Consider the following 57,671-nt stretch of genomic DNA (forward strand, 5'->3'; position numbering starts at 1 on the left):
AGAGTTAGGATTGGTTGGGTCGCTGTTCATTGCAGCTCTATTTGCCGTACTCATTGCTCGATCTTTCAGAATCGCGATGCACGCCAGAACAGATTTCGAACGCCTTCTCATAACCGGTATATCTGTATTACTGGGATTGCAAACAGTCATCATACTTTTCGGTGTGCTGGGAATCATTCCACTAACAGGAGTAACACTTCCGTTTGTAAGTTATGGCAAAACCTCTATCATCGCCTCATTCTTCATGATGGGATTGCTGCTCAACGCATCATCTTCAGGCAAAAAAGATATATCCGGTGTAAGGATTGAAACACACAAGGCGATTAATCATCTATCTACAGCAATGCTCATACTCCTGCTGGGAATCGCAGGGATTGGACGCCTCGTATGGATGCAAGGTGTGAAGGCAGATCAGACAGCCGGTATGCTGATCTCAACGCCTGATGCCGATGGTTATGTAAGGCCTCATGTGAATCCCAGACTTAAGCTGATTGAGGCATCAATCCCGCGCGGAACTATATACGATAGAAATGGCGAACCTCTGGCAGTCTCAAGGTTATCTGAGCTTCAGAAGTTAAATTTGGTATTACAGGCACAGGATCGTCCCGGCGGAAGATATTACCCATATGGCGCTGATATGGCACATATAGTTGGATATATGGATCAGCGATGCGGCGGACCGGCTGGCATGGAAATGTGGCGGAATAACGAACTCCGCGGGTTTGATGACTACTCGGAACTTCTTCCGCTTTACCGATATACGCACACTCCATTCCGCCCAAAGATAGAGGGTAAAGATGTCCGGCTCACAATTGATGCCAAACTGCAACAGGCTGTAAGGGAATCACTTGAGAAATATGCAGGCAAAGTCACCGATAAACGCACCGGTAAATCGAAGCACAAAGGTGCCGCAGTCGTAATCGATGTTTATACCGGTGAAGTGCTTGCAGCAGTATCAATCCCGGAATTCAATCCTAATGAACTAACACAAAATCTCTGGAAAAGGTATAATAAAGATAAGTCTGATGAGGCAGTTCTGTTCGATAGATCGATAAACGGCTTGTATCCGCCGGGATCAACATTCAAGCTGGCAACTGCTTCCGCCGCCCTTGAAAACAATGAAGACTTCCTGTATCGATGCAATCATAAAGAAACCGATATCTCATGGCGGGCATATGGTAAAACATACTCACGCAGACAAATCACGGATCTTGAAGAGATGACTCCTCATGGAGTAACCGATCTGGCAAAAGCAATCCGAGTTTCGTGCAACATATACTTCGCTCACCTTGGAATGAAGCTGGGTCAGGATAAACTCCATGATATAATGCTTAAGTATGGATTCAGCCAGACGCCATCATCACAGGCTCTTGCTGAAGATTTACCGGACAATTCATATGGACAGGGAATCATTCAGGTTACGCCTCTAGAGATGGCGCGTATGACGGCGGCAATCGCGAATGGCGGGATTATGATGAAGCCGCACTTTGTAAAAGAGATCAGCATCAACGGAACGACAACTGAATTGATCAAACCGATTGAACTGGGACGGCCTATCAGTTCCAAGAGTGCAGCTTCACTCCGCAAGATGATGGCTGATGTAACGCGAATTGGGACAGGCAAGGGTTTGTTTTCCGGGTTGAATGTAGATGCAGCAGGAAAAACCGGCAGCGCTGAGAATGATCGAGCTGATAAGATGCCGCATTCATGGTTCGTCGGATTTGCGCCGGTCAAAGATCCCCGAATCGCCTTTGCGGTTGTGGTGGAGAACGGCGGATACGGACGCGCAGCGGCAGGACCGATCTGCCGCGACATCGTGAAGTCAGCTTTGAAATAAGACAGTTAAATCTTGAAAAGCCAGGTCTGTCTACCCTGAGTATCCGCGAAGCGGATATATCGAAGGGCAGACGCGGGCAGGCACAAAGGTTAGCGTTCCTTAGAAACAAGCTGTAAATAGAGGGGGGAGGGCGAAGCTCCTGCTGAGTCTGAGCATCATTAGTTACCCCAGGTTCGGCAGGAGCCTCACCCTCCCTGTCTTATGCCAGGTCTGTTTATTTCTGAAATAACCGCGATTGTTAGCGATTGGTTACTCAGAATGACATTCAACATTATAAATAAACAAATCGGAGGGATTCGATGGATATATTAGAAAAACTAAACAAGACTTTCGCGGGATGGTACGAATCGTGGTTTGGTGACTCATTTGGCGATATACGTCCAAAAGATGTGCTTCGGAAAATCATCAGTGAGATGGAAGACAACCGCAAAGAGGGTCTTGATAACCGAATATATGTGCCAAACAAATATATCCTTGAGATAAACTTCGAAAATGATGAAGAGCGTGAATACCTTCTTGCATTCCTGGACAAAGACGAACTCGATAACGCATTGACTAAGTATATGGCGCAAAACAAATACAGCCTGCGAGGACCGCTGGATTTTACCATTGAAGAAGTCTCATCAACTGACGAATCAGAAAAACATGATAAGTTCGCGGTAAAATGCAAATGGGATGTCAAACCAATTGAGCATGCGCCTGACGTTCAAGAGAATGTGAATCTCGTAATCCCAGCGCTCGCTGAGTATGAAGATAAAACTGATGTATTTGATGATGAAGAATACACAGTCGCATCTACTGATATCTATGATGCAAGCACTGTATCACCTCCCGGATTAACAATCAAAAAAGCAGGAGGCGGTTCAAGTTTCTTTGTTATCTCCAAGCCAAATGTTACAATAGGCAGGTCGCATCGTCTGAATAACGACATCGTCATTGAAGACGACGGCATGATATCTAAACGGCATGCCAAGATATCAATGACCGCTGATGGTTTCCGCATAGTTGATATCGACAGCACAAACGGCGTATGGGTAAATGGCGAAAGAGTAACCGATACTATCTTGAAGAGCGGCGATGTAATACGGCTTGGATCGACCGAAATCGTGTTTGATGAAACAGGAGCTTCTAAAACTGTCGCTTCTGCAGCGAAAGAACAGGTTAAGCCATCACCGAAACTTGTATCAGGGAATGACGCCAAAAATGAAGAATACCTGCTGGCATCTGACATGGTTATCGGCAGAAGCCTTGGGAGCGATATCAGAGTCGATCATTCATCTGTATCACGCAGACACGCGCGCATATTCAGAGATGGGTTAGACTACTATATTGAAGATCTTGGCAGCGCAAACGGCACATCGGTAAACGATTCAGACGTACATCAGAATTCACCGGTACGTCTTCGAACCGGCGACCGAATACGCGTAGGAGAGGTGGAGTTCAGCTTTGAAATGGGTTGATCTGCTTGGATATCTTCTTGGTATATTGAAGTATTTGTTTCTCGGCGGTCTATCATTATTCCTTGTATATATGATAGGATTGCTGCGAAGAAACACTGATTAGGATCGCATTATGGATAAAATCGAAATATCAGCCGCATGGCTGAGCGATATAGGCAGACGGTCGGAAAACGAGGATTCCGTCGCGGTGATTACATCATCAGAGCTGAACGGCGCTTGTGACGGCATCTATATTATCGCTGACGGCATGGGTGGACGTGCATCCGGCGCAAAAGCTAGCAGCATGGCAGTCGATACAGTCAAGAGCCTCCTGATGAAGGACATCTCCCAAGGCAACATTGATTATCCTGCTATGTTAACCGGAGCGCTTAAGGCAGCTAATGTCGCTGTGTATAATGTCTCACAAACCGAAACTCAGTTTAAAGGGATGGGCACAACCTGTGTCGCTGCGATAGTATGCGGCAACAAGTTGCATTATGCCCACCTGGGAGACAGCCGCGCATACCTTCTTCGCGATGCAAAACTGATCAAACTGACTGAAGACCATTCATTTGTAGCAGAAAAGGTGAAGAATGGCGAACTGACTGAAGATCAGGCGCGCAAAAGCCGATTCCGCAATATCATCACCAGAGCGATTGGCATAGAAGCCAGCGTTGAGCCTGAAGTAGGACAAATAGATCTCCAGCCGGGCGACATACTTCTGATCTGCACAGACGGATTAACAACTCCTGTTAAAGAAGCCGAGATAGTAGATGTTCTTCTCTCAACAAAAGCATCAGATATCAAGGGAGCCTGTAAACGGCTCGTGAATGCCGCACTAGATAGAGGCGGAAGTGATAACATCTCAACTATACTGGCTGTTTATGGAACGCCTGATCTAAGCAAACAGAAGATCACTGCATCTGGAATATCTACCAAACCAGGAAATAAAACCGGTTGGATACTCCCTATGATAGCCGGTCTGTTATTAGGAATTGCACTGTGTCTCTTTCCGGGGCATGAACTGATTGATAGATTCTGGGCAAAACAGTCATCAAGCAGTGTGAGCACTCATGTTGATAATGCCGTCATCCCAACCATGATCGAATATGACGATCCGGTATCTCTGCTTTATACACCAGTCCAGAGCGGAATGCTTACATTGGGAAATAATGGTGATATTCATCTGATAGATTTCCTTGGGCAGATGATAAGACTGGATAAAAGCGGCGGAGTGGTATATACAACGCCTGCACAGATTCAATTGAAGCCCAGGACGGCAAGTAACCCGGCATATATGGGTGCATCAGATAAATATGGCAACATCTATGTGTCTGATCTGGTTGGCAAATCAATTCTGAAGTATGATAATAAAGGCAACAGGCTGCAGATCATTGGCGCAGGGAAGCTGATCCAACCTCAAGCACTGGCTATAGCAGATGACGGCTCTATATATGTGATAGATTCCGGACGGTTGAAAATCATAAAACCGAAGCCTTCTACAGGAAACACAGATATGAATACGCAAAAATAAAGATGCATCGTATTTTGCGGGTAGGTTTTCTTCACTAATTCAAACTGTTTAGCATTGAGTGTCGCAGATTCCATACTTCGATATGTTCGCTACGGTAAACACTCAGCATTAGTCGGGTCATCGGGATCTCAGATGAAGGTGTTTATCCAGATTATAGAAATGCACCTAAAAATTGCCTATTCCCGAAAATCAAATAAAGCATTATAATATAATTTACCGGTAACGGTTGAGGAAATATGTCATTAGGTAATATCGGAAAATATGAGAAGCTGGATGTGCTTGGGCACGGAGCATCCGGGATTGTATATCTCGCATGGGATACGATGCTTGGCAAGCACGTCGCTTTAAAAGTAATCAGCATTCCTGCCTCTGAAGAGGGACGATTTCTGGAAGAAGCCAGAGTGTTGGACAGGCTCCGTCACCCCAATATCGTGCAGGTAAACAGCGTAGACAGGATCGATGGTCATCTCATCATCGATATGGAATATGTAAAAGGCGCCAATCTGCTGAACTACATGAAGCAGAAGGGACGAATGGATCCCAGAGAAGCTCTCGGAATCGCGGTGCAGGTATGTGATGCACTTGATTTTGCTCATCGAAATCATACGATCCACCGGGATATAAAACCTGCAAACATTTTGATCGATAAGGAAGGCAATGCGAAAATCGTTGACTTCGGACTTGCTGAGATTTTAGGAAGCGGATCTTATGCCGGAGGCGCAGGAACATATGCATATATGGCGCCTGAAGACTTTGAAGAGGAAGACAAATCAGATCACCGATCAGATATCTGGGCGATAGGTGTAACTCTATACGAGATGCTCACCGGTCAGCGTCCATTTCTTCCTGTTAAGTCGAAAGACCCGTTTTCATGGAAACGTACAGTTGAAGAGGATGAACAGATTCCGGTTACCAGAATCAATTCTTTACTTCCAGAAAAAATAGAGCAGGTTATTTCGAAAGCTTTGGCGAAAGATAAATACAGTCGCTATCAGACAGCCGGTGAAATGCGAGATGACTTAAAGCCGATACTTGCATCAATGGGCGGACGAATACCGTTGAGCAGTATCAGCCAGACATCTGTGATCAAATCTGTTCCTGATGAAATGCCGACAGATGTGTTACGCCGTTCTGATAACGGAATAAGCGCTGATGTTGATGAAGTCGATTTCGGCGGTATCCGCAGAGATGAGCCATCACGCAAAAAGATTTCGATTTATACAAAAGGCCGAGGCCGGTGTTCCGGGAAGATTATATCAAAACCCGACTGGATAGCCGCTTCACCTGAAACATTCAGCCGCAGAAATCAGACAATTGTATTTACGGCATCAGTAAGCGACGATAAAGAACCCGGCATATACACCGGTATTGTTGTTGCAGAAGTAGACGGCGAACGATTGAATATACCTGTCGCCGTGGATATACTTAATCCGCGTCCGCGTTTCTATCAGACGGCATGGTGGTATGTTCCGCTATTACTCTTGTGTTGGTTGCCGCTTGTTATACATCATGGAGGATGGTTAGGCGGAAAGTCATCCATAAGACCTGCTGATATGGCGGTTTTGGGATTGCTGTCGGTCATGCTGTATATAATCGCACAACATGCTGAACTTGGTTCGTGGGAACGGTTCATTCCGGCATTAATGGCGGCGCTTGGTTTGGGAACAATCATCGGCATCATCTGGCAGGAAATGGCTAGAGGCGGAATCCTGGCAAGAGCTGATATTGAACCTACTGCTATATCAGGTTCGCTATTAAGTTTTGTAATAGTAATACAGCTTCTCACCGCATCTAAATGGAAAGTCTGGTCTTGGATAATGGTCTTTGTATCAATATCCGCGACATTGTTGTTAACGAGATAAGAACTCAAAGATATATTCTACAGTCGGATATTAGGCAACCGGCTATTTAATTCGAACTTCTAATTTAAGGGAGTGGTTATACATTGAATAAAACATTGTTATGGCGAGCAGCATTTATCATTGTAATTCTCGGGATGATTGGGATTACAGTCAGCAAAAGCATGCATCTCAACAAACTGGCTGACCAACTGGTGAATGGTACATCAGATCAACAGATCAGCGCTGCAACCGAGTTAATGCAACGAGATAAATTGTTTGAAAAGATGCAGTCGATGCCATCTACAGACAGACTGAAGATCATGGATGTAATAGCAAAAATTCCGGGAGAGCTGACTATCAAACAGACACTTCCGCTGTTCAAAGATACTGAAGCAAAATTACGCAATGTATCAGATCTGGCTGAGGTTGAGAATAAAATCAGAAGCCTGCAATTCTATCAGGATGAAAAAACAAAGAAACGCAATGCTCCGCTTTTGAAAGAAGATATGGATAAGAGAGCAGAGTTTATAAAGCTGCGCGACACTGAAGTAACTCTACATACAAAAATCGTTAATGTTCTGAAGGTACTTGCTAAAAATAATATAGATTTGCTTGTACCGGCAATGAAAGATCCTGATGTTTTCGTTGGCATCGGTGTTAAAGATACGCTTGTCGCTATTGGCCCCAAAGTGATTCCATTTATGAAAACTGCGGCAATAGAAGAGGACCTTCGACCCCATGCGTTTGAAGTGATGTGGCGAGTCGGCGAACCCAGCGTACCCACATTAATCGATCTTATGCATAACAAAGATCAAAATATCAGGATGGCAGCAGCAGCAGCTCTTGGAGTTGTAGCGAAACCTAGCGCCACAACAGCCCTGATTGAAGCTACAAATGATGTTGAAGCTGTTCGAAGACTTGCAGTCAGTTCACTCTGCGCAATATGCGATCCAAGATCAACTGATGTTCTAGTATATGTATTGAGCCATACAACTGATGACGGCGAAGTTCGCGCAAGATCAGCGAGAGCGCTTAGCGTTATCGGCGGACCAAAGGCTATCAATACACTAGTTGGAGCTCTTGCCGATTTCGATCTTAAAGTTCAGACATCCGTAATCACAGGACTCCAGCATATTGGAGCTCCTGCTGTGAACTCAATATCAACAGCAATCGCATCCGGAAGCATAGAAACGCGCAGATCAGGAGCAGCAGCTCTTGAAGGTATCGATTCTCCTGAAGCTGCCAATGAGCTTCTTGCCCTTTCACATAACGCTGATACAGAAGTTCGGGCATCAGCAGCGAGAGGACTGGGATTCCAGACAATTAGTCTAAAAACCGATGTGCTGGTATCAATGCTGGCTGATCCGGACGGACTTGTTGGAGATGCAGCTTCCAATTCACTTCAGAATATCGGTAGTCGTATCGTCCCTAACCTTATAAGTTTAATCAGTTCAGGTGCTGGAGATGTTGCGAAATTCCGAGCAGCGACAGTTCTGGGTAAAATCGGCCCGCCTGCGGTTCCTGCGCTGATCAATGCTCTCAGCACAAGCGGCGCCAATATAAAGTGGGTTGCATATGCTCTTGGACACACAGGTGATCCGCGTGCTAAACCTGCGCTCAAAAAATATGCATCTGCATCTGATTTGAATCTTGAAGCAGTGGTTCAAGCGGCGCTTCATCGACCATAAGCAAGTATATTAAATAACTAAAAAAGCTCCGATATAGTCTTCATGATATATCGGAGCTTTTTCTATTCAATCACCTGCTGATTCGTTTCTCAATCTCATTCAAAGTTGATACAATAACTTCAATGTCAGATATTGGACCATTACAGCTTTTATCTTGGCATATGTATGCCGCAGGTTTTACGCTATCCGGAAACTCCCTGTCACCGATTATCAAAGGTCCCTGATCAGGATCAAGAACTTGAACCAGCTTCCATGGTTCGCTTGCATATAGAACCGCAGATAACATTTTACTCGTTATAGGATCGCTCAATCGTCCCACTATCACCACTTGTAGCGGATGATACATTATCGTATCCGCAGCAATTCCATAACCGGCACCCAGGATGGAATTTATCATATCCGGATAATCAACATCATCTAGAGTATTGATTGCATACTTTCTCAGCATATCATCTCCCGTGAGATAATGCAGGTCTGCGAAGAATTTAGCCGATGCAACATTTTCAATAAATGGTTTATGTCTCTCTGAAAGATGCCCAATTGCATGAGGATCATCCAGCTTAGAGTGGAATCCTCCCTGGACAATATCTTGAAGCTGGGTAATCATGAAGCCTGCGATCTTTTTTGCATAATCCAGATACTTTCTATCACCGGTTGACTGATATGCATCCGCCAATGCAATACCAAAATAAACCTGATCTGCAAGAAGACCGTAAATCGGCATATCTACATCTGAGCGATGACACATGCAATCGTCTTTCATATTCTCGCGCAGTAAACGATCGATTGTTTTCAGCGCGAATTTCCTTGCATTATCGTCACCCAACACCTGATATAAACGAAAATATGCACTTGCCATTTGTCCGTTTATGTCTGTGTAAAGCGATTTATCTACATAGGGTATACCTATCTCAAGACGTTCCTTCTCTTCTTTGAAAAAATAATCTTCACCAAAAATAAGAGTTGCATCTGGGGTGTGGCTTCCAACATCAGCATCCTGGCTGGAATAAAAACCGCCATTTACCTGATCTGAGAGAAATCTGTTTACATAAGCCTCAATCCCTGCGGCAGTTTCTCCGTATTTTGAATCGGATGTAATCTGATAGGCATCTAGATAGTTGTCCATGGCTCCGGCTTGAACATACAGCATCTTTTCATAATGCGGATGAGACCAGTCGCGGTTTACGGCGTATCGATAAAATCCGCCCCATACAGGATCACATAGACTTATCATTGAATCCAGAGTATTGAGAGCGATTTTCAACAGGCTGCTGCTGCCGTGCCGTCTGAATTGCAAGAAAGCAAAACGGATTGCTTCAGGATAGAGGAATTTCGGCTCTTTCCCAAACCCTCCACTGATAGGATCATATGAATTTGATACAGCATTTACGATTTTATCAGTTATTTCATACCAGGGCTGCTCAGTTTTAGTTTCTGCTTCCATAGTACCAGCTTCAGCTTCTGCCGCCATACTGGTAACCTGCATCATCGCCAACGAATTCTGATCGGTATATAATGCGTCGATCTCGCGCAGCTTGTTGATCATCGCTTCAGGTGGAAGGAATGTAGTGCCTGACAGTATCCGTCCATCCGGCACAAGGAACGATGTTGTAGGCCATCCTCCAAGGAGGTATTTATCCTGTATATCAGGACGGCTGTCGCCTTCTACTTTTATCGGTATGAATCTGTTGTTAATCAGATCTATCACACTTGGATGGGAATATGTAGTTCTATCCATCACATGACACCAGTGACACCATGGAGCCGTTATTGAAAGCAGAACAAGCTTGCCTTCTTTTGCGGCCTGCTCAAACGATTCACTATTCCACTGATGCCAGTTAATTGCTGATGAATGATTGCTGCTCATGCCGGTTGCCTCCACTCTGCTGCCGGTATTCCGCAAAAAAACTGCGGGGATGCTCTATATGAGCCATTCCACGATACCGGTTATATTTCCAGAACTATAGAATTCTATCCCCACAGTGAAGAAATATGAAACATGAATGAAAGATATAGGAGAAGGTCTGAAAACTAAATAAGGCTTCGTTCTTAGTAGTAAAGATCAATATAGAAGAGATTAACTAGAAATAATCAATCGATCAATACTATTTAGGATTTTCTGGTATAAATTTCCATCTATTACTTTTCAAAAAATATATTTCAATAATTATTAAATAGAAAACTGCAATGGAAATGTATATAGTTGTTCCATAATTCATAATAATATATCCATTTGCTTGCGCAATAGCTTCCCATAGTGTTCCTATTGCAACAACCAATAATGATATTAGTGGCAGTGACAGGTATTTATTTGTTGACAGTTCAAAATATTCTAGTGACATTAATGTAGAAATAATTAACATTAAACATATCATACTGAAAGTCACTTTCATACCTAGCTGCAAATCGATATCATTATACGTATAAAATATTATCAATCTTATAACTAATATATATATTATATCAGAAATTAAAGTATACTGAAACCATACTGAAAATTTTCTTCCTTTTTTCCATTTATTATCTTTTTTTAATTTATCAAAATACGTATATTTTAAAAATAAAAACAATAATGGAGCTATAAAAATCGCACCAAATATTGAACTTATTATATTTTCATTTTTTGTCATATCATCTTATCCTTGGTTGCATTCCTCTCTTTCATCTGAAATCGGGTGAAAGAAAAGAAAGAGGATTGAAATTCGTTGTAATAATTCCAGGTTTCGGGAAATGGGTTTCCCGAAATATCATTAATGCTGACGGAAGCAGGACAACAACACTTAGATTTCATAACCGCTATCAGTCAATCCAACTTTTCAACTAACCTTTACTATCACTCTTATCGAGTTCGCTTTGTTATCGCGAGCTGTCTTCAATGCCGTTTCCACCTCTGAAAGCGGGAATCGATGGGTAATGTATGATTTCACATCAACTTTCCCATCTGCAAGCAGATTAATCGCATCATGAAGCGTGTTGTTGCTTCTTCTCAGGAGTTGTATGGTAAGCTCTTTGCGCCGGACAATAGAAGCTTCAACGGTCATTATGTTGTTGTCCGGTATCCCTCCCGCGATGAGAAGTCCTCCGGGGCGAACGATCTCTGTGGCAACGCGAACCGCATCATTTACCCCGGCTGCTTCAAACACGACATCCAGTCCTCGTCCGCCGGTTGCTTCTCTAATTGCATCAACCACATCCGGTTTTCCGGCATCAAAAACTTTCGAGGCGCCGAGTCGTTTTGCAGCCTCAAGCCGCATGGGAAGCAGATCCGTCGCGATCAGTTCTCCGCATCCTTCTACTACCGCCGCTTGCAGGATAGACAATCCAACCGCTCCGACACCCAATACTCCGACTGTCTTACCCTTCATCCCATGCACCAGGTTCACAGCATGGACTCCTATCGCCATCGGTTCAAGCATTGCAGCTTCACCCATGCTGATGGAATCAGGGATCGGAGCAAGCAGACTCGCGGGCCATGCCAGATACTCGCAAAGCGCACCATCTGTGGGAGGAGTTCCACAAAACAGTATCTTTCGGCAGATGTTAAATCGTCCTTCGAGGCACATATCGCATTTCCCGCAATGGACCGCCGGTTCAACAGCCACTCGGTCTCCAGGTTTCACATTTGACACTCCTGCCCCAACCTCAGCAACTATTGCCGCAAACTCATGACCGAGTATAAGCGGATCCGTAATCACAGTTTCACCGATACAACCCTCGTTGTACCAGTGAACATCTGAGGCGCATATGCCCACTTCTGTTATCTGTAAAAGCGCCTGACCCGGTCCCGGTGATGGTTTCGATACCTCTTCAAGCCGTATGTCATTTGGCGCATATAATCTCGCTGCCAGCATTTTTAACTCCTGATTTATCTTCGTTTTAACAATTCGATGAAAACTGTATTTGTTTGGTCTAATATTTAATTAGTTTATGTCATACCGGGTGATTCAACATTATCAAAGAGGAGGCGCATTGCGTAGTACATTAAACCATCGCCGCCATCCAGAACCCCTGTTGATCGGAACCCGAAACTCTCATACAGCAAACGGGCGCGGTCGTTAGTCTGTACCACTGTAAGGTCAATCCCCTTCTTGGTGCGGTTACGTCTGCCAAAGTCAATCACCCGTCCCATGATCTTTCTACCGTAACCCATCCCTCTGAGTGTTTCAGAAACCCCTATGCCGAATACCGGGAACTCACCATCCATACCGGCAATGAAAGCCCATCCATGGATTTTACCGTCTTTTTCCACAACAACATCATATCTGACACCATCAAGAACTCCTTTGACTACAGCTTCGAAATCGGAGTAAGCGCCGGTCCAGCCCATCGGTCGGAATAGAAGCCTTGCTCCATGGTCAAGCGAGTTGTAGAAAGACTGAAGCTTGAGGGCATCATCTGCCGCAAGGTCACGAATCACCGGTTCGGCATCAGATACAGTTCCAAATGCTCGTTCCAACAGGTCTACAGATGCATCCACAATGGCTTCTCCGGTTCCCTTCTCTGCGGGACATTGAAGCCCTGCCCAGGTTTGATATCCACCAAGCTCAAAGGCTTTTCTATCAGGAAGATATCCAATGTAATCGTTGGCGATGGCAGTGACTATGGTGTATTTGAAAGGCGACCGGCGTTTAATCTCCATCCCGAGGGTCGTGAACAACTCGCCCGGCACGCCAATGATGGCGATATCTCCAAGTCTGATAAGCTGAATCCATGATTCACGTTCCTCACCCTGGATTGGTTCCATCTTCTTCCTCATATTTCGGAAGATGTCGATAAAAGACTTCGATGTGTTTGGGTCAAGGTAACGCGAACAGTAGTCCGTTACGGCAGTATCTTCTGTGGCATCATCGAAGGATCTGATATTATATTTGAACGGAATCCTGGCAGATGATAAAGGTCCAAACAGACCCATCCGCATATCAGACATTGCTTCATCAATCGCCACAGATACGCGGATGATACGCTCATCAACAGGCGGCACATCCATAGGATGGGTAGACCCGAATGCGCCCGGCATGAACATGAACACTCCGCCATGTTTCCGCTCAGATTCTCGAGCCGCAAGCACGTAGAAACCCGGGGAAAGCGGTTTGTCCTTCCATCCGATGTTGTGGTTCGAATGACTGAATATTCCTGCTGCGATAGATCCATCCGGCCGTCGGAATATGATCACAGGAAGGTCAGGATCCATCGGTCCGGTTGGACGAATCTTTTCATCAAGATCGTGATCCAGCCATGAGATGCCGCCGTCCCTCAAAATGAACCGGCTGTTCTTCCCAACCGTGGCCTCGTTTCCAACTGCGACGAATAACTCGGCATCGGCTTCATTCGCGGGAGGGTTGCTATCAAGATAGTCTGTAGATTTCTTTACGGCGTTGACGGCAGCCTCTTCAAGACTTTTGATGAATTGCGAATCAACCTGCATCTCCAGTACTGCTATTGTCATAGGCGCATGATGTGTATGCGTCGACGAGATGAGGATATTATCGAATGGTATGCCGCATTGTTCTTCAATCGATTTGGCGATCCTGTCGCATACTTCGCGATCAAGACCCAGAGCATCACAGGAGACGATACAGACACGCGTATCGGCATCAAGGACGACGGCAGTCACGCGGAAGCAGTCTTCTGCAGGTTGGACATCGGCGATATCGGCGCCCATCATTTTAATCGGCACATTATCTAATGGAATTTCTACATAGTTGGCAGATACTCGTAAAGCTGACATTGGCATCTCCTGGAGTTTTGTTTTCTTGGGATCTGGAATAAAGAGATAATCGCTGGAAATCATTGCCAGGAGTGTTTCAGAATTAGCCTTCGCAAGTCACCCCTATCAACATGAATCCCTGCAACCTAATCTCATAATAGATTGTACACAAGCAATCCATTTAGAGCAAGTATGAATATCCCGCTCATTACCATAAGAAGGTTCTCAGTGAAGCCATTTGCATATTGTTTCATGATCTTCTTGTTGCTTGTAATCAAAAATAGAGGCAGCATAGTAAGCGGAAGCTGGATACTGAGGCACACCTGACTGATAATCAAAGCCTGATATGCATTGCTGATAAAGAGTATTATCAGGCAGGCAGGACAGATAGTAATAAGCATCCCCGTCTTAAACCATTTGCTCTCAAGAACGGTTTCTTTACCCAGATAACCACTGAACGTAGTACCGCCGGCGATCCCAGCCGTCATTGAGGACGAAAATCCCGCAAACAACAGGGCGACTCCAAACAGGATGCTTGCCATATTCCCGGCGATTGGTTTGAGCGTTTGTGAGGCTTGCGTTATATCTGTAACAGTTATGTGGTTTCTGAAGAAGACTGACGCTGCTACGATCACCATCGCAGCATTGATCGCCATCCCTACAGCAATGGCGATAAGAGTATCCAGGAACTCATATCTTAGCAGGTGCCGGGTCTCTTTTTCAGATTTCCCGCTCCAGTTTCGACTCTGGATCACTTCTGAATGAAGATATATGTTGTGCGGCATTACTACTGCACCGATTATGCCTATCGCCACCAGCAGGCTTTTTGAGTCTAGATTTGGGATGAATGTGCTGACCGCGGCCAATCCCCAATTGGGCTTGACGATATATAACTCAAACAGATAGCAAAATCCTATTACACTGACAAAACCCACAATGATCTTTTCAATCAAACCATATTTCTGATACAACAAAACAATAATGATCACACAGGCAGCAATGAATGCCCCAAGTTTTACCGGGATACCGAACAGGATGTTGATCCCAATCCCCGCTCCGAGAATCTCTGCCAAAGCAGTCGCGATCATTGCAGTCATAGCTGTAACACCATAAACGAACGCGAGTTTTGGTTTAGTGTAGGAGTGAACAGCTTCGGCAAGGCATTTGCCAGTGATGATTCCAAGGTGTGCCGACATATGCTGCCACAAAACCAGAATTAATGAACTGAGAAGAACTACCCATAGAAGTTGATAGTTGAACTCAGATCCTGCCGCAAGGTTCGTAGCCCAGTTGCCAGGATCGATAAATCCGACTGTGACAAAAAATCCCGGACCAAGGTATGCGACAGCACGCTTCACTGCCTGCATTCCTCTGTAATCAAGTATCGATGGAGCTTTGATCTTCATTGCAAACCTGGTTTTTTAATATTAACCGCGAATGCACGCGAATTAACGCGAATAAATGTAGTGTAAAAACAGGGTAAATACTATCTTTAAAGTCTAGTCCGGTTTTCAGATACGGTTAATCCTGCATACCTGATATCGGATATCAATAACCATATACATTGAATGTAGAGATCCGAATTTTGTTATCAGCGCCTGGTTTTGTTACATACAACCTCACATACCTGGTATATACCGGTTTTATGGCTTCATCTGACCACGAATATGCGTGCGGTTGTGCAAAGCCTCCCGGTCTGGCATATGCCGTTCCTGCTTTGACGAATGACTTGCCGTCTTTACTCACCTGGAGTTCTGCTTCTTCAGCATTAATATCCAGATTGCTGAACATCCCTGCGCTAACAAATCCGAATCCTGTGATATTGTGGATTTCTCCAAGATCAACCTCCAGATAACTTCCTGCCGGAGCCTGCCAGAATGAACGTTCATCGCGGTCGACTGCATTATCCGGACTACTCCCCGGATCAACCTGACTGGCAGATGCCTTCTTTCCGGTTGTTAAAGATTCCTCATCATGAAAGATAACCTGTTGAGGAGTAAAGTCATAAGGATGATTAATACCTGTCTGTTGAACCGTCTTTGCATAGACATTCAGCGGTCCTTTGAAATCTTTACCGACTTCAATCCAATTGTATATTCCTTCACCTGAACCCGAGCCGAAATACCCAATCAGTCTGATATTTCTACCGCTTTCTGCCAAAATATTGTATCGTTTTCCTACATCCTGCATAGTGAGCCAGAAATCAGAATCTACGCAACCTTGGCCCTTATCTTTGTAGAATTGAAAATGCGTTAATGGAAGAAAACTGACTAGCCCCCAGGTTTTTTCATTTACACAATCGCCAAACAGATAGCAGACCAGATTGTTGCTGATGAAATCTCTTAGAGCTATATTTCCCTCGTCAGTTTTGATGGAACTGATTCGTCCTGATTCTGAATATGTACCTACCGAAAATGCTAGACGCTCAAGTCTACCGCCATGTGAGTTGCCTCCAACATTTATCCCCTTGAAGAATGCTGTAACCCACATTCCTTTTACAATATGGTTGTCACATCTGTTTGCCGCCAAATCAATTCCATAACATGAGTTAAGCAGGTCGATGTCAACAATCCAGATACCCTTGCCATCACCGCGTATTGTATACGGGTATTGATGAAGCTGTTTTACATCATATGACTGCTCAGGATGCGAGATAGTGAATCCCCGTATACCGGAGTTTTTCTCAAGAGTGATGAAGGCTGCATCTGTTTCAGGAGATTTAGAGTCTTTGCCGCAGTATACTTCCAGTGTACAGGCTTCTGCGAAAGCCCGTCGTTTTCCGGCTCCATATGGTCCTCGAAGCTCTACGCCTGAGGGGATTACTAATGGCGATGTTATTCGGTATTTACCTTGAGGCAGATATACTGTGCCTCCGCCTTGAGCTGATGCGGCAGAAAGAGCCTGCTTAACCGCAGTTGTATCATCAGCAATTCCATCACCCGCGGCGTTGAAGGGTAGATGAGTTACATCAATGAAAGAATTCTTATCAATACGGGATGGGACAGGGGTCTTTGCAAATTGATATTTCATATTTATTGCTTCCGGTACGTTGTCTACATTCGCATAACGCATGAAGTAATACCAGGGAGCCCATCCCTGCTCATCGCGGCTGCCTTTGAAATCTGCTGCGACTCCACCCCACCCAAATACAGGATGTAGAAACTTAGGATTCTTCGAAATGCATATTGGTGTTTGCGCATCATCTGCGTTGAAATGGTAGATAGCCAGGCCATCAAGTCGTTGAAGCTCTATACCTACCAGGTTTGATTTTGTGTATTGATTAAGTGCTGTAATCTGTTTAGCGCTCATTGGTTTACCGGCTATCTCATCTGCCGCTTTCTGCCAGTAACTGTTTGAGAAATGGATGTCATACATCCAGGAGAATTCTGTAGATTCAGGAGCGAATACTCCACGATTTAAAGCAGTTCCATAAATACCGGAAACCACGCTGGCATTCATGGCCTTTATATCCAACGCGTAATACGAGTTGCATAAGGTGATGTTTTCTATTGTTGCCATGGAAGCGGATATCGTCGGTGGATAGGCATGGATATCATCCGGCTTCTGTTCCGGGTAATACACGCTGATATTTGATACAACAGCTTCTGAAGAAATAGATTGAATCAGGGGATTGCCAGATGCATCATCTCTACCGCCATACGCAAGAAAGATTGTTCCTTTGCCAATACCGCCATTTTCAGGATTTATCCATTCGCCGACAAGAGCTGTTCCGTATCCCAGCTTCAAGCTCCCATCAATCCGATATTTGCCAGCGGGTAGAAATACAACTCCACCTGATAATCCGGCTACGGCATCAAGCGTCTTTTGTATCGAGGATGTTGCATCTAATTTACCGGTGTTATCTGCATTATAAGGCAGTTTTGTCGCAACAGCAGAAGCCGTAATTGTTGCACCATTAGAAACAATGAATGTCGGCGATAATCTATCAGCATTTGCGTTAGTTTCACAAATGGCAGACAACATAAGTATAAGAATGAATTTATTCAAGATATTAGCTCCAAGATGCCGGAATCATGTCTAGTCATTTTTTACCATTACTACCGTAATATACTTACTTGCCGGTTCCCGTAATCTCTATCTCTGTCAGTTCCAGGGTTCCCTTGTATGGCTCTTCAACCCGCTGTGATTGGCCAAGCTCGATCCGAATGTATCTGCCCAGACAGTTTCCACCGGCGATTTTATATCTCCAAAGCTGAGGGGTATAAGCAGAGTTCTCTTTTGGGAGACAGGTTGTGTTCACATATGGACCGGCCTCACCACCATTTCCATCTAGATACATAACGGAAATAGGATCAAACTTAGTTCCATAAGTAGAAACCGAAAAACTAATACTGGATGGCACAAACCAATATTTCCCCTCGAGAGGTCTGAATTGAAGCCTGATCTCGTCAACATCAACTACTTTATCTAAATCTATCACAATTGACGATGTCTTCTCTTTGGCGGGATCGTTCGCCCAGAAACCCATCGGATTGTCTTGCGCTGATACCCCATCAACGAGATACTTCTCCGATCCTTCATAACCGGGCATTACTGATGATACCGTCACATTCTTTCCAAATGCGATGTTATCAGGCGACGCAGGTTTCGGGAAATCAGGTGGACGCAGATGCGTCGCATTCAGATGACAGATGCTGATGATCTCATCACAATACGGTTTTAGAAGCGCTTTGCCTTCATCAGAAGCAGCCGAATGGTTCAGCAGCACATTATCAATTGCAGCCCGCAGGTAAAAAAGCCGCCACCGCCAAGATTTCCGGCTCCATTCATCAAGTGATGAATCGATCTTCTGCGCAAGTTTCCATGCTTCATCGGCTCCATTCAGCGATTGCACATACCAGTTGTATCTGTCATGAGTTTTCTCAAGCATATATGACATCTTTACAAAGTCGTCAGCAACAGCAGGATTCAGATAGTATGATGCATACTCACGAAGGACATCCTCTGTTTTGCGATTAGGATCCCAGTAGAATGCAATCCACTGATATTTGGACAGGTCTTCATATATCCCTTCTGAATACGGCCATCCGCCTGATATGAAACTGCTCATCAGCGTTTCGACTTTCTCATTAAATTCCGGGAATGCAGTCGCGCCGAATCCACCCCAGGGATACATTCTGTACATGGAGATCTCCGGGAAACTCACCAGCGGATATCGATCAGGCTGAGGACGGTTCATCAAAGATTTCTGGGTTGCATACTCATCCTGCCCTGTGATGATTCCAGCCAGCCAATTCGGTTTCTTCTCGCGCATGAAACGCATGACTCCGTCTATTTCGCCTTGGGTATTGTTGAAGTAATCCATTTTCCAGGTAGAAAGCCATATCTCTACATTCGGGAAATGCTTCTTATACATCGGAGCAAGTTGTTGAGCGGCTTTCAGGAACCCATTACCGCCCCAGGGAAGGCATTTCTCACACCAGCATCCACCCTGATCATACGGCCAAATCCAGACTGTATCGACTTTTGGAAACGCAAGAGCCACCTGCTCCAGATTTTTCACTATCAGATCAAGTCCTTCAGGTATCGAAGGGCATATCTCAACTCCATAGCTTCCAGGATTCAAGACCGGTATCCGCAACTCAGCCGGACTTCCACCATAACCTTCATTGGCAAGCGCTGTGAGTCCGAATTTCATCCCCAGAGAGTGAGCAGTATTACCCATATGCTTCAATCGAGCAATCATCTTCTTTGCAGCCGGATCATTGAAATCCCTGAACTGATGCTGGTCGAACCAAACCATTAACGAGTTAGTCCCCCATAACGCCAGATCTTCGATTATCCTGTCGACATCTTCCAAAGGCGCCGCCTCGTAAAAGTTGCCAAAATGTGTAGCGAAATACATCCCGCGAACGGGCATATTCGGATTTGAGATGATGTTTACAGATGGAATGCTCAACATGTTTTTTGCATATTGGGATATCCGAAGCAGCTTACCGATCCCGGCAACAGCACCCGATGGAGTATCGCCAATAACATAGATCAAGCCGTGATTATCCGGTTCTGTGTTTATAAAGTATCCATCATTCTTCAGCTTGAGAACTTCCTGATGGTTGAATGAGTATTCGCGGATTTCGTAATCAGATTGTGTTCCAATAACAATGGTATAAACAGTTTGGGGATTACTCCCTATTTGCACATCAATACCGGTGCGGTCTTTTACAGTTCGAGTAAAGATCTCCGCAGCATGCCACTCAACTGTATCAACTCCACCAAGAACATGAATCGCCAGTTCTCCGTCAGCAACCTTCAACAAGCCGTCCTTCATCCGCATATCTCCCTTATTGATCACATCGGTATTCCCAATCCTGAATATACATAAAACAAGAATGACAATACAAGCCAGAATATTAGTAAATCGCATAATACATAATTCCATTTGAACTGAAATACTATAAACTATTATCGAAATCTTCTTCCTATATACTGATAATACCTTAATTAACATATAAAATCCAGATAATAAAAAACAGGTGAACCAATTATAGATTCACCTGTAAAATTTATATCCCCAGAGTTATCGAATATCTACTTGTTCATGCGCTGCGGCATATTACCTTGCCGACCACCCATACCGCCCATTCCACGCATTCCATCCTGGTTTCCAAGATCAACACTTTTTACCAGTTTGAGAGTTTTTGAATTGAACATAGACAATTGTCCGCCATGCACAACATATACAAACCCTTCTGAAATAGCAATTGATGAAGACCCGCCCATCTGTCCCATGCCAGGCATCATTCCGGGCATCATCATGCCCTGTCCAGGCATACCACCCATACCGGGCATCCCAGGCATCCCGCCGGGCATCATTCCAGGCATCCCAGCGTTTTCATCTTGAGCAGAAACTGCCGATAGACGGCTAATGCCAATTGCTGCACATAAAACCAATACAAAAATCAGTAGAATTACGAGCGATCTACCTTTGTCATTGTTGAACATCTTTATCCTCCCATTGAATAAAAAACAGTTTAATAACATATACTACCCATTTATGACTTTCCCAAATCGAATTTTGTTCAGATAATCTATGATATTTTCGAAAATATTCTCAAAAAACCTGTCTGCAAGCATTATTTAACCACTCATCAATCTTTTTTATAGATTCCGGGTCGACGCCCGGAATGACATTATGTGTGAGTATTACGATTATTTATGAAGAATCTGAAAAATCAGATAGCGTTGAACGTGAAATCACTCAAGAAGGGATTTTGTTTCTTCTTATAGAATTAAGATTCATACAGATAAGCATCTGTCCGAATATCAAAGGAGTTACCATGAAAAAAATATCAATTTTAATTTTCGTACTAATGGCGTCAATATTTATATGCGATATCCCGTCTTTCGGAGACGGCATCAGTATACGGTCATCTTCCAGACTCGTAATTCAGCAGGGAGATTCAGCGCCTATTCTGATGCTCATTGCCAATACCGGTTCAACAGAATCAAACTCACCGATACAGTTCACATTCAAAGAGGGTTCGGTGAGTTCAAATACAACATCCCTTGATCTGCAACCCGGCGGATGGAAAGTTGTAAAGGCAACCGCATCATTTAATGAAGATCAGTCGCAAGGGAAGGTTATATGCGCGTATAACGGTGTCTCTACTGAAGTCAACATCGCACGCGGAATAAATCTTTCTGGGTTGACTTGGATGCGCGCCTTCACTCCCCGCGCTTCAGGATCAGATCCAAAGATTCTTGAAACAGTTGGAAAAGACGCATGGTCGGCAATGATTCCGCCTGTTATTTGGGAAGACACCAATTACGCATGGTGTAAAGTTAAGGTGAATATCCCGGAAACATGGCGCGGCAAAAAAATGAAACTTGTTATCGGAGCAATAGATGATAATGATGTTACATATCTGAATGGTACAGAGATTGGAAGAGGAAGTGGTTGGAACGTGAAACGCCAGTATTCCATATCGCCGGATTTAGTGAACTGGGGCAAAGACAACACCCTGATGGTTATGGTTGACAACTTCAACGCAGGCGGCGGATTTACAACTGAGCCGATAATCATTGTGCCGGAAGAGATAGATCCGGATATGAAAGTCAGCCAGCAGCAACAACCGATATCCAGACCAAAGACCGGCAAAATCGGGAAACCGCTGCCATTCCAGCCGATACACATCGACAATGGAGTTTTGAAGTATCCGGATGGAGATGAGGTAGCTCTCTGGGGTGTGAATTACTATCCACAAAGCTGGTATCAGTTTGACAATATGATGAAACTCCATATAGATATGAAGGCAACTATCCGCAAAGATCTGGATCACATGGTTCAGATGGGGATTGAGATCATCAGAATACATGTTTTTGATCGAGAAATCACTGACGGAAAAGGAAACATCAAACCGAATATCCATCTGGATCTCCTGGATTACTTGATATCAGAAGCCGGAAAACGCGGGATATACATGTACTTCACGCCTGTCGCATGGTGGAGCGGTCCAAATGAGATACCGGGCGCTTTTTCTCAAGTTACAAGTAAACCCGGTATGATGTATGTGCCATCCGCCAAAGAAGCAGCGGTTAATTATCTCAAGCAGTTTCTAACTCGAAAAAATAAATATACAGGAAACCAGTATCTCAACGAACCCAATATCTGTTTCTTTGAAGTGATGAACGAGCCTTCATACTTCCAGTATGGCGACCTTTATGGATCTTATTATATTCCACAGGGAGAAAAACCCGAAGTTCTGGAACGAGACAGACAGACTCTTCGCGAACTCTGGAACGTCTGGTTGAAAAAGTATGATCTAAAAGATTCACCTGAGTATTTCAGCGCCTTCAGATACGAACTGATGCGGTCGTATATCAAAGATATGATAGGTGCTATTCGATCAACAGGAGCAAAACAGCCGGTCGCTCTCAATTATGGGTTGAATGGTGAAGACCTGATCCAGGCAATCGCCGACTCTGAGTGCGATGCACTTACATTCAGCGCTTATCCGGGTGGATTGACAAACCGAGTCGATGGAGTGAATCTGCTTCCGCTCATGAAACAGATGGGCAAAAGTGGGATGGTTAATCTCCCATATTATGGTTACGCCCTTGATGGCCGCCTCGACAAGAAAGCCCGTGCGGCATATGAGTTCGATAACGACGGTACAAACACCAGTTCATACATGTATCCGGCGATTGCAACATCCTTCCGAAGCGGAGGATTTCAAATCGCATGCCAGTTCCAGTATGACAGTATCGCGACTGCCGAATGGAATACCGACTGGAATACCCACTGGCTGAACTGGCATTATACACCCGCAAAAACAGCGGGTTTCATGCTTGCCGGAGAAGCATTCAGACGTCTACCGCGTGAAGTGCAGTATGCCGATCCTCAAACAGAGCTGATACTTGGTCCTTTAGCCACATCTTTCACGCATAACCAGAGTATCTTATCAACACCGGATACTGTGATGTATTCGCGTACGATAAGCGATTGGAAACCATTGAAGTTTCCTGCAAACCCAAAACGAATTGTAGGAGCGGGTTCATCTCAATATGTAGATTATGGGGGTACAGGCATCTATAAAATCGAGACTGTAGATGCGAACAATCTCAAACTGACAATCAATCCAGATGCCAGACAGCTTGGTGACTGCATGAAAGGCTCGCTCTCTACACCTGTTGCAGTCCTGGAATCAAATGTGCAGTGGTTCAAACTGAAGCTCCCCGGATGGGGAAAATCACGATGCTTGAAAATCGAAGGTGCAAAAGAGAAACCCGTGACAAAGGCTGATGGCGGATGGCTGGTAACTCCGGGCATATACCATATCAGACGTTAGGGAAGACGCTTAGAATATAAGTATTTAGAATGACTGGCACAGACTCCTGCCGAACTGCGGGTAACATATGATACCTCGGTTCGGCAGGAGTTTTGTCATTCCTGCCTCCTAAGGAATAAGTCTGGAATAGAGAGGGAGAGCGAAGCTCCTGCTGAGCCTAAGTATCATTAGTTACCCCAGGTTCAGCAGGAACCTCACCCTCCCCGTCTTAAGTCAAAGTCCTGTTTCTTTCTGAAATAACCACGATTATTTACAGTTGATTGCTCAAGATGAATATACTTTCTAAAAACCCCAGACTATCGATAAACACTTGAACATTCTCTCGGGATTTTCATTCATATTTCACAAACTAGCGTATTTCTCCTCATTATTTGAACCAATGTGAATTCCTTGTAAATTATTTGATAATTAAGTATCAATATTGACACAAGAAATGCCATAATTATAGTAAGAGTGATCACATATTTGAAGGAATTGTTAATGAAAACAGCAGTAAGTTTAATTGTAACTATATCGATTCTCTTGCTTGTAGGCGGATGCGGAGTAATGCGCTCGTTGACTACAAGGTATTTCAACTTCAGCTACACAGTCGGAAATCCTCCAGCCATTGATAGTCCAATAGGAACACCTACAGGAAAACCGCTTGTTGTATCAACATACGCTGATATCGCCGATGATCTTGTCAAGAAGTTTGACAAATACAACGGAGGAATTGACTGGGCAGGGATGAAATTCACAGCCGAACTGAAACGCGGTTCACAAGTGAATTTGAAGTTACTGGCGTCACTTACTCCTCCAACCGGTTCTGGGACTGACGTAGTAATTCCATCAACTGCGACGCAGATAGAAGATATAACGCTAACTACCGCTCAGAATATCATCATACGCGATGAAACCGTTGATGGGAACAGGAATGAACCTCTACGAAGCTTTATCTCAGATATGCTGCATAACAGCAATGGCAATGTAAGAGTATACATTTATTTTGTCGTTTCATCACCTGAAGGCGGACGACTGGAAGTTAAAAATATATCAATTAACGGGAAAGCTCACGGAAGCTTGTTCTGATAAACGCTACTGCCGCATCCTATATTCATCCTGAGCAATACGTCGCCAGGCGTATTGCTCAGGGCCAGTTTGAAATGTTTTGGTGATAATCTCAACCCGGATATACAACACATGATGCCTTGGCGCCTTTAATCCCCAATTCTTCCCATTTTTTACGAGCATCCTCATCAAACAATACAGCCTTATATCGAATCCCAACCGCAGTTGCTTGAAGAATCAGGTTTTCCAGCATGTAGCCGACTTCCCACAATCCTCGGCCGGTAGATTCGTTCACAGCAAGAAGTATTTGTGTTGATGAATTAGAAGTTCCATTGTCATTAACACGTTTGTGACTATGGGCAGATTTATTATCTATCGTATTCACATACTGATATAATCCATCAGAAGACGCGTAGAAAACAGATGCAATATTCTGCCCACCAGCCCAGGTAGGAATCGTTAATCCATATGGTTTCCCCATTATATAATGCGGAGTTCTACCGCGCGCCGCCCATAACAATTGAGAGATATCAGAGGCATCAGCATCTTTTCCATCAGAGTCAATACATGCATCTTCCATTGCCTTAAGCAGAGGAAATTCGCTGTCACGGCGGGGAGCAGGCAAGCCGGAATCTATATATAAGTCAGACGGTGGTCCAACGGACCAGATCAAATCATTGTAAGATGGGAGCATCATATTCAATACCATTTTGGCAGTACCGATTAATCCATTGCGCTGTAGAGTTCCTTCTGTACCCAGATTGTGGATGCATGTTCCCATACCAAGCACAGCACATACCAGATGCACCGCCTGATGCTGCATTCCACTCTCAATACTCAGCCAATCCTTTTCGATACTTTTCACATCATTATACATTGATAACACAATCGGCCGTTTATCCAACTCTACATGAAGCTCTTTTGTCGTGAATCTAGGGATTTGAAGTCCCTGCTCGATTGCGCCGATATACTCAGGCGGTATGGGTGTATTCAAGTCATACATCCCCCAATGAAACACCTTTTGATCACCGTCATTGTCGCTTGAGCATCTAGAATTGAGCGCTTTTTCAACGCTCACCTCAGAATGAAAAGCAGGTTCGTTTTCATCCATATATGCACCGGGAGTTTTTGGCATCTCGATTCTCCATAATTTTTCCTAATTATATACCCTTATTGAAGTTCTTTGAATACAAGATAAAAACACCTTCCAAAAATCGATGCAGATTTGACTCAGATTCTACTGCGTGTTATAATTTCTTTTGCATAATCTGACCCCGCGCCTCCGTTTTTTACAATGTGATTTTCGATTTGGAATTGGATATAACAACGGCAGACGACGGTATTAAGGAGTAACCCAAAAATGTCTGGTCATTCAAAATGGCATAATATACGGCTCCGTAAAGGCAAGCAAGACGCCGAACGCGGAAAACTCTTCACTAAAGTCGCTAGAGAGATCATCGTTGCTGCTAAAGAAGGCGGCAGTAATCCTGATACAAACCTCCGCCTTAGACTTGCAGTTCAAAAGGCAAGAGAGAACAGTATGCCCGCCGAGAATATCAAACGGGCGCTTCAACGCGGATCCGGCGAACTTGAAGGTGTGAACTACGAAGAAGTCACCTACGAAGGATATGGACCGGCTGGAGTGGCGGTGCTGGTATCCTGTTTAACAGAGAACAGAAACCGCACAGTAGCCGAACTGAGAGTCGCGTTCTCAAGGAACGGCGGCAGTCTTGGTGAGAGCGGATGTGTAAGCTGGATGTTTGATCAGAAAGGCTTGATCACAATCGGGAAAAGCACAATCGACGAAGATACCCTTATGCTGACCGCTCTTGATGCAGGCGCTGAAGATATTCAGTCAGATGATGAATCTTACGAAATCACCTGCGCGCCAAACAGCCTGAACGGACTCAGGCAGGCGCTAACCGATGCCGGCATCAAATTTGAGAGTGCTGAATTAACCATGATTCCCCAGACTACAATCAAGATTGAAACTGTCAAAGAGGCATCACAGATTATACGTATGATGGACCAGATTGAAGACTCAGACGACGTGCAGCAGGTTCATGCAAACTTCGACATCCCGGAAGAGATTCTTGAAGCTGTAGCAGCAGGATAAAATCATCTATGTGAAAGCCGTCAGTCCGGATTAGGGCCGACGGCTTTTTTTATATTTATCAGCCAGTGAAAGGGCGAAAATTATGGAAATTCGGAAAGCAAATGTAAAAGATGTGCCTGAGATGCAGGCGTTGATTAATCAATATGCCGATAAGGGCGAGCTTCTGCCCCGCTCGTTAAATCAGTTATATGAGAATCTTCGGGAGTTTATCCTCATGGAAGAAGACGGACGCATTATAGGCACTTGTGCGCTCCATATATGCTGGGGTGACCTGGCTGAGATAAAAGCTCTCGTTGTAGATGAATCATATCAGCGCAAAGGTTATGGTCGCTCGCTGGTACAGGTCTGCATGAATGAAGCCCTTGAACTTGGCATAAGCAAAGTATTTGCGCTTACCTATAAACCCGAGTTTTTCAAGAAAATCGGCTACAGTGACATCGATAAATCCGAGTTGCCGCAGAAAGTGTGGACAGAATGCATCCATTGCGTGAAGTTCCCCAACTGCGGTGAGTCAGCGGTAATCCGCGACTTGGAATAACGATGCAGCTCATCTCGAAAAGATTCATCAAACGGATATTACTCACACTTGGCATTCTAGCAGTCGTGGGAGGCATATGCCTGATTGATGGGTTCTACATCGAGCCATACTATCCGCGTGTAATTCGGCAGACTGTGTATATCAACGGTCTGCCGTCTGAGTTTGACGGATTGAAGATTGTTCAACTCTCAGACCTGCATATCGTGAAACTCGGTAAACGGGAAGAACGAGCTCTTAAGAAGATCAAAGCTCTCAATCCAGATATCATCTGCCTGACGGGTGATTACATCGAGGATGATGGGATCACACCCGGAACATACACATGGCAGGAGTGCGCAGAGGAGGCGTATCGCTTCTTTGGCGAACTCAAAGCAAAGTATGGCGTATATGCGTGCATGGGCAACTGGGACAACATGGAGATAATACCGTGCATGGAGAAGCTGGGCATTCATGTTGTTAATGAAAACTCAACGGTAATCACCATAGGTAGAAAGAAACTGCTGATCCGCGGAGATAGTGAAAAGCAGCCGGCACCTGATATACAGACAACCATAGCTCTGATTCATGATCCTGATGGGGTTGATTCAATCAATGAATCCGGCAACCATGTTGATCTGACGCTTGCCGGTCACTGGCACGGCGGACAAGTTGGCTGGCCGTTTCGCATGTCCGATGTGAAGTATCTTGCTGGTCTCTATCAGGTCGGCGACACTCAGCTTTATGTGAACCGCGGTCTGGGTATGCACTCCATCGCGGTAAGGTTCAACTGCCCCGCAGAAATCACGGTGATTACGCTGAGGCCTGTTAAGTAGATGCAACTACTGCATCACACCCCAAAAACACATTTCTTTGATGGTGCCTCTAGTATAAGATCTCTAATATTCGGCTGATTTGCAATGTCACTGCAAATCAGCCGAAACAAAGTGAGACAGCCTAATAATAGTTCCGTTATATTCTACATCTCTAACCTAGTAACCCATTCGTCCTATATGTCTTATATGTCTTATAATTCAATAAAATGTTTTCAAGGTGCCCCATCTACACTCCTGGAAAGAAACATCACTAAAAAAGAAAACCATGCAGGTAAAACACCTTTTCAACACGAACAATATCATCATAAATCATACGCAGCTTTTCAATAGAATATTACATAAGGGGAAACTATATGTTATCAAAATTGGATCTAAACGGAAAGTGGAAAGTCAAAGGGTTCGATGGCCAGCACGGGCAGCCAGAAGGATTCATTTCGGCAGGCGCTGATGAGCGAACCTTCATCACGGCACAGGTGCCTGGCGATGTACATCTCGACCTGGAAGCTGCCGGACTCATCGGCGACGTCAACATCGGGATGAACGCTCAGTCTGCCAGATGGGTTGAGGAGCAGATATGGGTCTACCGCACCAGATTCGATGCACCTGCCGATGCTGTCGCGCAGAATGCCTGGCTTGTATTCGAAGGTCTCGATCTCAATGCGGTGATCTACCTCAATGGGCAGGAAATCGGCAGGCACAACGACTTCTACACGCCGTGCCGCATCAATGTGACCGGTAAACTGGTTGAAGGCGAGAACCTGCTCTGCGTCAGAATCGAGAGCGGTTTGTATGGAGTTGCAGATAAACCCGGAGCACCGTATTGCCCAGGTCTGCCTGATCAGTTATCGAAACGGTCATGGTTAAGAAAGCCTCAGTCGTCATTTTCATGGGACTGGAGTCCGCGTCTGATCAACGTCGGCATCTGGCGCCCGGTGCATCTAGAATGGACAAACAGCGCCCGAATCGATGCCGTGACAGTGTATCCAGAACTGGCTGACGATCACAAATCTGCGAAAATTCACACAAGAGTTTTTATCGACAATCCAACGGCTGAACCAATCAAGGCGAAAATCAGGATGAAGGTCCCTGATATCAGTGCTGTGGTTGATATTGATGTTGAGCTTCCAGCTGGTGTATCCAGGCATGATCTGGCAGTCGATGTCGATAATCCTAAGCTCTGGTGGCCTCGACCTCATGGCGACCAACCGCTCTACAATGTGAAGATCAAGGTTCTCGTTGATGACCAGGTTGTCGATATCGCAAAGCGCCGGACCGGTATCCGCAGTATCGGAATCTGCCAGGATCCGCATCCTGAAACGGGTGAGTATTTCATCCTTCAGGTAAATGGCGCTTCGATCTTCGCAAAAGGCGGCAACTGGGTGCATCCCGACATCATCTTCGCGGAAACCTCGGCTGAACGGTACCGCAAACTGGTTGAACTGGCGGTCGATGCGAACTTCAACGCCCTCCGAATCTGGGGCGGCGCCATGTATACCGACCATGCGTTCCTGGATGCATGCGACGAACTCGGCGTCATGGTGTGGCACGACCTCATCTTTGCATGTGCCAAATACCCCGGTGATGATGGTGAGTTCAACCAACTGGTACGCGATGAAGTCACACACATAGTCCGCGACCTGTCCCCGCATCCCAGCCTGTTGGTATGGTGCGGCAACAACGAACTTGAATGGGTATATCCATATTGGGATTTCCAGAAGAGCAAACCGCTTCCCGACCATTCATTGTTCCATTTCTACTTCCCGCGCATTATGGCGGAGGAAGATCCATCGCGACCATACTGGCCGAGTTCACCGTATTCAACAAACCACCGAGAGCCGAACGACCGCACAACCGGCGATCAGCATCCGTGGAACGTCAGCCTCCAGGGAGAAGGTCCAAACTTTTGGCATTACCGCGGCGATGTCAGCCGATTCCCCAATGAAGGCGGCGTTCTTGGCGCATCGTCTCCGGCCACACTTCGGCAGTTCCTGCCGGCAGACCAGCAGTACCTACGATCTCCTTCATGGGAGTTCCACGATAACGCATGCAACTACTGGGTAGATAATCTCTGCTACAGCGCGGTCGACTACTGGGTTGGCAAGAAGGCTGATGAACTTGCACTCGATGACTACGTGTTCTACAGCGGAGTTCTTCAAGGTGAGGGATTGCAGGAATACGCAAACAACTTCCGGCGCAGGATGTTCAGCTCATCATCTGCTATCTTCTGGATGTATAACGACACATGGCCTGCATCGCATGGCTGGACGATTGTTGACTACTACAACCGGCGCAAGATGGCATACCATCCTGTAAGGCGTGCATTCGAGCCTATCCGCATCATTCCCGCGGTTGACGGAGATGTGGTGAAGATATTCGGTGTGAATGACACACTCGAGACATGGCAGGGGAAAGCCGTATATGGGATTTTCCAGATGGCAGGAGGGCTACCCATTAATAAGAGTGTTGATGTGACTCTTGTTCCCAATGCAGCAATAGTGATTGATGAGATATCACTTGCAGACTGGAAAGCGATCGGTGAAGATGTTTCCGGTGTGTTCGGGATACTCTACAAAGATGGAGAGCCTGTATCCCAGAACCGGCTGTTCGTCACCAAGTTCAAAGACTTGAAGTGGGCGAAACCGGAAGTCAGCATTGAACGCCGCGGCGACAAGGCGATCTTCAGGTCACCTGTTTTTGTATGGGGCGTCTGCCTCGATATTGATGGTGAAGCACCGGTCACCGATGACATCTTCGACCTTCTGCCGGGCATAGAATATGAGATGGCATGGCCGTCAGACCAGCCGCTTCCAGTAATTCAGAGGTATGCATCACTGTAAACGCAAAAGTAGGTATTTAGGCTGTAGGGGTAGATGATGCAGGTTGGCATAAGATCTACATCATCTTGCCCCATTGATGTATCGAGAAACCTTTTCCAGATACCAACTGCTAATAGGAATTTACAGGATAAACAAAATCGACAAAACAGTCTAACCACGAATTTTCGAATATGATAAGCTAAAACTCCGCCGATGTCATTAACATTCAAAGCATCGGCGGAGTTTTCAATCAATACAATGTTACACGCATTTCATCTGACTATTTAGTCGGGGTAGATGCTGCCTTCGCATCACTTGCCTTTTTCGCTGCATCCTGGGCATTCTTCTGCATGGTTTTCATCATCTCAAGCTGCTGTTTGCCATAAATGACGATTACATCTCTGAGGACCCGAGGTTTCTGCTCATCATTCACTTGCAATGTGGTTTCGAAAATCGCCATGTTCATTGTGCCCATCTGCGCCGCTTGCGGTGTGTTCGCCTTGCTGGTATCAACACTCTGAGGTATAAGCCGGATTGATCCGCTGTTGATGTATGCACCGCCGACTTTATCTGTAATAACCGCATTCAGCCTATCCCACTGCACGTTTGATAGTTGCTGGAAAGGCAGTCCTTGCGCGCTTTTGATTGCCGCTCTCTGCTGATTGTTCAGTGAGCCATATACGCGAAGAAGTCCACGGCTTCCTCCAACCGGCGACATAAGTCCCATGAGGGCATATGTCAGTTCAGGTTCTGCCACCAAGTTGTTCTGTATCTGATCATCTGTAAGAACATATGCAATGTTCGCGATGTCTTCCAGTGTGAACTCACCTTGTTTTGCAAGAATATCTTTGTATTGCTGGATGAAAGCATCGGGGATTTCATAAGATCGTTCAAGCGCCCAGTCTTCAGGTCTAACCCTGAATGTGCCGGAGCCTTTTTCCCAGATGTATCCAGCTTTTTCAAATGCCACTAACACTTTATATAGAGGTTGCTTTCCGGGCCGAACAAACGGTCCAACCGGCATTGAGCTGTTGAATGCCTCCACAATCACCGGCATACCGAATGCACGGCTGATCTCTTCGATCATCTTCCCCTGTCCTTCTTTTGTTTTTGAAGGATCATTCTGTGACATCACAACATCTTTGCGCATGTCTTTAACTTCTATCTCGCGTGTAAGATCAGGATCTGTTGGCGGATTTTTCTCTGTGACTGACTCTCGTGCAAGAGATTCTGCCAGTAAGTCAGGATCTGTTGATTGCGCCGCCACTTGAGCGATAGTATCTGCCAAACTCTTACCTTCATCCATCGCGAAGAGCATTTTGCCGAAGACTCCTCCAACCAGAGAGTTTCCGCTTGTAATCGGGAAAATCCCCAGTGGAACTCCGCCTCCAAATGGACTCATGCCGCCCATATCAGGCATACCGGGTACCGTGCCTGTGATGATCGCCATACCACCGAATCCAGCCATACCGGCCATCGCTCCACCGCCCAGTTCACCCATTGGCAGGAAAGAGATACCAGATGGTCTGACGTTATCCAGTTGGCCTTGCGCCATCTGACGGATCATTCCACCAAATCCGCCTGAGGTGCTGTCGTTTGCCGCTTGTGCTACATTGGCGGGCAAGCTATCAAGAGAGATATTCACACCCTGACCGCGAAGCATCAAGTCGCTTTCTACAGGCGAGAATTGACTGATTCCTTCCATAAGGCTGGCGAATCCTCTGCCTGATTTTGTACCGCCCAAATAGGCAGTCCATGGATCTGTATCTTTCAGTTTCAATGCATCTTCCTGCGACATATCAAGTGCAGCCTGTGCGGAATCCAGGGCTGACTGCCGCAGTTTCATCGCTCTGTCAGCGGCATCAGCTTTGGCAGCTGTTACCATCTCTGCCTCAAGCTGTTTCGATTTCAAATCCTGCCAGAAGAGGTAGCTCCACTGATTCTCTTTACCCTGACGGGAGACTCTGTATCCAAGCAGTTTAGAGAGTTCATCCATCACTGAGCCGACAGATATATCTTTTGCATAGATCGTAACTTTTCGCTCTCTCACCCGCCAGTCGCGGTCGTTGTTTCCGGCAGTGAAGTCGATGCCCGACGATTTGCTCATCGATGCAAGGATATCCTCCAGTTTGCCGGAGTTGAATGAGAGAGAAACCTTCTTGTCCAGACGCACATCCTTTGCGGGAGGCGCTGTTGGTGCGGCTGCAGGCACCGTTGTTTGTGCCACAACACTTACTGAGAAAATCAATATAAACAGCAAACACAATATTCGTTTCATAAAACCCTCCTGATCCTGATTAAGACTCATTACATAATACTACATCGTAAACTATTTGGTTGATATATGTTAAGAGTATTTCTGGCGTTAAAAGTTGCAGGAAACACAAAAATTATTATAAGTGCTCTATTGCGCACATTTTCGTATTTTGCACTTGATCTTATTAATGCCTCTCCATGCGGTCAATCTCACCTGTCGGCTCTCATCATCAAGTAATCCGCTCAATAACCCAAATACTCTAGAATCATCAGTTCCGCACAGACCTTGAATTGCCTCGATTTTATAAGTATCATCGTTAACGTTAAGTGCATCTATCATCAGGTCGATGGCACGTTGATCATTGATGTACCTTAATTTATGCATAACCCGCCAAGATGGTTTACTGCAAGATTCGAGTTCTGATCTTAGATAATCAAAACCGACGTCATATCCTGCTTTCGCAAGAGCCAAAGCCGCATCAAGAGCGTCATGTTGACCTTCAGCCACAATTGATTTCAACTTGTCTATCGCTTCATCAGATCCGATGCTTCCTAGCACGTTCAGCACATCATGATGCGATAACCCAAGAGGCTCATTCGAATCCAGTAGTTTGATCAGTGGCTTCACAGCACGGATATCTTTGATATCGCCCAGAGTTCGAATTATTAAAGAATAAGATTTCTTATGTGATGGGTCAAGCATCGAAAGAAGATGCTGTATACCTCTATCATTTCCAATCCTTGATAGTGCGACAGCGGCATTGATCTCTGTTGATGGATCTGCAAGTGCATCAACCAGGGGCTGAATCGCTGATGGATTACCGAGTATGCCAAGGAACTTGGCAGCTCTTTCACGTGCAAAACGATTCTCATCTTCATCACGATATTGCTGCGGATTTACACCAACCAACACGGGTTCAAACTTCGGCTCGATTTTTAATAAATTCACGAGTGGCTCAAACGCTCGATTATCACTCAGCGTCGCTAATGCATTTAGTGCCGCTTGCCTCACGGATGGCTCTTCATCATCAAGCATTTGTGCAATATAATCAGACATGTCATTGTTTCCAGAGTTACCGAGTAAATCCACGGCTGATTTGCGTACCATATAGTGTAGATCATGTAATGAATTGATCGCAGAACTGATAGCACGGTTTGGATCGATCTCATTCAGAACTTCCAACGCTGATGATCTCAAGAAATAATCTGAATTATTCAATACTTGTAGTAGAGGATCTACCGCACGAGAGTCACATAGTTTTCCAAGAGCACGTATAGCCGAACTAACAACACTGTTGTTTTGACTCTGCAATACTCTGATTAATGGCTCTACTCCTTCCTCAGCTCTCATTACTCCAATAGTGGAAGCCGCGCTTACAGCGACCTTTTCTGAAGGATCATTTAACGCTGAAATCAATACATCAACAGACTCCGGACCGCCGACTCTCCTCAATATATTCGCAGCAGTTTTTCGCACTCTTTCATCCGGATCATATATGGCGTGCATAGTAAGCTCAAATGCTTTCTGATTACCTGATGAAACATTGCAATATCCTCTTACAGCATTTGAACGAACCACGGGATCATCATCATTGGCTGCCTTTTCGATGATATCCAGGACACGCGGATCATTTATCTCACAGAGTGCAAAAACCGCAAAGCGCCGAAACACCGGATCAGGATCGCCCATCAACGATTCCAGCGGCTCGATTGCTGCTGCATCTTTAATGGCATATACTAGGGATTCTGTCGGACTTCCACCTGCGAATATGCCCAACCAGCATCCCTGCTGTTTCTCGTCCCACTCGCGTGCAACCTGCATCAGAACAGGAACTGCGCTCCCACCAAACTCTTTGATTATCTTGTAAGCTTCTGTCCTCACGGTTCGATCCTCGCTTACAAGTTTCCATGCCGCCGCTTCTATCAACTCATCTGTCATTAACTGTACGCACCTCAGCATCTGAACTATGCCAATCTAATATATACTATTTCGTTGCAGGTTTCAGTAATCCTTCATAGTTTCTATAGATAGTTTTCAAGGTGCTGGAACTTCGTGAATTCACATATGTCCATTCACGTTATTTTCTCCATCTGCCTGATAAGTTAAACAATATCGACAATGACACACCCAAAAAGAGCACGAGAATCACAAAAAGCGCTACATTGCCAAACAGCAGCATGAAGTTGCCAAATATATCATACCATTATGCAAGATTATCACATGAAATAGGGGTAAGATGTTATCGATGGTCTGATAACAGATCATCGATATATCCGCGAAGATGCGGGAGGGAGAATAATTCAATGAATTTCATAGGTACATTCAACAAGATGGAAAAACCGGTGAAGGCTCCGCTTGCGGGATTCCCGGGGAAAGTCTTTACTCATACAACCGTAGAGCAGAACCTTCATGACGGCACTCTGCAGGCAGAAACAATTATCGCACTGCATAACGCAGTCGACCTGGATATTGCATTCCCGATGATGGACCTTACCGTCGAAGCAGAAGCTCTCGGTGCTAAAATCAACTGGCACATCGATGAACTTCCGGCAGTCACCGGCATCAAGGTAGAAACCATCGAAGACGCAGAGGCACTTGTAATCCCGGAAATCGGTGTCGGCAACCGGCTTAATGTGTTCGTAGATACATGTTCAGCTTTGAAGAAGGCATTTCCAAACAAACTCGTTTGGGCATATGTGCTTGGTCCCTTCTCCATAGCGGGAAGACTCATGGGGATGACAGAGATCGCCATCGCGACAAAGTTAGAGCCTGAGCTGGTTCATGCGGTGCTTGGTAAATGCAACACATTATTGAAGAAATACATTAAAGCTCTCCTTGATACAGGCGTAGACGGTCTGATGGTGCTTGAACCCGCATCCGGTATGTTGAATGTTGATGATGCAAACGAGTTCTCCAATGACTACATCAAAGAACTTGTCGCTCTGATCAAATCTGAAGGCAAAACCCCGTCCCTGCATAACTGCGGCAGGATTCAGCATCTGGTTGAGAGTCTGTGCGCAACCGGCATTGAGGCGCTTCATGTGGGATCTGTTACCGATCCGCAGGCGATCTACCCGCGCGTAGCACAAAATGTGGTCCTTATGGGCAACCTTGATCCAACCGAGATATTCTTGCGCGGCACACCGGAATCAGTCCGTGAAGAGACTTTGAAGCTCTATGACAGGATGGCTGACTGCGAACGGTTCATCATCTCATCCGGCTGCGACCTTCCACCCGGAACTCCGATTGAAAATCTGAAAGCCTTCGCATCGACTGTTTCCTCTAGAAGCAAGGTGACAGCGTAGACCGTTTTATCAGATAGTGAACCAACCTCCCGCATTAGCCCGGACAGATTATTCTGCTCCGGGCGCTTTTTTTGAAGGTATTTCCACTGCTTTTGCCCAATATCTACACTTGGTATTCTAATCATACAAATAAGGATTTTATATGAAAACACAATATGATTTGTCACAGCTTAACTGGCGTCTCACCGGGTGGACGCCTTATATCTGGCGTTTGACTCAGACGATGGAGATCGGGGAGACACCCAGCTCAGAGGTGCTTGCGGTTCCGGCGAAGGTGCCCGGCTCAGTGCAGGAAGCACTCAGAACGGCAGGCGTAATCGCTGACTGGAATGTCGAATCCAACTGGCTTGGATGCGAATGGGTAGAAAACCGCGACTGGATCTATGAGGCTGTTCTGCCAAAAGAATGGTTCGAGAGCGGGAAAACCTATCGCCTGAACTGTCTTGGTCTTGATTACAAGGGAAGCATCGTCCTTAACGGCAAGATCATCGAGAAGTTTTGCGGATCATACACACCATACACCTTCGATCTGACGCCGCATCTTGCGGAAGAGACAAATGTCCTGCAGATCATCTTCGAGAACTCCCCAAGATGGCTCGGTCAGGCTGGATTCACAAGCCAGATTGTTGAATGGAAACCCCGATTCTACTACACATGGGACTGGTGTATCCGCCTGATGCAGATCGGCATCTGGGACGCCATATACATCGAAGCGACGGACAAACAGGAGATCGCCGACTTCCAGTGCGTAACAGGAGCGGTTTCATCAGCATCAACCGGCTCACTGAGGTTACAAGGCCGTGCGCTGGCATCTGATGGCGCGAATGTCACTATCACCCTTGCGAAGGATGGCAAGGTCATCAAAGAAGAGACCCTCTCAGCATCGCAATTCACATCGGTGGGAGTCGCATGGAACGGTATCCCCATCGAACTCTGGCAGCCGAATATGTTCGGGGAACAGCCTCTCTACGATGTATCATGCGTGATGACCGGTGCTGACGGCAGGGCGATCGACTGCATAAGACGGAGAGTCGGCTTCAAGGAGCTGACCTGGATGCAGAACGAAGACGCACCTGAAGGCGCCGATCCGTGGATATGCGTCGTCAACGGGAAGCCGATCTTCCTGCAGGGTGTAAACTGGGTTCCGATCCTTCCGAACTTCGCGGAGGTGACCGAAGCTGACTATCGAAAACGAATCTCCCTCTACAAAGAGCTGGGATTGAACATCTTCCGCGTATGGGGCGGCGCCGTCCTTGAGAAGGAGATCTTCTACAACCTGTGCGACGAAGCCGGGATCATGGTCTGGCAGGAGTTCCCGCTCTCGTCATCCGGCATCGACAACTACCCGCCAACCGACCTGAAAGCTATCGATGAGATGGCTGCCATCGCGAAGACATACATCGACAGGCGACAGCATCATGTGTCGCTTGCTGCGTGGTGCGGCGGTAACGAGCTGATCAACGCCGACTGGACGCCGGTCGATGATACACATCCAATGCTTGCGAAACTGAAAACCGTTGTTGAGGCGAACGATCCTACACGAAGATTTCTGCCTACATCACCGTCAGGACCCAGCTTCGGCGCTGATCCGGCACACTACGGTGAGGGACGTCACTGGGACGTTCACGGCCCATGGAAACCCACCGGCGATATGTCATCATGGATAAAAGAATGGGAAGGCGACGACTCCCTCTTCCGTTCAGAAACCGGATGCCCAGGTACATCGTCAGTCGAGATTATCAAGAAGCGAGCAGGACATCTTAATCCGCTCCCTGTGTCAATGGAGAATCCGCTCTGGCGGCTTCCGACAGCATGGTGGATCGAAGGCGACAAGTTCGAAGCCGATATGGGCTACCAGCCGTCTACAATTGACGAGTATGTAGAATGGAGCCAGAAACGCCAGGCAGAGTCCCTCAGCATCGCGGTGAAGGGCTGCAAAGACCGTTTCCCGAAGTGCGGAGGCGTGATCATCTGGATGGGCCACGACTGCTACCCATGCCTCGCGAATACATCGATCGTAGACGTGAACGGCGACCCGAAACCGGCAGCCCTCGTCCTCGCGAAGATATTCAGAGAGTGGAAATAGGGTAGATGCGGTGATGGGGCGAAAAGGCGATGGGGTGAGGAGCGATACCAAAACCTGAATGCATAAGAACAGAATGTCACCATGAATAGAGTGAAGGATCCCGTAAACGCAGTGATTTCATACTGGCAGGATCCTTCATTTTCACTCAGATGACAACTATTTATAACTCGAATGAAGAGTATCACATGAGTCAGGGAGGGCGAAGCTCCCGCTGAGCCTGAGTATCATTTGTTACCCCAGGTTCGGCAGGAGCCTCCCCGTCCCAAACCATAGATCAATCGCTTACCGAAATAGCCTCGATTACACACGGTTGTTTATTAAACATGTAAGATCAGCCGCAAATCACCCATCCGCTCTCCAGATCGTTTCGCCGGTGTGGATGGAGACGCGGGTTCCGTCCGGACGTTCTATGACCAGAGAGCCGTTGTCATCTACGCCAAGCGCAGTTCCCTCAAGCAGTCCGTCAGGCGTATCTACTGAGATGTTTCTTCCGGCAGTGCAGTCCAACTCCCTCCAGCGTGAAATTATGGGAGTGAAACCTTCATCACTGTAGACGGTATACCACTTGTTGATCGACGCAAGCAGACTACCTTCGATGTTACTGATTTCAATCGTAGCGCCAAGTTCCTTCGAGATCGATGTCGCTTTACGCGCGATTTCCGCGGGAAAGTCCGTGTTGTTCACATTGACCCCAATACCCGCGGCAACCGCCGCATGACGTTTCTCGTCGCCTTTGAGGGTCTCAATGAGTATTCCGCACACCTTGCGCCCATTGATCAGGACGTCGTTCGGCCACTTCAACTCCGCATTGAGTCCTGTTGCCTCTCTTATCGAATCTGCTGCCGACACCGCCATCACGAAAGCCATCTGCCAGAAGTCCTTCAACGGAGCCTTTGGATGCAGCACAACACTGAGATAGAGTCCAGTGCCGGGTTGAGACACCCAGTCCTTACCCGGACGTCCCCGCCCCGCGCTCTGAGTCTCAGCAACAACGACAGTCCCCTCAGACGCACCATTCTCCGCCATCGTCCGAGCGATGTCGTTGGTTGATGTGATTCGGCTGTAACGGAAAATGGTGTGTAGCATATTAGGCTGAAGGCTGAAGGCTGAAGTAAAAGCAGGTTGGTTTTCCTTCAGTATTTTGAGCCTACATGTACCTTTCTCAATGAAATTATGATTGAAAATTAAAGGCTGAAGATTGAAGGATGAGTAATATCTCGCTCAATCAATAGTTTAACCTTATTTTACGCGCATTGAGCGGATTAGGGCAGATAATGCCTTTTCGGTTTCGATAATAAGTGCATTATAATCGGAATCTTCTTTATCATCGATGAATCCAAGGCGTTGTGCTAATCCAAACTGGTAATGGAGTTCCCTTATAGAACCAAATGCAATTTGCAGAAAATGAAGATATTCTGCCTGACTGGTTCTCGCACAACCTTCAACAATGTTCGAAGGAACTGATATCGCTGCTCGCCGCATCTGAGAAGTTAGTCCATACATTTCCTCTTTCGGGAAGGATCGCGTTACCTCATATACTAAAAGTGCAACCCTATCAGCAAGTTCAAATGTGCGAAGCTTGGAGTGATCGCGCATACATTATCTCCCAAAATTATAGATGAAGTAAAAACTTACAGCATATATACCAAATTTACTTGTGAATCCCCTTCAGCCTTCAGTCCTCAGTCTTCAGCCTATAATATCTAGACTGATATCAAGCGCCCTCGCCGAATGCGTAAGTGCACCGATGGAGATCAGGTCTACACCGGCTTCGGCGATGGAGATGATTGTCTCTTCTGTGATGCCTCCGGATGCTTCGGTGAGCGCTTTACCTTTGCAGAGGTCGACTGCTTGGCGCAGCATTTCAGGGGTCATGTTGTCCAGCAGGATCATGTCTGCTCCTGCTGCCAGAGCCTCCTCGACCTGCGATACGGTATCCGTCTCAACTTCGATTTTCACGGTGTGTGGTGCGCATGTTTTCGCGCTTGTGATAGCCTGAGTGATACCTCCGCACGCCTGGATATGGTTATCTTTAATCAGAACCGCATCATAAAGTCCGAACCGGTGATTACTTCCGCCGCCCATCCGCACGGAATACTTCTCAAGCATCCTAAGTCCGGGAGTCGTCTTGCGTGTATCGATGATCTTCGCCTTGGTATGCGCCACCATCTCAACGAACTTGGCGGTCCGTGTGGCGATCCCGGACATCCGCTGCATGATGTTCAGCGCAACCCTTTCGGCAGTGAGGATGACGCGTGTTGAACCCTCAACGAGCGCCAGTGTCTGACCAGGCTCAACCACATCCCCATCAGTGGCAGATGCGGTAAACAGGAACTCATCTACATTGTAGTAGCTGTTTGCCGTCAACCCGAATACCAGCGATGCAACATCGATCCCAGCAACAATGCCGTGCTCCTTAGCGATGATGTACCCATTCGACACAGATTCCGAAGGGATGGTCAACTCGGTAGTGATGTCGCCGCTCCCGATATCCTCAATGAGCGCCCGCCTGACGATGTCTTCTATTTCAAGGTAATTCATGTTAATAACCCCCATGTGTGATGTATCGGGAAACCCTTTTCCCGATACCGGAAATGTAAATTCTGGGACGAATGAGATGTATGGGACATCTGGGATTACCGGAAGGTGCTAACTCATCATCACTGAGACCTGGCTTTCACCAACCACCCCTACAGCCTAATCTCCTAAGTGACGGCAATCATTCGCTCAATTGAGCCGCGCGCCTTCTCGATGATCTCTTGTGGAAGCTCAATCGGGTACTGCATATCTTCAAGTGACCATGCCAGTTTCTCCAGGGTGATCTTCTTCATGTTCGGACAGACTGTCTGCTCAGATGGCGAGTAAAACGACTTATCAGGATGACTCCTCTTCAAACGATGTAGTATCCCCAGCTCAGTAGCGACGATAAATTCTTTCTCCGGACTCTCGTCCACAAACCGGATCATGCCGGATGTACTGAAGATGCCGTCCGCAAGATCAAGCACCGCACGGGTGCATTCGGGGTGTGCGATGACAATTGCATTCGGGTGCAGTTCTTTCTGCTTCAAGATCTGCTCAGGTAAGATTCGATGATGGGTTGGACAGAATCCTGAGAATGGGATGATCTTCTTTGTCGTGCGCGCCGCAACGTAATCCGCAAGGCACTTATCTGGCACAAAGAGTATCTCATCTGCATCAACTGAATCAACAATCTTGACTGCATTGGCAGATGTGCAGCAGATGTCTACCTCAGCTTTCACCTCGGCAGATGTGTTCACATATGCCACAACCGGTCGTCCCGGGTATTTCGCCTTGAATGCCCGCAGCTTCTCGACGGTTATCATATCAGCCATCGGACACCCGGCCTTGATGTCCGGTATCAAAACAGTTTTCTGAGGTGACAGGATTTTCGCCGTTTCCGCCATGAAATGCACACCACAGAACACAATCACATCAGCAGATGTGTCCGCAGCTTTACGGCTCAACTCCAGGGAGTCGCCCACGAAGTCTGCCGCGTCCTGCACCTCGTCAATCTGATAGTTATGCGCAAGTATGATGGCATTCCGAGCCTTCTTGCGCTCCTGGATTATTGTCATCAAATCTGATGTAGATTCATTTGTTTTTTTATATACCATGATATCACTTCCTGGATTGTCATTAATCTTTATTTTACATGGATAGACTGGATTAACAGGATAAAAACGGATGATTTTGCGTATGTAGGGAGCGGACGCCGCTCCGCTCCGTCTTGTTTCACATAATACCTAAGTCTCTTAATGGGAAGATCTGCGGGACGCTCAGCGAGCGTCCCCTACGCACATCAAGAAACCTTGATCTCTATCCTGCCCATCCTGCTAATCTATGTTAATATCTCAAAAGCAGCTATTCAGACTTCGCCAGCCACCCCTACAGCCTAAACACCTACAGCCTAATTCCCTACTCGGATTTCGCCGGTTTTCTGAAGACGCCTATCGCAGCTTCGATTCCCTTGAAAACCGACTGCACACCTGCGACCTTCATCCCATCAGGTGTGGTCTTCTTGTTGTGCGAAGGAATTATCGCCCGCTCAAAACCCAGCCGGGACGCCTCTTTGATCCGCTTCTCAGCCTGTGATACGCCGCGAACCTCACCCGCAAGCCCAATCTCGCCAATGATCACCACTTTCGGATCTACAGGCATGTCCTTCAAACTGGACGCTATCGCTGCTGCAATTGCCAGATCAAGGGCAGGTTCTTCTATCTTCACGCCGCCGGTTACGTTCACATACACGTCCTGGTTAGCGAAGCTGAATCCTGCACGTTTCTCCAAAACCGCCAGAATGAGCATCGTGCGGTTGTAGTCGACACCGGTTGCCATCCGCCTTGGAGCCGCAAAATACGATGGAGCCACAAGTGCCTGCACCTCAACAAGGAGCGGACGAGTGCCTTCGATTGCGGCTGACACAACCGATCCTGAACTGTGCAGTGGTCGTTCAGACAGCAAAATCTCAGATGGATTGGAAACCTCACGCAGACCTTCTTCACACATCTCGAATATACCGAGTTCATCCGTAGAGCCAAACCTGTTCTTCACCGCGCGGAGTATCCGGTATGACTGATGACGGTCGCCCTCAAAGTATAACACCGTGTCTACGATATGCTCAAGCACACGCGGTCCTGCGATTGCACCTTCCTTGGTGACATGGCCTACGATGAATACCGGTATCTTACTGCTCTTCGCAATCCTGGTCAGGATAGATGTACATGAACGCACCTGGCTGACCGTTGCAGGTGCCGATTCCAGCTCCGGGTCGCGCATCGTCTGGATGGAATCGATGATCACCGCACCGGGTTTCAGACTCATGATGCAGGCTTCAACCTGTTCGATGTCCGTCTCCGATGCCAGATACAGCTTATCAGATGCCACACCCAGCCTGTTCGCGCGCAGTTTGATCTGTTCCGGAGATTCCTCACCGGATATATAGAGCGTAATCTCATCGCTTCGACTGAGATTCCCTGCCGCTTGTGTGAGCAACGTCGATTTACCGATGCCGGGATCACCGCCGATCAATACAACCGAACCCGGGACGATTCCGCCGCCAAGCACACGATCCAGCTCCTTTATCCCGGAGCTGTGCCGATGGTGTTCACCCACTATAACCTGCGAGAGAGGTTTCGGCGGATCGAAGACCGGCAGCACATCACGTTTGGATGAGGTTGCGCGCGGTGCAGCTTCTTCATCGAATGTATTCCACTGCTCGCACTCAGGGCATTTACCTGCCCATTTAGGAGTCTGGAATCCACATTGCCGGCAAACATATCGGGTGTGTGTCTTCGCCATATATTATCCTTATAAATTGCATACCTGAGAAATTATACCAAAATCATAGCTTTGGTTCAAATGGGGTTATCTGCATTCCGCCGTGATTGGTATGATGGGACGTGTGGGACATATAGGACGAATGGGAATCTGCTTGAATTATCAGAGAACCAATTTGAGAAATATAATTCCTGTGAAATGATGGTATAATTCCCGTATCTAAGATTTATTTAACAGGAAGAATCTCTTATGATATATAATCTAAATAAAACTATAATTCTATCATTAATCCTGACTCTCACAGTTATCATACTCATCATAGGTGCAATCGGAGCCCATGCTGATCAAGTATCTACCAACCTGCCGAAAGCCGCAATCCGAATCATACCCACGCCTCAGGATATCTCCTGGAATACACGAGATGAATTCAGCATCAACGCCAAGACTCGGATAGTGATCAATAGCCATCCAGATGAGAAAGACAGGTTCACGGCTGCACAACTCCAAAGGAAGATCTGGGATGTTACCGGTTACAACCTGAAGATAGTGCAATCTAAAACAGGCGCTCCAACAAACAATGTCATCGCAATTGGCAGTAGGTCCGGGAATAGGGCGGTCGCATCACATCTCAAGCACTGGAAGGCTGCATCTGGCAAGAAACCAAAAACAGAAGGATACATACTCGGCATCAACAAGGACGCAGTTGTCATCGCAGGATTCGATCAGGCAGGGACATTCTACGGATGCCAGACTCTCATCCAAATCATCGAGAGATTTGGCAAAAACAGGATTGATGGTCTTTTCTGTTACGACTACCCGGATATGCCGTGGCGCGGGACGATGGTCAGAGTGCGCGGCAACTTCGATGTCGACTACACAAAGGAAGTTGTTTCAGAGATCATGGCGAGGTATAAACTCAATGTGATCGAGTTCCACATCTCATACGGAACCATCTGGCCATCACATCCCGAGCTATACTACGACCGCAAGGACCGAGAGCCGAACCCATCAAGCCTGGCACAGGTGAAACAAGTTGCCGATTTCGCGCGGAAGCACTTCATGGAGGTGATCCCCACCGGTCCGAGTTGGACTCACTCCTGGGAGTGGCAGACTGCCGAGGATATGAACTCCGACTTACTGGAATCCCCGAATGCCGGGGGTACCGCCGAGAACCTCTGCCCCTGCAATCCGAAGGCTCAGAAGCTGATGCATGATCTACTCCAGGATGAGATAGATGCATTTCACCCGAAATATATCAATATGGGTTGGGATGAAATCGGCTCAATCGGTGAGTGCCAGTATTGCAAAGGCGAAGATCCAGTCACCTTATTCACAGAATTTCTGAAAAACGACCGAGACTATCTGGCTTCGAAGGGGATCAAGATGCTGATGTGGGCTGATATGCTTCGCCAAGACCAGAATGGCGGTGAGCCGTGGAATCTCTACAAAGCTGTCTCCAAGATACCGAAAGATATCATCCTCTGCGACTGGTTCTATACCGGGCATCATACCGACTTCCCATCTCTGAATATATGGAATGAGAATGGTTTGCAATCACTGGGAGCGCCGTATGGCGTTTACCCTCCCGGGATCGAAAATATCTATTCCTGGTGCCAGGCGGCTAAACGGCATAGCATATTAGGCGTAGTGGCATTCAACAAGTATCGGTGTGGCAGCAAACAAACCTCACTTAACAACCCGGATGAACTCGCATGTTTCCCGTTCATCGGCGAGTGGAGCTGGTCTGCTGATAAACCGAACTTCGACCCTGCACCTTATAATGGTGCAGAACTGGTAAGAGCCCAGTCATCCCCTGATGTGCCGACAGAGTTCAAGGCTTCGATGCAGGACGGCAAGGTCACTCTTAGTTGGAGGAACCCACCAGAAACCAAGTTACAGGCGACATGGATCTGCTTCCGCACCGATCGATTCCCGACCGACCCTCGAAATGGGAAACTTGTTGCCGATGTTTCGGGTTCCGCCAATAGCCGGATGACATATACACATCCAATTGCACCAACAAACGGCAAAGTGTATTACGCAGCCTTCTCGCATGACAAGGTTCGACATTTTTCTCCGGCTGCGGTTACAGTTCTGTCAAGACCTTGAATGCGGTTTGATATGATAGTATGATATTAAAGTGCAATCAACCCGATAGAATACGACAAAGGAATAACGATGAAAAACGAATTGATGAATAAACTAAACGGCGTTTATGTGATTACCGACGAAACGATTTATCCGGGACGCACGCATGTACAAATAGTAGAAACGGCTCTCGAAGGCGGAGTAACTGTCATCCAGCTTCGAGATAAACTGGCTTCTGATGAATATATGATAGAATGCGGTAAAACGATTAGAAAACTGACATCTGATGCCGGTGCCCTTTTCATCGTGAATGACCGTCTAGAGGTTGCGCTGGCGTGTGATGCAGATGGTATGCATGCAGGGCAAAGTGACCGTCCGGCAAAAGAGCTTCGGCAAGCGCTGGGTGACAAGCTGCTTGGGATATCTGCGGTAACAGTAGATGAAGCCAAACGCGCCAAGGCAGATGGAGCAGATCATCTGGGCGTAGGACCGGTATTCAACACATCGACAAAATCAGATGCCGGTGATGCAACAGGCGTTTGTGTGCTTCCACTGTTGAAGGCGGCAACGTATCTCCCGATAGTTGCAATCGGCGGAATCAATGAATCAAACATTGCGGAGATTGCCAAATCAGGAATTGAGTCAGCATCAGTGATATCTGCGGTCGTATGTGCTGATGATATGGTATCGGCTGTAAAACGGCTGGTTGCCATCTGGAACGAAAACAAGAGCTAGCCTGAATTATTCATGAATAGAGTAAAATGGGCACACTCTGTCGAATAGTATGTTACCACGACAAACTAAAAACAGAGGTATGCCCAATGACAAATACGACATTATCACTTGATTTTCCTTCAGTATCTAATCATGAAGTAGTAGTTCTTTTTGATGGAGGCGATATCAGTTCAGATGCCGGTGTTGCTCTGGTATCTGCTGCAGACAAGAAGATGGGACTAACGTCCTTACTTGCACTGGCATTTGATGATAAGCGAGATCAGGTGAAGGTAGACCATTCAATAAAGCTTCTGATGCAGGAACGGATCTACGCTATTACATGATATGAAGATGCAAATGACCTTGATAGGCTCCGATATGACCCGGCTCTTAAGACAGCATGCGGTCGATTGCCCAAGACCGGACTTGACTTGGGGAGTCAGCCGACAATATCAAGACTTGAGAATGCAGTTGGCAGAAGAGACCTGATCAGGATGGGCCGCATAATCGCAGAGAATGTGATTGCGCAGCTTCCTGAAAGATCAAAACAGGTAATACTTGATGTTGATGCCACAGAGGACCCATGTCACGGGCAGCAGCAATTGGAATGCTTCAATGCGTTCTATGGGAGTGTACAGCAGCGGATGTTGCCACATGCAATGTGATCGGTATTTATCTGATTACGGGTTGGTGGAAGTCACGTACCAACCAGGGAAAGTGGAATAGCAGGGCACGGTATACACTCATTGTCTCATTGAATACTCCGGATCAAAGGATTGATTTATACACCCCGGTTATAAATATGCTTAATATACCTACAGAAATAATCGTATAATTACAAAGAAGAATTAATTAGGATTGCAAAGACGGCGAAAATCTAGGAATAACTATCATAGGTATAGTGAATTGGCATAGAGTATCAGAAGTGGCATAGAATTGGCATAGCGAGGAAAAGAAACACATATGATCAGGTACTATACAATCGTTGAAATCGTGAATAAAATGACATTGTAGTTTATGCTAAATGGCGGAAAAGAAGAGTGGAAACGCCCTTTTAAGGCGTGGGTCGTGCGTTCGATTCGCACCGGGCTCACCAGTTTTCATGAGGAAAGAGACTCCCAGTCACTTAGGATTGGGGGTCTCTTTTATTATCGTTTTGCATTCTCTAGCAAATGAAATGTGTCTGGTTGTTATTTGTTGTATATTGTTTCAACGAATATATTTGCTTGACAATAGTTGGCAATCAGGTATATGCTTATTTATCTCTCTATTATACTTGTAATGGATTTGCTTAATCATTTGATAATCAAATGTAGTCATCGTTCATAGATTGGCAAAGGAGAACAGTTAATGAGTTCTAATGCGATCAAGCGCCAGGGGGGCGATCTATTCATCGTTGATAACAGCGACGCTGACTGGAAGGTTCTGCAATACCTTCGCGAATGGACGGAAATCGCTCATGCATTCGATATCGCTACCGGGTTCTTCGAGATCGGCTCGCTCCTTGCCTTGGACGGTCAGTGGCAGAAACTTGACAAGATCAGGATTCTCCTCGGCGATGAGATGTCCAAACGCACGAGAACGGCGCTCCTTGATGGTGTGAAACGGGTTCAGGACAGGCTTGACGAAAGTATCGAGTCTGAAAAAGAGAAAAACGATTTCCTTGCCGGAGTTCCTGCTATCGTTGAGGCAATGCGTAGTGGCCAGATTGAGTGCCGTGTCTACAATAAGGACAAGTTCCATGCGAAAGCCTATATCACCCATGCGAAACAGGCGATCATCGGTTCATCGGCGCTGGTGGGATCGAGCAACTTCACGGTTCCGGGACTGACGCAGAATGTCGAACTTAACATTCAGATACGCCGCGAGGTTGAACTCCTTCAGGAGTGGTATGAGGGATACTGGAGCCAGGCGCTAGATATCTCTGCCGATATCCTCAAAACTATCGAACACCACACGCGTGATTATTCCCCTTTCGAGATATACGCTAAGGCACTTCAGGAGTTCTTCCGCAGCCATGAAATAACAGCCTCGGAATGGGATCTCAACCAGTCGAAGATATACCCAATCCTTGATGAGTATCAGAAAGAAGGCTATCATTCCCTTATCAAGATTGCGCGTAATTATGGCGGCGCTTTCCTGTGTGATGGTGTCGGACTGGGCAAGACATTTATCGGTATGATGGTGATTGAGCGGCTTATTGAGCATGAGCGAAAACGTGTGGCTCTATTTGTACCGAAGGCAGCTCGAAAACCGGTTTGGGAAGCGAAGTTGAAACGTTATCTCGGACACCAAGGCGGAGACTTCAGCAATTTGGTAATCTTCAATCATACCGATCTCAATCGCGGTGGAGAGTTCCAGGAAAGACTGGAGCGTATTGCGAAACTGGCTGATGTAATCGTGATAGATGAAGCCCATCACTTCAGGAATCCGGGGATCCTCGGTGAAGACACCGGAGGAAAAATGGGGGAGGGGGTAACACGTCCCTCCAGATACCGACGCATGTATGAGTTAGCCGAGGGTAAAGAGCTATATCTACTTACTGCAACTCCTATCAACAATAAGCTGATCGACCTTCAACACATGATCGAGCTGTTCTCACGCAAGGAGCAAGCTTATTTTAAGAAAGCCCCCCTTGGCATTCATTCTCTTCCGGGACATTTCCGTATACTGGAGAAAGCTCTTCAGAAACAGGTGGATGCCAGTAATGCTGATCTTGAAATGCTCACTGAAACCAACCAGGTTGAGGCTGAGGAGATTCTCTTCAGTGATAGATTATTTAGAGAGCTGGTTGTCCAGCGGAGCCGTGCCTATGTTCAACAGAGTCAGAAACAACAAGGCATAGACAATGCGCTTTTCCCAAGACGGGAAGATCCGAAAGTAGCTGATTACTCAATCAAGAAGACATATGGGAATCTGCTGACTGAAATCGAAGACGCATTTTCGAAACAGAAGCCGTTGTTCAGTCTGGCCATCTATTATCCATTAGCATACTACATCGGTCCCGATTCCAAAATCAACGTATTCGCTGAGAACCGGCAGAAGGCGGTTGTGGCTCTCATCCGCACATTGTTCCTGAAACGATTCGAGAGCTCGGTGTGTGCATTTGAATCGTCCTGCGAGGTTCTCCTGATGCGGTTGTTATCATTTTTCAAGAAGCATGCGAATGAAGGAGATAAGCGCAGAATAGATCGATGGGAGGCCCAGCATGCGAGTGTGCTCGCCCACATACTGCAGCACCAATCCGAAATCAATGATCTTGATTCGGACGATGAGGACGACGATCTTATCACGCCGGAGATGCTGGAGTCAGTAGAGGAACTATCACGCGAAGAATATAATGTGGATGCGATACTTGATGAGACAATCCTCGACCTGGATCAGATCGCCTCGTTCCTTAAAGACCTGATGAAATTTAAACCATCCAATGATGACAAGTTGCGCGCCCTGATTCGTCTCCTCAAGGCAGATCCTGTGCTGAGTAAGCACAAAGTCTTGGTGTTCACAGAGTATCAGACCACGGCGCGATACCTCAAGAGGGAACTCGAAAAGGCTGGCATTACCGGTGTCGATGAAGTGGACAGTTCCGCCAAACGCGATAGAGGTGAGATTGTCATGCAATTCTCGCCTTACTACAATGACACATCGTCCGAGGGCCTAGCAGAAAAGAAACTCAGTGAGACCAGGGTGCTCATCTCAACCGATGTGCTCTCTGAGGGCTTAAACCTTCAGGATGCCACCCGCCTCATAAACTACGACCTGCACTGGAATCCTGTACGGTTGATGCAGCGTATAGGCCGTGTTGATCGTCGCCTGGATCCTATGATTGAAGCTCGAATAGTTACCGATCATCCTGATCAAGCTAAAATTCGCGGAACTATCACTTACTGGAACTTCCTGCCGCCTGATGAACTGGACAACCTCTTGAACCTCTATGGCAGGGTGTCGCATAAGACACTGCGCATCTCCAAGGTTTTCGGTATTGAAGGGAAGAAGCTGCTGACTCCGGATGATGACTTTGACGCGTTGAAAGACTTCACCCATGAGTATGAAGGCTCAGCGACTTTCCATGAGAAGCTCCGGTTGGAATATCAGCAGTTGTTGAAAATGGATGCCAGCCTCGAAGATCGTCTGAAAGCGTTTCCGAGTAAAGTCTTCAGTGGGAAGGATCACCCATCGCCGGATTCACAGGCGATCTTCTTCTGTTACGCCTTACCCGCGGCTCCTGCTATGATCGAGAACCCGGACCCATCGGAATGGACCGAGGAAGCCGGGCAAACCGGTTGGTATCTCTATGTTGTGGAGACAGGTAAGATTACAGCTGAACCTGCTGAGATAGTCGATATCATTCGGTGCGATCCCGATACTCCGCGCAAACGGAACCTGCCGAATGAGACTCTCACCGAGATACGAGCTAAGGTTGAGAGGCACATCAAGAACACATATCTGAAATCAGTCCAGGCGCCCATCGGTGTCAAACCGGCGCTGAAGGCCTGGATGGAATTGGCATAAGGGAGGCTCATCTTGCAAGATAGAGAGACGCTGAGAAATATCAAGACTTTCCCATCACTGGTTAAATACCTTCGAGATTGCATGGATTGGCCTATCGACACAGATGATTTCGAGGACCTTACTTTCGATTATGAGGCAGGCGAACTCGGCATAGATGCAAAGACCGCCGCTAAGGTCGTCCAGATCAAACAACTGCGGCCATTGGTGACTAACCAGCCCTGGGGGATCTTCTTCGTTAAGTTTGAGCCCAAGCGGCTTCCGGTTGTTGCACTCCGAAGGTTGCTGAACGGACTGGTGATCAAGAAAAGATCATCGCGTTCTTCGGAACAGGCAGCGTGGAATCTCCACGATTTGCTTTTCATCTCCAACTATGGGGAGGATGAGGAACGGCATATCACATTCGCGCATTTCTCAGAGGATTCCGGCGCCGGCGATCTGCCCACATTGAAGGTGCTTGGCTGGGATGGGGACGATACGAACCTGCATATCGATGATGTCGCCAAAACACTCACAACGAAACTTTGCTGGCCCGATGATGTAGATGATACCAAAGCTTGGAACGACACGTGGGCATCAGCATTCACACTGCATCATCGGGAAGTCATTACCACATCCAAGCGAATGGCTGAACGCCTGGCTGAGCTTGCCCGCTCTATTCGGAACAAGGCAACCGCGGCACTCGCTATCGAGTCTGAACATGGACCCTTGCGTAAGCTGATGAAGGCATTCCAGCAGTCGCTGGTTCATGACCTTAACGAGAGCGACTTCGCCGATATGTATGCCCAGACGATTGCATATGGGCTTCTATCAGCCCGGGTATCTCGTCCGGAAGGTCTCGTTGCCGATAATATGGCGGATCTGGTGCCTGTTACCAATCCGTTTCTGAAGGAGCTTCTGGAAACTTTTCTCAGACTTGGAGGACGACGACGCACCGGACACCGAAACACAGGCATTGATTTCGATGAGCTAGGAATCAACGAGGTTGTGCAGATGCTTAGGCTTGCCAATATGGAAGCCGTCGTCCGCGATTTTGGAGACAAGAACCCGCAGGAAGACCCGGTCATCCACTTCTATGAGCTGTTCCTCAAGGAATACGATGCCAAGAAGCGGATGCAGCGCGGAGTCTTCTACACACCGCGTCCGGTTGTCTCATACATCGTCCGCTCTGTGCATGAGCTGTTGCAGACGGAGTTCGGACTGGAAGATGGTCTTGCAGACACTGCCACCTGGGGTGAGATGGCTGAACGTCACAAAGACCTGACGATCCCTGATGGAGTGAAGCCTGCCGACCGATTTGTAACCATCCTCGATCCTGCCACCGGAACCGGCACCTTCCTCGTTGAGTGCATTGATGTGATCTACCGCACCCTTGTTGAGAAGTGGAAACGCACAGGTTGCCGAGATGCTGCGATTACCGACCTTTGGAACGACTATGTGTCCAAACACCTTCTGCCTCGACTGCATGGCTATGAACTGCTAATGGCGCCCTATGCCATCGCACACCTAAAGATTGGACTTAAGCTTCACGAGACCGGCTATCGCTTCGGCAGCGATGAACGAGCGCGCATCTATCTGACTAATGCACTGGAACCTGCGAGTGATACCGGACAACAGATGCTTGTTGGAATGTTCCCGGCTCTGGCGCATGAAGCACAAGCAGTGAATGAAATTAAACGCAACCAGCGATTTACAGTAGTGATTGGGAATCCACCCTACAACACAATGTCTAAGAATATGGGTGAATGGATAAAACAACTTGTTGGCATATTTCGTATCGTCGAAGGATCTATGATCATAGAAAAAGGCAAACGTAATCACTTACAAGATGACTATGTGAAATTCATACGTTTCGGATTATACCAGCTTGAGAATAGTGGATTGGGTATATGTGGGATGATCACAAATCATGGTTTCCTATATAGTCCAACATTTCGCGGAATGCGTTATTACATTCATGAAAATGTTTCAGGTGCGAGGTTCTTAGATTTAAATGGTAACATTAAACGAAATGATGCCAAGCAACACCCCGGAGATGAAAATGTATTTGATATTCAACAAGGAGTAGCGATCAGTTTCCTTTGGAAAACTCAATATAAAAGAGATGCCACTAAATTAGCACATGCCACAATCTATGGAAGTAGAGATGAGAAGTCTAGGTTGCTATTGAGTATGCCATATGATATCCAGTTCTGCCGATTCCAACCACAACCTGATTTCTATATCTTCCATGCTGAAACCCAGGAATCAGAGACAGATGAGTATAATCATTGGCCGAAACTAGATGAAATCATGCCGTTTGGAGGAACTGGACTCAAGAGCAACCGTGATGACTTTGTGATTGATTTTGATGATGCTCCAGTTCTTGATAGGATGAACGTATTTCGCGATGAAAAAGTGTCAGATGCAGATGTTCAACGAATGCTTGGTCTCAAAGAAAACTACACTTGGAAAATTTCAAAGATTCGAAGACTCTTCCGAGGCGATACAAATCATGACCGAATGCGTGATATCGAGTATCGATTGTTTGATAGACGTCGGATATATTATCAAAAAAATGTTGTTTATAATCCACGCTTTGAGACTATGGCCCAGGCTAGATGCAATAACATATATCTTCTCTCCTGCCGACAGCAATTTGAAACTGGCTTTCGACATGCGTTTGTGACTAGACAAATGTTTGAATGCTGTTTAGTCTCAGCTAAGAGTCGTGAGATGACATACGGATTCCCTCTCTATGTTGATTCTTGCAAAGTTGGTGAAGGCACACTTTTCTTAGATAATAAGCATGTTATTAACTATTCTGGCGAACTTCACGAATTACTCAAACGAAAGCTAGGATTTGTTATAGTAGATAATGTAAGTGTAAAACAAGATACAGAAATATCTGGCAGCGATGTTTTCAATTATTTCTACTCCATCTTATTCTCACCTGGATATAGAAAAAGGTATGAAGAAAAGTTAAAGTTAGAATTCCCTCGCTTGCCAATCACAACAAAGATAGAGTTGTTTCACAAACTCGCAAGACTCGGTGGTGAACTCGTCGGTCTTCATCTGATGGAGTCTCCCAAACTTGATGACTTCATCACCACTTACATTGGCTCAAAAGACCCAGAGGTTCTGCGTGTCAACTGGTCGGACGATACAGTCTGGCTCAATGCTGCTGCGACGAAGAAGGGACAGTCGTCTACCCCAGGCACAGTTGGGTTCCGTGGGGTACCGGAGGATGTGTGGAACTTCCACATCGGTGGCTACCAGGTCTGCGAGAAGTGGTTGAAAGACCGCAAGGGCCGCACACTCTCCGAAGAGGACATCATCCACTACCAGAAGATCGTCGTCGCCCTGCACGAGACCATCCGCATCATGGGCGAGATCGACGAGGTGATCGAATCCCACGGTGGATGGCCGGGCGCCTTCCAGGGGGCGGGTGAATGAGAGGATCACATGTTCGACTTTTTGCAGTGTAATTGCTTATCGAGAAGTATATCATGGATCAAAGACAATTATGTATCTTTGTCATTGAATGTAATAGGTGGGCTTCTTGCTGTTGGGTTCGTTGATTTTTTCAGATGGGTGCGTATCTGGTATGCCAACAGAAAGTTCAGGCACATCTTTGGTAATGACATCGATGGTGAAGGTTTCTACTTGGTATATGGTGAGTTGTCCCTCCCGACAATTTACAGAAATGATGGTATAGAATTGCACCATCCATATACAAAACCAGGATCTCCGGGAGCATTTTTTACAATAGAGCAACCAATAAGCGGTGGTGATGTTAGAGCCATGAAGTATTTGGCGGAATCCCTTACATGTCATTCCAAACAGTCTCCCAAGCTTTGCGCGGACTCGGATATCAAAGCTAAACTTGATCGCGATGGCTTCTGTTGCAGAACCTTAGTTGCACGTTCAGCGTCTATTCTCTCCCGATAGTCACTAGCCAGGCAGCCAAGAATCATCACTGATAAATGCAACTTCGGGTTCCCGGCGACTATTTAACAATAATGGATACCGTTACCAACGCAGACCCGGGGGAAGAGATTATGGTTGGATCAGGAGTCTGGGATGAACGCATAGTCATTGACCTGCCGATAACTGTATCTGGAGCCAAGCAGGGAGAACCCACAGTCATCCGAGTTTGTGATGGCGACGCCATAACCTAACGGTCCTGCTGCTGGACGCGTCTTCCGAGTCGGCTCGGAACGTGACATGGTGGGGTTGACAACACAACAATCTTATGTATCTCTATTCTTTACTAGCAGTAAAGTCGATGAATTAGCACTTCTCACTGCTACACCAATGTGTAACCAGTTGGGTTGATTGGGAAAAGTATGATATATCCAATAATTTCACAACCAAACGATTCGCCACCATTCGGTTATGCGAATCCAACAACTTATAAACCATCTCTGGTCGGCATGAGAGTAAAATGGTTAATCCTGAACTCGAACCTATGTTCGTCATTGTTCGCGAACAGATGATTGCCCAGCCATTCATCTAATTGAAAACATCTCTCTGCATTTTGACCCTGTCCGCCGCGGTGGACGGGGTTTTTTCGTTTCTACGAGAGTAAATTAGTACAAATTCCGATGTAGATTCCTCTTCTACCGTCAAATCTTGATGACCATGTTTGCGCCCGAAAACCTACATTTCGGGCAAATCCCACGATTTACCCCTCTCTTTCTCTGAATCTTGATGACTCGGTTAAGTTGGACTTCAAGATTTTCCCTCTCAAAATTGGAAATTCGCGATAACCCTTTCGAGTCTGGAATGGAGTGGTACATAAAGTCCGGGTTGTGGAAATGAGATTTACATTGATAGTAATGTAAACAATGGATAATCTCAGCGAATGCGGAGATGCATTTTCCTATCCGCATTCGCTGATTTTCACATCATTTACTTACAGATATTGATTCACTCTCAAGTGTATTCTGTTTAGTCATCGACTTCCGGTATGCGTCTGGGAAGAAACTGCGCAGCAGCCATTTCCAGGCATCATCAACGATGGTGAATACAACCGGAATAACGACCAGAGTCAAGGCAGTAGAGAGAATCAGTCCGCCTATGACCGCTGTCGCCATCGGAGAGCGTGTCTCAGATCCCTGACTGAGGGCAAGTGCTGTCGGCAGCATACCGCCGACCATAGCAAGGGTGGTCATGAGGATCGGCCTCAGTCGCGTTGGCCCGGCCTCTAGAAGCGCCTCGTTGCGACTCATGCCACGGCTCATCAGTGTGTTGGTGTAGTCGATCAGCAGGATTGCGTTCTTGCTGACCAGTCCCATCAGCATGATAATCCCTATCATCGCTGTGATCCCCATAGATTGCCCTGTCAACAGCAGAGCAAGAAGGGCACCAACCATTGCCTGCGGTAAGCTGAACATGACAACGAGTGGTGTAAGGAACGACTCGAACAACGCGCCCATCAGCATATACACCAGGAGCACGGCCAGCACCAATGCCAGGAATATGGAAACGAATGACTCGCCCATACGTTTGGTCATTCCACCAGATGTGACGGTTGTTCCAGCTATCTTTGGCAGTTTCGCAAGCGCCGTTTCTATCGACTGATTTACGTTCCCCATCTGATATCCGCCTGCTACGTTGGCAGTCACGCTCACAACCTGCTGGCGGTTAATCTGCTCAATCTTGTTCGGTGCAAAAGCTGATTCCACCCTTGCGATATCACTCAAGTAAATAGGCGCTCCGTTGCGAGTACCAATGATCAGACTGTCGATGTCGGATGCCTTGTTACGCTGAGAGAGATCGTAATGCACCCGGATTGGATACTCTGTTCCTCCTTGACGGAGTTTTACTGTGTCATCACCATCAATGGCTGTTCTGACAGATGTTGATACTTCGGATACAGACATGCCAACCTTTGCCGCGCGATACTTATCTACTACAATCCTGCGCTCCGGCGTGTTGGGTTTATAGGAGATGTCCACATCGACAGTCCCGGCAACCTTGCGCATTACCGCTGCAACCTGGTTAGCCATTGCGGCCACATCCTCGCGCTTCTGACCCTGGATCTGTTTCTCTAAGCCTCCACTTGGACCTGACCCAGAAGATACTGAGACGGTGATTAATTCAGCGCCGGGAACATGCGCCGTCTGCTGGGATATCCAGTTCACCACGTCCTGAGTGCTGCGCTTGCGGTGACGTTTATCGACCAACTGGACCGTTACATTGGCATATTGCGAGCCGGTGTCACCGGAACCGGCCATTCCACTTGT

General features: G+C 46.6%; 34 protein-coding genes and 1 pseudogene (2 of these 35 running past the window's edge). 18 read left to right on the plus strand and 17 right to left on the minus strand.

Going from position 1 to position 57,671, the window contains the following annotated elements:
* From ACHZCX_RS05520 to ACHZCX_RS05540, 5 genes are all read left to right on the plus strand, one after another.
* Positions 1–1,837: the 3' portion of an FtsW/RodA/SpoVE family cell cycle protein gene (locus ACHZCX_RS05520; RefSeq protein WP_319586237.1), read on the plus strand. Its footprint begins 1,373 nt before the window's first position; the window shows 1,837 of its 3,210 coding nt (coding positions 1,374–3,210); its start codon lies beyond the left edge, outside the window; it ends in the stop codon at positions 1,835–1,837.
* A gap of 299 nt (positions 1,838–2,136) precedes the next feature.
* On the plus strand, positions 2,137–3,297 hold the full coding sequence (locus tag ACHZCX_RS05525; protein ID WP_319586238.1) for an FhaA domain-containing protein: 1,161 nt from the start codon (positions 2,137–2,139) through the stop codon (positions 3,295–3,297).
* 112 nt (positions 3,298–3,409) lie between these two features.
* A complete protein-coding gene (locus ACHZCX_RS05530) occupies positions 3,410–4,810 on the plus strand; it encodes a Stp1/IreP family PP2C-type Ser/Thr phosphatase (protein WP_319586239.1) in 1,401 nt (466 codons plus the stop codon).
* Positions 4,811–5,046: 236 nt separating this feature from the next.
* Positions 5,047–6,672 (plus strand): serine/threonine-protein kinase, encoded by a 1,626-nt coding sequence (locus tag ACHZCX_RS05535; RefSeq protein WP_319586240.1) that lies wholly within the window; start codon positions 5,047–5,049, stop codon positions 6,670–6,672.
* A gap of 83 nt (positions 6,673–6,755) precedes the next feature.
* Entirely contained in the window at positions 6,756–8,339 is a 1,584-nt protein-coding gene (locus ACHZCX_RS05540) for a HEAT repeat domain-containing protein (RefSeq protein WP_319586241.1), read from the plus strand.
* A 70-nt stretch (positions 8,340–8,409) separates the two neighbouring features.
* Here the strand turns inward: ACHZCX_RS05540 and ACHZCX_RS05545 are convergent, their stop codons facing one another.
* The 8 genes from ACHZCX_RS05545 to ACHZCX_RS05580 all read right to left on the minus strand — a co-directional run bounded on the left by ACHZCX_RS05545 (position 8,410) and on the right by ACHZCX_RS05580 (position 21,009).
* Complete coding sequence (locus ACHZCX_RS05545; RefSeq protein ID WP_319586242.1) at positions 8,410–10,206, minus strand: DUF255 domain-containing protein; 1,797 nt, start codon at positions 10,204–10,206, stop codon at positions 8,410–8,412.
* 238 nt (positions 10,207–10,444) lie between these two features.
* Positions 10,445–10,969 (minus strand): hypothetical protein, encoded by a 525-nt coding sequence (locus ACHZCX_RS05550; protein WP_319586243.1) that lies wholly within the window; start codon positions 10,967–10,969, stop codon positions 10,445–10,447.
* Positions 10,970–11,155: 186 nt separating this feature from the next.
* Complete coding sequence (locus ACHZCX_RS05555; RefSeq protein ID WP_319586244.1) at positions 11,156–12,190, minus strand: alcohol dehydrogenase catalytic domain-containing protein; 1,035 nt, start codon at positions 12,188–12,190, stop codon at positions 11,156–11,158.
* Between the two features lie 74 nt (positions 12,191–12,264).
* Positions 12,265–14,130 (minus strand): GNAT family N-acetyltransferase, encoded by a 1,866-nt coding sequence (locus ACHZCX_RS05560; protein ID WP_319586245.1) that lies wholly within the window; start codon positions 14,128–14,130, stop codon positions 12,265–12,267.
* Positions 14,131–14,198: 68 nt separating this feature from the next.
* A complete protein-coding gene (locus tag ACHZCX_RS05565) occupies positions 14,199–15,452 on the minus strand; it encodes an Nramp family divalent metal transporter (RefSeq protein ID WP_319586246.1) in 1,254 nt (417 codons plus the stop codon).
* Positions 15,453–15,594: 142 nt separating this feature from the next.
* Entirely contained in the window at positions 15,595–18,054 is a 2,460-nt protein-coding gene (locus tag ACHZCX_RS05570; protein WP_319586247.1) for a glycosyl hydrolase family 28-related protein, read from the minus strand.
* Between the two features lie 64 nt (positions 18,055–18,118).
* Positions 18,119–20,335 (minus strand): discoidin domain-containing protein, encoded by a 2,217-nt coding sequence (locus ACHZCX_RS05575; RefSeq protein ID WP_319586248.1) that lies wholly within the window; start codon positions 20,333–20,335, stop codon positions 18,119–18,121.
* A gap of 260 nt (positions 20,336–20,595) precedes the next feature.
* Positions 20,596–21,009: a hypothetical protein gene (locus ACHZCX_RS05580; protein ID WP_319586249.1), complete on the minus strand. Its 414-nt coding sequence runs from the start codon at positions 21,007–21,009 to the stop codon at positions 20,596–20,598.
* Positions 21,010–21,203: 194 nt separating this feature from the next.
* Here ACHZCX_RS05580 and ACHZCX_RS05585 point away from each other — a divergent pair, with 194 nt between their 5' ends.
* Together ACHZCX_RS05585 and ACHZCX_RS05590 are read left to right on the plus strand one after the other, a co-directional pair.
* Entirely contained in the window at positions 21,204–23,855 is a 2,652-nt protein-coding gene (locus ACHZCX_RS05585; RefSeq protein ID WP_319586250.1) for a hypothetical protein, read from the plus strand.
* Positions 23,856–24,335: 480 nt separating this feature from the next.
* A complete protein-coding gene (locus ACHZCX_RS05590; protein ID WP_319586251.1) occupies positions 24,336–24,923 on the plus strand; it encodes a hypothetical protein in 588 nt (195 codons plus the stop codon).
* Positions 24,924–25,014: 91 nt separating this feature from the next.
* On the opposite strand, the gene ACHZCX_RS05595 is transcribed toward ACHZCX_RS05590, so the two are convergent.
* Positions 25,015–26,037 (minus strand): hypothetical protein, encoded by a 1,023-nt coding sequence (locus ACHZCX_RS05595; protein ID WP_319586252.1) that lies wholly within the window; start codon positions 26,035–26,037, stop codon positions 25,015–25,017.
* Positions 26,038–26,262: 225 nt separating this feature from the next.
* Here ACHZCX_RS05595 and ACHZCX_RS05600 point away from each other — a divergent pair, with 225 nt between their 5' ends.
* The 4 genes from ACHZCX_RS05600 (at position 26,263) to ACHZCX_RS05615 (ending at position 31,205) form a co-directional block, all read left to right on the plus strand.
* Positions 26,263–27,018, plus strand: a complete 756-nt coding sequence (locus ACHZCX_RS05600; protein WP_319586253.1) for a YebC/PmpR family DNA-binding transcriptional regulator — start codon at positions 26,263–26,265, stop codon at positions 27,016–27,018.
* Between the two features lie 82 nt (positions 27,019–27,100).
* A complete protein-coding gene (locus ACHZCX_RS05605; RefSeq protein WP_319586254.1) occupies positions 27,101–27,556 on the plus strand; it encodes an N-acetyltransferase in 456 nt (151 codons plus the stop codon).
* 2 nt (positions 27,557–27,558) lie between these two features.
* The gene (locus ACHZCX_RS05610) at positions 27,559–28,368 is read left to right on the plus strand and encodes a metallophosphoesterase (RefSeq protein ID WP_319586255.1); all 810 of its coding nucleotides are present in this window, start codon (positions 27,559–27,561) and stop codon (positions 28,366–28,368) included.
* A 353-nt stretch (positions 28,369–28,721) separates the two neighbouring features.
* Positions 28,722–31,205: a sugar-binding domain-containing protein gene (locus ACHZCX_RS05615; protein WP_319586256.1), complete on the plus strand. Its 2,484-nt coding sequence runs from the start codon at positions 28,722–28,724 to the stop codon at positions 31,203–31,205.
* 259 nt (positions 31,206–31,464) lie between these two features.
* Here ACHZCX_RS05615 and ACHZCX_RS05620 read toward each other — a convergent pair whose 3' ends face one another.
* Complete coding sequence (locus ACHZCX_RS05620) at positions 31,465–33,462, minus strand: hypothetical protein (RefSeq protein WP_319586257.1); 1,998 nt, start codon at positions 33,460–33,462, stop codon at positions 31,465–31,467.
* Positions 33,463–33,588: 126 nt separating this feature from the next.
* Positions 33,589–35,379: a HEAT repeat domain-containing protein gene (locus ACHZCX_RS05625; RefSeq protein ID WP_319586258.1), complete on the minus strand. Its 1,791-nt coding sequence runs from the start codon at positions 35,377–35,379 to the stop codon at positions 33,589–33,591.
* 365 nt (positions 35,380–35,744) lie between these two features.
* Here ACHZCX_RS05625 and ACHZCX_RS05630 point away from each other — a divergent pair, with 365 nt between their 5' ends.
* Positions 35,745–36,746, plus strand: a complete 1,002-nt coding sequence (locus ACHZCX_RS05630) for a uroporphyrinogen decarboxylase family protein (RefSeq protein ID WP_319586259.1) — start codon at positions 35,745–35,747, stop codon at positions 36,744–36,746.
* A 142-nt stretch (positions 36,747–36,888) separates the two neighbouring features.
* Complete coding sequence (locus tag ACHZCX_RS05635) at positions 36,889–38,832, plus strand: glycoside hydrolase family 2 TIM barrel-domain containing protein (protein WP_319586260.1); 1,944 nt, start codon at positions 36,889–36,891, stop codon at positions 38,830–38,832.
* A gap of 342 nt (positions 38,833–39,174) precedes the next feature.
* Here the strand turns inward: ACHZCX_RS05635 and ACHZCX_RS05640 are convergent, their stop codons facing one another.
* The 5 genes from ACHZCX_RS05640 to radA form a co-directional block, all read right to left on the minus strand.
* On the minus strand, positions 39,175–39,918 hold the full coding sequence (locus ACHZCX_RS05640) for a biotin--[acetyl-CoA-carboxylase] ligase (protein ID WP_319586261.1): 744 nt from the start codon (positions 39,916–39,918) through the stop codon (positions 39,175–39,177).
* Positions 39,919–40,071: 153 nt separating this feature from the next.
* On the minus strand, positions 40,072–40,428 hold the full coding sequence (locus ACHZCX_RS05645; protein ID WP_319586262.1) for a four helix bundle protein: 357 nt from the start codon (positions 40,426–40,428) through the stop codon (positions 40,072–40,074).
* Between the two features lie 93 nt (positions 40,429–40,521).
* Complete coding sequence (gene nadC, locus ACHZCX_RS05650; protein WP_394708813.1) at positions 40,522–41,379, minus strand: carboxylating nicotinate-nucleotide diphosphorylase; 858 nt, start codon at positions 41,377–41,379, stop codon at positions 40,522–40,524.
* Between the two features lie 158 nt (positions 41,380–41,537).
* Positions 41,538–42,467, minus strand: coding sequence for a quinolinate synthase NadA (nadA, locus tag ACHZCX_RS05655; protein WP_319586264.1), 930 nt, complete (start codon positions 42,465–42,467; stop codon positions 41,538–41,540).
* 301 nt (positions 42,468–42,768) lie between these two features.
* Positions 42,769–44,151, minus strand: a complete 1,383-nt coding sequence (radA, locus tag ACHZCX_RS05660) for a DNA repair protein RadA (RefSeq protein WP_319586265.1) — start codon at positions 44,149–44,151, stop codon at positions 42,769–42,771.
* A 228-nt stretch (positions 44,152–44,379) separates the two neighbouring features.
* Here radA and ACHZCX_RS05665 point away from each other — a divergent pair, with 228 nt between their 5' ends.
* The 5 genes and pseudogenes from ACHZCX_RS05665 to ACHZCX_RS05685 all read left to right on the plus strand — a co-directional run bounded on the left by ACHZCX_RS05665 (position 44,380) and on the right by ACHZCX_RS05685 (position 54,876).
* Positions 44,380–46,239 (plus strand): glycoside hydrolase family 20 zincin-like fold domain-containing protein, encoded by a 1,860-nt coding sequence (locus tag ACHZCX_RS05665; protein ID WP_319586266.1) that lies wholly within the window; start codon positions 44,380–44,382, stop codon positions 46,237–46,239.
* Between the two features lie 69 nt (positions 46,240–46,308).
* Positions 46,309–46,953 carry a thiamine phosphate synthase gene (gene thiE, locus ACHZCX_RS05670; RefSeq protein ID WP_319586267.1) on the plus strand — a complete coding sequence of 215 codons (645 nt, stop codon included), beginning with the start codon at positions 46,309–46,311 and terminating at the stop codon, positions 46,951–46,953.
* A gap of 86 nt (positions 46,954–47,039) precedes the next feature.
* Positions 47,040–47,597, plus strand: a pseudogene (locus ACHZCX_RS05675) (transposase).
* A gap of 685 nt (positions 47,598–48,282) precedes the next feature.
* Positions 48,283–51,444, plus strand: a complete 3,162-nt coding sequence (locus tag ACHZCX_RS05680) for a helicase-related protein (protein ID WP_319586268.1) — start codon at positions 48,283–48,285, stop codon at positions 51,442–51,444.
* An 81-nt stretch (positions 51,445–51,525) separates the two neighbouring features.
* Positions 51,526–54,876 (plus strand): type ISP restriction/modification enzyme, encoded by a 3,351-nt coding sequence (locus ACHZCX_RS05685; protein WP_319586269.1) that lies wholly within the window; start codon positions 51,526–51,528, stop codon positions 54,874–54,876.
* Positions 54,877–56,330: 1,454 nt separating this feature from the next.
* On the opposite strand, the gene ACHZCX_RS05690 is transcribed toward ACHZCX_RS05685, so the two are convergent.
* On the minus strand, positions 56,331–57,671 hold the 3' end of the coding sequence (locus ACHZCX_RS05690; protein WP_319586270.1) for an efflux RND transporter permease subunit. It continues 2,163 nt past the right edge of the window; the window shows 1,341 of its 3,504 coding nt (coding positions 2,164–3,504); its start codon lies beyond the right edge, outside the window — the gene reads right to left on this strand; its stop codon occupies positions 56,331–56,333.

The sequence above is a fragment of the uncultured Desulfobulbus sp. genome (genome assembly GCF_963662935.2).
Taxonomy (GTDB): Bacteria; Desulfobacterota; Desulfobulbia; order Desulfobulbales; family Desulfobulbaceae; genus Desulfobulbus.

Excerpts from the sequence above, each read along its gene's own strand:
- ACHZCX_RS05560 (WP_319586245.1), bottom strand. The coding sequence starts at position 14,130 with ATGATTTCCAGCGATTATCTCTTTATTCCAGATCCCAAGAAAACAAAA.
- ACHZCX_RS05590 (WP_319586251.1), top strand. The coding sequence starts at position 24,336 with ATGAAAACAGCAGTAAGTTTAATTGTAACTATATCGATTCTCTTGCTT.
- ACHZCX_RS05525 (WP_319586238.1), top strand. The coding sequence starts at position 2,137 with ATGGATATATTAGAAAAACTAAACAAGACTTTCGCGGGATGGTACGAA.
- ACHZCX_RS05595 (WP_319586252.1), bottom strand. The coding sequence starts at position 26,037 with ATGCCAAAAACTCCCGGTGCATATATGGATGAAAACGAACCTGCTTTT.
- ACHZCX_RS05680 (WP_319586268.1), top strand. The coding sequence starts at position 48,283 with ATGAGTTCTAATGCGATCAAGCGCCAGGGGGGCGATCTATTCATCGTT.
- ACHZCX_RS05545 (WP_319586242.1), bottom strand. The coding sequence starts at position 10,206 with ATGAGCAGCAATCATTCATCAGCAATTAACTGGCATCAGTGGAATAGT.
- ACHZCX_RS05530 (WP_319586239.1), top strand. The coding sequence starts at position 3,410 with ATGGATAAAATCGAAATATCAGCCGCATGGCTGAGCGATATAGGCAGA.
- ACHZCX_RS05565 (WP_319586246.1), bottom strand. The coding sequence starts at position 15,452 with ATGAAGATCAAAGCTCCATCGATACTTGATTACAGAGGAATGCAGGCA.
- ACHZCX_RS05610 (WP_319586255.1), top strand. The coding sequence starts at position 27,559 with ATGCAGCTCATCTCGAAAAGATTCATCAAACGGATATTACTCACACTT.
- ACHZCX_RS05550 (WP_319586243.1), bottom strand. The coding sequence starts at position 10,969 with ATGACAAAAAATGAAAATATAATAAGTTCAATATTTGGTGCGATTTTT.
- nadA (WP_319586264.1), bottom strand. The coding sequence starts at position 42,467 with ATGGTATATAAAAAAACAAATGAATCTACATCAGATTTGATGACAATA.
- ACHZCX_RS05625 (WP_319586258.1), bottom strand. The coding sequence starts at position 35,379 with ATGACAGATGAGTTGATAGAAGCGGCGGCATGGAAACTTGTAAGCGAG.
- ACHZCX_RS05645 (WP_319586262.1), bottom strand. The coding sequence starts at position 40,428 with ATGCGCGATCACTCCAAGCTTCGCACATTTGAACTTGCTGATAGGGTT.
- ACHZCX_RS05580 (WP_319586249.1), bottom strand. The coding sequence starts at position 21,009 with ATGTTCAACAATGACAAAGGTAGATCGCTCGTAATTCTACTGATTTTT.
- thiE (WP_319586267.1), top strand. The coding sequence starts at position 46,309 with ATGAAAAACGAATTGATGAATAAACTAAACGGCGTTTATGTGATTACC.
- radA (WP_319586265.1), bottom strand. The coding sequence starts at position 44,151 with ATGGCGAAGACACACACCCGATATGTTTGCCGGCAATGTGGATTCCAG.
- ACHZCX_RS05635 (WP_319586260.1), top strand. The coding sequence starts at position 36,889 with ATGAAAACACAATATGATTTGTCACAGCTTAACTGGCGTCTCACCGGG.
- ACHZCX_RS05555 (WP_319586244.1), bottom strand. The coding sequence starts at position 12,190 with ATGCTGGCAGCGAGATTATATGCGCCAAATGACATACGGCTTGAAGAG.
- ACHZCX_RS05685 (WP_319586269.1), top strand. The coding sequence starts at position 51,526 with ATGGATTGGCCTATCGACACAGATGATTTCGAGGACCTTACTTTCGAT.
- ACHZCX_RS05620 (WP_319586257.1), bottom strand. The coding sequence starts at position 33,462 with ATGAAACGAATATTGTGTTTGCTGTTTATATTGATTTTCTCAGTAAGT.
- ACHZCX_RS05535 (WP_319586240.1), top strand. The coding sequence starts at position 5,047 with ATGTCATTAGGTAATATCGGAAAATATGAGAAGCTGGATGTGCTTGGG.
- ACHZCX_RS05575 (WP_319586248.1), bottom strand. The coding sequence starts at position 20,335 with ATGAAGGACGGCTTGTTGAAGGTTGCTGACGGAGAACTGGCGATTCAT.
- ACHZCX_RS05640 (WP_319586261.1), bottom strand. The coding sequence starts at position 39,918 with ATGCTACACACCATTTTCCGTTACAGCCGAATCACATCAACCAACGAC.
- ACHZCX_RS05615 (WP_319586256.1), top strand. The coding sequence starts at position 28,722 with ATGTTATCAAAATTGGATCTAAACGGAAAGTGGAAAGTCAAAGGGTTC.
- ACHZCX_RS05605 (WP_319586254.1), top strand. The coding sequence starts at position 27,101 with ATGGAAATTCGGAAAGCAAATGTAAAAGATGTGCCTGAGATGCAGGCG.
- ACHZCX_RS05600 (WP_319586253.1), top strand. The coding sequence starts at position 26,263 with ATGTCTGGTCATTCAAAATGGCATAATATACGGCTCCGTAAAGGCAAG.
- ACHZCX_RS05630 (WP_319586259.1), top strand. The coding sequence starts at position 35,745 with ATGAATTTCATAGGTACATTCAACAAGATGGAAAAACCGGTGAAGGCT.
- ACHZCX_RS05665 (WP_319586266.1), top strand. The coding sequence starts at position 44,380 with ATGATATATAATCTAAATAAAACTATAATTCTATCATTAATCCTGACT.